The sequence below is a fragment of the Paenalicyclobacillus ferrooxydans genome, from assembly GCF_001399675.1.
GTDB classification, from domain to species: Bacteria; Bacillota; Bacilli; order Alicyclobacillales; family Alicyclobacillaceae; genus Alicyclobacillus_B; species Alicyclobacillus_B ferrooxydans.
Genome location: NZ_LJCO01000079.1, coordinates 115,343 through 172,794, shown reverse-complemented (window position 1 = coordinate 172,794; position 57,452 = coordinate 115,343). Strand labels below are relative to the sequence as shown.

The 57,452-nt window shown below is 48.2% G+C and carries 64 protein-coding genes, 1 tRNA gene and 1 pseudogene (2 of these 66 running past the window's edge); 18 read left to right on the top strand and 48 right to left on the bottom strand.

The window, feature by feature from the left end:
* Positions 1-471, top strand: the final stretch of a protein-coding gene (locus AN477_RS18775; protein ID WP_157062064.1) for a S9 family peptidase. 1,524 nt of this gene lie to the left of the window's left edge; the window shows 471 of its 1,995 coding nt (coding positions 1,525-1,995); the start codon falls outside the window, past its left edge; its stop codon occupies positions 469-471.
* A gap of 154 nt (positions 472-625) precedes the next feature.
* Here the strand turns inward: AN477_RS18775 and AN477_RS18770 are convergent, their stop codons facing one another.
* Positions 626-1,243: a GNAT family N-acetyltransferase gene (locus tag AN477_RS18770; RefSeq protein ID WP_054970703.1), complete on the bottom strand. Its 618-nt coding sequence runs from the start codon at positions 1,241-1,243 to the stop codon at positions 626-628.
* Positions 1,244-1,470: 227 nt separating this feature from the next.
* On the opposite strand from AN477_RS18770, the gene AN477_RS24735 reads away from it, so the two are divergent.
* Positions 1,471-1,567, top strand: a tRNA-Sec gene (locus AN477_RS24735).
* Positions 1,568-1,635: 68 nt separating this feature from the next.
* Here the strand turns inward: AN477_RS24735 and AN477_RS18765 are convergent.
* Positions 1,636-2,274, bottom strand: a complete 639-nt coding sequence (locus tag AN477_RS18765; RefSeq protein WP_054970702.1) for a histidine phosphatase family protein — start codon at positions 2,272-2,274, stop codon at positions 1,636-1,638.
* A 50-nt stretch (positions 2,275-2,324) separates the two neighbouring features.
* Entirely contained in the window at positions 2,325-2,873 is a 549-nt protein-coding gene (locus tag AN477_RS18760; protein ID WP_054970701.1) for a GNAT family N-acetyltransferase, read from the bottom strand.
* Positions 2,874-3,904: 1,031 nt separating this feature from the next.
* Between AN477_RS18760 and AN477_RS18755 the strand changes: the two genes are divergently transcribed.
* On the top strand, positions 3,905-4,165 hold the full coding sequence (locus AN477_RS18755) for a hypothetical protein (protein ID WP_054970700.1): 261 nt from the start codon (positions 3,905-3,907) through the stop codon (positions 4,163-4,165).
* A 479-nt stretch (positions 4,166-4,644) separates the two neighbouring features.
* Here the strand turns inward: AN477_RS18755 and AN477_RS18745 are convergent, their stop codons facing one another.
* Positions 4,645-5,478: a class I SAM-dependent methyltransferase gene (locus AN477_RS18745; RefSeq protein ID WP_054970698.1), complete on the bottom strand. Its 834-nt coding sequence runs from the start codon at positions 5,476-5,478 to the stop codon at positions 4,645-4,647.
* Positions 5,479-5,788: 310 nt separating this feature from the next.
* On the opposite strand from AN477_RS18745, the gene AN477_RS18740 reads away from it, so the two are divergent.
* Together AN477_RS18740 and AN477_RS18735 are read left to right on the top strand one after the other, a co-directional pair.
* A complete protein-coding gene (locus AN477_RS18740) occupies positions 5,789-8,044 on the top strand; it encodes a heavy metal translocating P-type ATPase (protein WP_083486461.1) in 2,256 nt (751 codons plus the stop codon).
* Positions 8,045-8,156: 112 nt separating this feature from the next.
* Positions 8,157-8,456: a hypothetical protein gene (locus AN477_RS18735; protein WP_054970697.1), complete on the top strand. Its 300-nt coding sequence runs from the start codon at positions 8,157-8,159 to the stop codon at positions 8,454-8,456.
* A gap of 151 nt (positions 8,457-8,607) precedes the next feature.
* Here the strand turns inward: AN477_RS18735 and AN477_RS24730 are convergent, their stop codons facing one another.
* The 3 genes from AN477_RS24730 to AN477_RS24725 form a co-directional block, all read right to left on the bottom strand.
* On the bottom strand, positions 8,608-8,769 hold the full coding sequence (locus AN477_RS24730; RefSeq protein ID WP_157062062.1) for a hypothetical protein: 162 nt from the start codon (positions 8,767-8,769) through the stop codon (positions 8,608-8,610).
* A 63-nt stretch (positions 8,770-8,832) separates the two neighbouring features.
* Complete coding sequence (locus tag AN477_RS18730) at positions 8,833-9,294, bottom strand: phosphotransferase family protein (protein WP_054970696.1); 462 nt, start codon at positions 9,292-9,294, stop codon at positions 8,833-8,835.
* On the bottom strand, positions 9,273-9,800 hold the full coding sequence (locus tag AN477_RS24725) for a phosphotransferase family protein (RefSeq protein WP_054970695.1): 528 nt from the start codon (positions 9,798-9,800) through the stop codon (positions 9,273-9,275). The genes AN477_RS18730 and AN477_RS24725 overlap by 22 nt, the downstream gene beginning before the upstream one ends.
* Before the next feature lie 621 nt (positions 9,801-10,421).
* Between AN477_RS24725 and AN477_RS18715 the strand changes: the two genes are divergently transcribed.
* Entirely contained in the window at positions 10,422-10,961 is a 540-nt protein-coding gene (locus AN477_RS18715; RefSeq protein WP_054970693.1) for a GNAT family N-acetyltransferase, read from the top strand.
* Between the two features lie 70 nt (positions 10,962-11,031).
* Here the strand turns inward: AN477_RS18715 and AN477_RS25950 are convergent.
* From AN477_RS25950 to AN477_RS18705, 3 genes and pseudogenes are all read right to left on the bottom strand, one after another.
* Positions 11,032-11,136: pseudogene (locus AN477_RS25950) on the bottom strand (DUF2441 domain-containing protein); the annotation flags it as partial.
* A gap of 38 nt (positions 11,137-11,174) precedes the next feature.
* On the bottom strand, positions 11,175-11,825 hold the full coding sequence (locus AN477_RS18710; protein WP_054970692.1) for an MBL fold metallo-hydrolase: 651 nt from the start codon (positions 11,823-11,825) through the stop codon (positions 11,175-11,177).
* 58 nt (positions 11,826-11,883) lie between these two features.
* Positions 11,884-13,275 carry an MFS transporter gene (locus tag AN477_RS18705; protein WP_054970691.1) on the bottom strand — a complete coding sequence of 464 codons (1,392 nt, stop codon included), beginning with the start codon at positions 13,273-13,275 and terminating at the stop codon, positions 11,884-11,886.
* Positions 13,276-13,542: 267 nt separating this feature from the next.
* Here AN477_RS18705 and AN477_RS18700 point away from each other — a divergent pair, with 267 nt between their 5' ends.
* On the top strand, positions 13,543-14,151 hold the full coding sequence (locus tag AN477_RS18700; protein ID WP_054970690.1) for a TetR/AcrR family transcriptional regulator: 609 nt from the start codon (positions 13,543-13,545) through the stop codon (positions 14,149-14,151).
* Between the two features lie 250 nt (positions 14,152-14,401).
* Here the strand turns inward: AN477_RS18700 and AN477_RS18695 are convergent, their stop codons facing one another.
* The 5 genes from AN477_RS18695 to AN477_RS18675 form a co-directional block, all read right to left on the bottom strand.
* The gene (locus tag AN477_RS18695) at positions 14,402-15,544 is read right to left on the bottom strand and encodes an AMP-binding protein (protein ID WP_281176387.1); all 1,143 of its coding nucleotides are present in this window, start codon (positions 15,542-15,544) and stop codon (positions 14,402-14,404) included.
* 343 nt (positions 15,545-15,887) lie between these two features.
* Entirely contained in the window at positions 15,888-16,235 is a 348-nt protein-coding gene (locus tag AN477_RS18690; RefSeq protein ID WP_054970688.1) for a DUF1048 domain-containing protein, read from the bottom strand.
* An 11-nt stretch (positions 16,236-16,246) separates the two neighbouring features.
* Positions 16,247-16,594, bottom strand: coding sequence for a DUF1048 domain-containing protein (locus AN477_RS18685; protein WP_054970687.1), 348 nt, complete (start codon positions 16,592-16,594; stop codon positions 16,247-16,249).
* Complete coding sequence (locus tag AN477_RS18680; protein ID WP_054970729.1) at positions 16,594-16,899, bottom strand: PadR family transcriptional regulator; 306 nt, start codon at positions 16,897-16,899, stop codon at positions 16,594-16,596. Before AN477_RS18680 ends, AN477_RS18685 begins: the two co-directional genes overlap by 1 nt.
* 214 nt (positions 16,900-17,113) lie before the next feature.
* Positions 17,114-17,416: a hypothetical protein gene (locus AN477_RS18675; RefSeq protein WP_157062059.1), complete on the bottom strand. Its 303-nt coding sequence runs from the start codon at positions 17,414-17,416 to the stop codon at positions 17,114-17,116.
* Positions 17,417-17,918: 502 nt separating this feature from the next.
* On the opposite strand from AN477_RS18675, the gene AN477_RS18665 reads away from it, so the two are divergent.
* Positions 17,919-18,191 carry a DUF2619 domain-containing protein gene (locus AN477_RS18665; protein WP_054970684.1) on the top strand — a complete coding sequence of 91 codons (273 nt, stop codon included), beginning with the start codon at positions 17,919-17,921 and terminating at the stop codon, positions 18,189-18,191.
* A 373-nt stretch (positions 18,192-18,564) separates the two neighbouring features.
* Here AN477_RS18665 and AN477_RS18660 read toward each other — a convergent pair whose 3' ends face one another.
* Together AN477_RS18660 and AN477_RS25115 are read right to left on the bottom strand one after the other, a co-directional pair.
* Entirely contained in the window at positions 18,565-19,380 is an 816-nt protein-coding gene (locus tag AN477_RS18660; RefSeq protein WP_054970683.1) for a COG4705 family protein, read from the bottom strand.
* A gap of 268 nt (positions 19,381-19,648) precedes the next feature.
* A complete protein-coding gene (locus AN477_RS25115; RefSeq protein ID WP_054970682.1) occupies positions 19,649-19,843 on the bottom strand; it encodes a hypothetical protein in 195 nt (64 codons plus the stop codon).
* Here AN477_RS25115 and AN477_RS18650 point away from each other — a divergent pair.
* Positions 19,821-20,387, top strand: a complete 567-nt coding sequence (locus AN477_RS18650) for a YitT family protein (protein WP_054970681.1) — start codon at positions 19,821-19,823, stop codon at positions 20,385-20,387. The genes AN477_RS25115 and AN477_RS18650 overlap by 23 nt on opposite strands.
* A 55-nt stretch (positions 20,388-20,442) precedes the next feature.
* Here AN477_RS18650 and AN477_RS18645 read toward each other — a convergent pair whose 3' ends face one another.
* The 5 genes from AN477_RS18645 to AN477_RS18625 all read right to left on the bottom strand — a co-directional run bounded on the left by AN477_RS18645 (position 20,443) and on the right by AN477_RS18625 (position 24,670).
* Positions 20,443-21,624: an FtsW/RodA/SpoVE family cell cycle protein gene (locus tag AN477_RS18645; RefSeq protein WP_054970680.1), complete on the bottom strand. Its 1,182-nt coding sequence runs from the start codon at positions 21,622-21,624 to the stop codon at positions 20,443-20,445.
* A 423-nt stretch (positions 21,625-22,047) separates the two neighbouring features.
* On the bottom strand, positions 22,048-22,674 hold the full coding sequence (locus tag AN477_RS18640) for a DedA family protein (RefSeq protein ID WP_054970679.1): 627 nt from the start codon (positions 22,672-22,674) through the stop codon (positions 22,048-22,050).
* A 116-nt stretch (positions 22,675-22,790) separates the two neighbouring features.
* Positions 22,791-23,381 (bottom strand): lysophospholipid acyltransferase family protein, encoded by a 591-nt coding sequence (locus AN477_RS18635; protein WP_054970678.1) that lies wholly within the window; start codon positions 23,379-23,381, stop codon positions 22,791-22,793.
* 312 nt (positions 23,382-23,693) lie between these two features.
* Positions 23,694-23,900, bottom strand: a complete 207-nt coding sequence (locus AN477_RS18630; RefSeq protein ID WP_054970677.1) for a hypothetical protein — start codon at positions 23,898-23,900, stop codon at positions 23,694-23,696.
* A gap of 5 nt (positions 23,901-23,905) precedes the next feature.
* Complete coding sequence (locus tag AN477_RS18625; protein WP_054970676.1) at positions 23,906-24,670, bottom strand: COG4280 domain-containing protein; 765 nt, start codon at positions 24,668-24,670, stop codon at positions 23,906-23,908.
* Positions 24,671-25,273: 603 nt separating this feature from the next.
* Here AN477_RS18625 and asnS point away from each other — a divergent pair.
* The gene (gene asnS, locus AN477_RS18620) at positions 25,274-26,623 is read left to right on the top strand and encodes an asparagine--tRNA ligase (RefSeq protein ID WP_054970675.1); all 1,350 of its coding nucleotides are present in this window, start codon (positions 25,274-25,276) and stop codon (positions 26,621-26,623) included.
* Between the two features lie 136 nt (positions 26,624-26,759).
* Here the strand turns inward: asnS and AN477_RS24715 are convergent, their stop codons facing one another.
* From AN477_RS24715 to AN477_RS18600, 5 genes are all read right to left on the bottom strand, one after another.
* A complete protein-coding gene (locus tag AN477_RS24715; RefSeq protein WP_157062056.1) occupies positions 26,760-26,909 on the bottom strand; it encodes a hypothetical protein in 150 nt (49 codons plus the stop codon).
* A gap of 97 nt (positions 26,910-27,006) precedes the next feature.
* Complete coding sequence (locus tag AN477_RS26030; protein WP_483823601.1) at positions 27,007-27,309, bottom strand: alpha/beta hydrolase family protein; 303 nt, start codon at positions 27,307-27,309, stop codon at positions 27,007-27,009.
* Between the two features lie 28 nt (positions 27,310-27,337).
* Positions 27,338-27,661, bottom strand: a complete 324-nt coding sequence (locus AN477_RS25550; RefSeq protein WP_054970673.1) for an alpha/beta hydrolase family protein — start codon at positions 27,659-27,661, stop codon at positions 27,338-27,340.
* 44 nt (positions 27,662-27,705) lie between these two features.
* Entirely contained in the window at positions 27,706-28,359 is a 654-nt protein-coding gene (locus AN477_RS18605; protein WP_245631890.1) for an SdpI family protein, read from the bottom strand.
* A complete protein-coding gene (locus AN477_RS18600; protein ID WP_054970672.1) occupies positions 28,352-28,627 on the bottom strand; it encodes an autorepressor SdpR family transcription factor in 276 nt (91 codons plus the stop codon). The genes AN477_RS18605 and AN477_RS18600 overlap by 8 nt, the downstream gene beginning before the upstream one ends.
* A 150-nt stretch (positions 28,628-28,777) precedes the next feature.
* Between AN477_RS18600 and AN477_RS18595 the strand changes: the two genes are divergently transcribed.
* Entirely contained in the window at positions 28,778-29,821 is a 1,044-nt protein-coding gene (locus tag AN477_RS18595; protein WP_054970671.1) for a glycosyltransferase family 2 protein, read from the top strand.
* Here AN477_RS18595 and AN477_RS18590 read toward each other — a convergent pair whose 3' ends face one another.
* The 5 genes from AN477_RS18590 to kdpF all read right to left on the bottom strand — a co-directional run bounded on the left by AN477_RS18590 (position 29,822) and on the right by kdpF (position 35,110).
* Positions 29,822-30,469, bottom strand: coding sequence for a pentapeptide repeat-containing protein (locus tag AN477_RS18590; protein ID WP_054970670.1), 648 nt, complete (start codon positions 30,467-30,469; stop codon positions 29,822-29,824).
* A gap of 152 nt (positions 30,470-30,621) precedes the next feature.
* Positions 30,622-31,191: a potassium-transporting ATPase subunit KdpC gene (gene kdpC, locus AN477_RS18585; RefSeq protein WP_054970669.1), complete on the bottom strand. Its 570-nt coding sequence runs from the start codon at positions 31,189-31,191 to the stop codon at positions 30,622-30,624.
* 13 nt (positions 31,192-31,204) lie between these two features.
* Positions 31,205-33,265, bottom strand: coding sequence for a potassium-transporting ATPase subunit KdpB (gene kdpB, locus AN477_RS18580; protein ID WP_054970668.1), 2,061 nt, complete (start codon positions 33,263-33,265; stop codon positions 31,205-31,207).
* 38 nt (positions 33,266-33,303) lie between these two features.
* Positions 33,304-35,010, bottom strand: coding sequence for a potassium-transporting ATPase subunit KdpA (gene kdpA, locus AN477_RS18575; protein WP_083486446.1), 1,707 nt, complete (start codon positions 35,008-35,010; stop codon positions 33,304-33,306).
* 22 nt (positions 35,011-35,032) lie between these two features.
* Positions 35,033-35,110: a K(+)-transporting ATPase subunit F gene (kdpF, locus tag AN477_RS25945; RefSeq protein WP_425388199.1), complete on the bottom strand. Its 78-nt coding sequence runs from the start codon at positions 35,108-35,110 to the stop codon at positions 35,033-35,035.
* A gap of 481 nt (positions 35,111-35,591) precedes the next feature.
* Here kdpF and AN477_RS18570 point away from each other — a divergent pair, with 481 nt between their 5' ends.
* Positions 35,592-36,284 (top strand): response regulator, encoded by a 693-nt coding sequence (locus AN477_RS18570; protein ID WP_054970667.1) that lies wholly within the window; start codon positions 35,592-35,594, stop codon positions 36,282-36,284.
* Position 36,285: 1 nt separating this feature from the next.
* Here AN477_RS18570 and AN477_RS18565 read toward each other — a convergent pair whose 3' ends face one another.
* The 3 genes from AN477_RS18565 to AN477_RS18555 form a co-directional block, all read right to left on the bottom strand.
* Complete coding sequence (locus AN477_RS18565) at positions 36,286-38,115, bottom strand: prenyltransferase/squalene oxidase repeat-containing protein (protein WP_083486444.1); 1,830 nt, start codon at positions 38,113-38,115, stop codon at positions 36,286-36,288.
* Positions 38,116-38,687: 572 nt separating this feature from the next.
* A complete protein-coding gene (locus AN477_RS18560; RefSeq protein ID WP_054970665.1) occupies positions 38,688-39,029 on the bottom strand; it encodes a hypothetical protein in 342 nt (113 codons plus the stop codon).
* Positions 39,030-39,114: 85 nt separating this feature from the next.
* Positions 39,115-39,996, bottom strand: coding sequence for an MYG1 family protein (locus tag AN477_RS18555; RefSeq protein WP_054970664.1), 882 nt, complete (start codon positions 39,994-39,996; stop codon positions 39,115-39,117).
* A 129-nt stretch (positions 39,997-40,125) separates the two neighbouring features.
* Here AN477_RS18555 and AN477_RS18550 point away from each other — a divergent pair, with 129 nt between their 5' ends.
* Positions 40,126-40,689 carry a hydrolase gene (locus AN477_RS18550; protein ID WP_054970726.1) on the top strand — a complete coding sequence of 188 codons (564 nt, stop codon included), beginning with the start codon at positions 40,126-40,128 and terminating at the stop codon, positions 40,687-40,689.
* A gap of 14 nt (positions 40,690-40,703) precedes the next feature.
* Here the strand turns inward: AN477_RS18550 and AN477_RS24710 are convergent, their stop codons facing one another.
* From AN477_RS24710 to AN477_RS18540, 3 genes are all read right to left on the bottom strand, one after another.
* Positions 40,704-40,877, bottom strand: coding sequence for a hypothetical protein (locus AN477_RS24710; protein WP_157062055.1), 174 nt, complete (start codon positions 40,875-40,877; stop codon positions 40,704-40,706).
* 104 nt (positions 40,878-40,981) lie between these two features.
* Positions 40,982-41,308 carry a hypothetical protein gene (locus AN477_RS18545; RefSeq protein WP_054970663.1) on the bottom strand — a complete coding sequence of 109 codons (327 nt, stop codon included), beginning with the start codon at positions 41,306-41,308 and terminating at the stop codon, positions 40,982-40,984.
* A 190-nt stretch (positions 41,309-41,498) separates the two neighbouring features.
* On the bottom strand, positions 41,499-42,908 hold the full coding sequence (locus AN477_RS18540; protein ID WP_054970662.1) for a polysaccharide deacetylase family protein: 1,410 nt from the start codon (positions 42,906-42,908) through the stop codon (positions 41,499-41,501).
* 992 nt (positions 42,909-43,900) lie between these two features.
* Between AN477_RS18540 and AN477_RS18535 the strand changes: the two genes are divergently transcribed.
* Entirely contained in the window at positions 43,901-44,344 is a 444-nt protein-coding gene (locus AN477_RS18535; RefSeq protein ID WP_054970661.1) for an NUDIX domain-containing protein, read from the top strand.
* A gap of 240 nt (positions 44,345-44,584) precedes the next feature.
* Positions 44,585-45,265: a hypothetical protein gene (locus AN477_RS18530; RefSeq protein WP_157062053.1), complete on the top strand. Its 681-nt coding sequence runs from the start codon at positions 44,585-44,587 to the stop codon at positions 45,263-45,265.
* 126 nt (positions 45,266-45,391) lie between these two features.
* On the opposite strand, the gene AN477_RS18525 is transcribed toward AN477_RS18530, so the two are convergent.
* The 8 genes from AN477_RS18525 to AN477_RS18490 all read right to left on the bottom strand — a co-directional run bounded on the left by AN477_RS18525 (position 45,392) and on the right by AN477_RS18490 (position 51,038).
* Positions 45,392-46,264: a DMT family transporter gene (locus tag AN477_RS18525; RefSeq protein ID WP_054970659.1), complete on the bottom strand. Its 873-nt coding sequence runs from the start codon at positions 46,262-46,264 to the stop codon at positions 45,392-45,394.
* Positions 46,265-46,299: 35 nt separating this feature from the next.
* The gene (locus AN477_RS18520; RefSeq protein WP_054970658.1) at positions 46,300-47,508 is read right to left on the bottom strand and encodes an MFS transporter; all 1,209 of its coding nucleotides are present in this window, start codon (positions 47,506-47,508) and stop codon (positions 46,300-46,302) included.
* Between the two features lie 77 nt (positions 47,509-47,585).
* A complete protein-coding gene (locus AN477_RS18515) occupies positions 47,586-48,326 on the bottom strand; it encodes an alpha/beta hydrolase family protein (RefSeq protein ID WP_157062052.1) in 741 nt (246 codons plus the stop codon).
* A 225-nt stretch (positions 48,327-48,551) separates the two neighbouring features.
* Entirely contained in the window at positions 48,552-48,800 is a 249-nt protein-coding gene (locus AN477_RS18510; protein WP_054970656.1) for a hypothetical protein, read from the bottom strand.
* Positions 48,801-48,837: 37 nt separating this feature from the next.
* Positions 48,838-49,269 (bottom strand): spore coat protein, encoded by a 432-nt coding sequence (locus AN477_RS18505; RefSeq protein WP_054970655.1) that lies wholly within the window; start codon positions 49,267-49,269, stop codon positions 48,838-48,840.
* Between the two features lie 115 nt (positions 49,270-49,384).
* Positions 49,385-49,600 carry a hypothetical protein gene (locus AN477_RS18500; RefSeq protein ID WP_054970654.1) on the bottom strand — a complete coding sequence of 72 codons (216 nt, stop codon included), beginning with the start codon at positions 49,598-49,600 and terminating at the stop codon, positions 49,385-49,387.
* A 24-nt stretch (positions 49,601-49,624) separates the two neighbouring features.
* Positions 49,625-50,128 (bottom strand): hypothetical protein, encoded by a 504-nt coding sequence (locus tag AN477_RS18495; protein WP_054970653.1) that lies wholly within the window; start codon positions 50,126-50,128, stop codon positions 49,625-49,627.
* 316 nt (positions 50,129-50,444) lie between these two features.
* Positions 50,445-51,038 carry a YdeI/OmpD-associated family protein gene (locus AN477_RS18490; RefSeq protein WP_054970725.1) on the bottom strand — a complete coding sequence of 198 codons (594 nt, stop codon included), beginning with the start codon at positions 51,036-51,038 and terminating at the stop codon, positions 50,445-50,447.
* Between the two features lie 342 nt (positions 51,039-51,380).
* On the opposite strand from AN477_RS18490, the gene katG reads away from it, so the two are divergent.
* The gene (katG, locus tag AN477_RS18485; RefSeq protein WP_054970652.1) at positions 51,381-53,600 is read left to right on the top strand and encodes a catalase/peroxidase HPI; all 2,220 of its coding nucleotides are present in this window, start codon (positions 51,381-51,383) and stop codon (positions 53,598-53,600) included.
* Between the two features lie 109 nt (positions 53,601-53,709).
* Here the strand turns inward: katG and AN477_RS18480 are convergent, their stop codons facing one another.
* Entirely contained in the window at positions 53,710-55,089 is a 1,380-nt protein-coding gene (locus tag AN477_RS18480; protein WP_157062051.1) for a WD40/YVTN/BNR-like repeat-containing protein, read from the bottom strand.
* Complete coding sequence (locus AN477_RS18475; RefSeq protein WP_054970650.1) at positions 55,013-55,603, bottom strand: RNA polymerase sigma factor; 591 nt, start codon at positions 55,601-55,603, stop codon at positions 55,013-55,015. Before AN477_RS18475 ends, AN477_RS18480 begins: the two co-directional genes overlap by 77 nt.
* 267 nt (positions 55,604-55,870) lie before the next feature.
* Here AN477_RS18475 and AN477_RS18470 point away from each other — a divergent pair, with 267 nt between their 5' ends.
* Together AN477_RS18470 and AN477_RS18465 are read left to right on the top strand one after the other, a co-directional pair.
* Entirely contained in the window at positions 55,871-56,356 is a 486-nt protein-coding gene (locus AN477_RS18470; protein WP_054970649.1) for a MarR family winged helix-turn-helix transcriptional regulator, read from the top strand.
* 124 nt (positions 56,357-56,480) lie between these two features.
* Positions 56,481-57,452, top strand: the beginning of a protein-coding gene (locus tag AN477_RS18465) for an MMPL family transporter (protein ID WP_054970648.1). The gene runs 2,106 nt beyond the window's last position; 972 of the gene's 3,078 nt are visible here — the first part of the coding sequence; its start codon is at positions 56,481-56,483; its stop codon lies off the right edge, out of view.

Here is a 57,452-nt window from a genome sequence, read left to right as displayed (position 1 = left end):
AATCTGGATGCCACGCGACTAGGCACAGCCGGCGGAAGTTATGGTGGATTCATGGTCAACTGGATTGTGTCGCACAATGACCGGTTCAAGGCTGCTGTTACGATGCGATCCGTCGTCAATCGCTTCAGCGCGATGGGTTCAAGTGACATGGGCTGGTTACGGATTCCACAGTATGGAAGCAAGCCGTGGTGGGAAGAACCCGAACCATATTGGCAGCAATCTCCGTTGAAATACGCTTCCAACATTCATACGCCACTCCTCATCGAACACCAAGAGCAAGACTTTAGGTTGCCAATTGAGCAAGGCGAGCAGTTGTACAGCGCACTCAAATACTTGGGGCGTGAGGTCGAAATGGTACTCTACCCAGGAGAATCCCACGGCATGAGCCGCGCTGGCCGACCTTGGCATCGGATCCACCGGTTACACATGATTGTCGACTGGTTTAACAGATACCTTGAGCCCACAGAGTAGAGGAACGACCAAACCGCACCAAGCGGTGCACGGAAAGTCCTCTCATCGTCTCCGGTAGGACGCTGTGATCGCAAATGACCCTCCCTTACGGGGTGGGTCATTTTGCCGTCCGTTTGTGGGGGTGGACGGCCATTCTTTCAATTCCTTTGCAAGCTTACCTTTGCAGCATAAGCTCCAAACGTTCTTTCACTGTAGGCCATTCGGAATCCACAATGCTGTAATAGACGGAGTCTCGAATGTACCCGTCCGCCAGGATCCGGTGCTTGCGCAAAACCCCTTCTTTTACGCCGCCGATGCGCTCAATGGCGGTTTGCGATCGTACATTCCGCAAGTCGGTTTTCAACTGCACCCGAATAGTATTCAGAGTCTCAAAACAGTATTTGAGGAGCAAGTATTTACACTCCGTATTAATGCTCGTTCGCCACACGTCAGGTGAGAGCCATGTCCATCCGATTTCAAGGCTCTTGTTCACACGCGAAATATCCAGAAAACGTGTACTGCCGACCACTCGATTGGTGGCCTGATCGATAATCACAAACGGAAACTCTGTACCAGCCGCCTTAGCTGCCAATGCATCCCGGACGAGTGCCTCCAATGCCCCCCGTGAAGCAACCTTTGTTGGCATGTATGTCCAAATTTGTTGGTGCGTCGCTACCGCCATCAAGCCTTCGACATGCGACTCACACAAGCCCACAAGTTTTGCCCTCTTACCGATAAATTCTATCGATTCTAGATGAGATTCTACATATATATCCGGACTTGTATCTGCCATGTTTTCCTCTCCCCGATTCACAACTTTATTACGTGCCGCCATCATAACATCTGCTGAAGTCGAATGGACCGTTCGGCGATGTGAAACATACGGAGTTTTTGTCCATTGCTTGCCCCTTGCGTCGAAGGCAGGTATTGCACGTCGATGTCGAAAGCACTATACTCCCTAAGTGGGCCTTGGCGATAATGAGATCTTGTTCCACAACAGAGATACTGTGCTGTCGATGTGGGAGCGGATGGGGTACTGGTGTCCTCCCCGGTCTTCAAAACCGAGTGCGTCCGGTGGTGCCGGATGGGTGAGTTCGATTCTCACACGCTCCCGCCAGAAATGCTTGTGGGACAAGGGTTTTCGCTGGTTTTGGCGAAAGCCCTTTTTCGATTTTGTTGAACTCCTCACCTGCCGCCGATGTAGCTCCCGCCGTGCTCAACATGCGACATATCACCATACCGTTCGATACGATATATGTCATCCTTCATAACGACATGGCACAGGCTCGTCGGATGGATAAATGGCGGATCCCACAATCTTTCAATCGAACGCTCCTCAAACCGGCTCATGATAAGCTTCAACGTGACCGTGTGAGTCACGACTAGAACACGACGCTCTTCATCTGCAGACAACAGTTCGTTCAGAAACGATCCAACCCTCTCTGCTACATGGAAAAATGTCTCTCCACCGTTGACCGCTTTGTAAAGATGTGGGGCCTGCCGATAGGTCTGGTACGCCTCGGGGAAGGTCTCCTCGATCTCGCTCTTCAGCTTCCCCTCCCATGAACCCACACGTATTTCACGCAACCGTTCATCCAGCTTGATTGCAACTTCTTTGTTGCCACGGATAAGTTCAGCCGTATTAACGGCGCGGGCGCTAGGACTCGCGTAAATCACGTCAAAGTTGATATGCGACAGTGCTTCTCCAAGCCTTGTCGCTTGCCGGACACCAAGTTGTGTGAGCGGCGAATCCAAATGACCTTGCATCCGCCCCTCAATGTTCCATTCCGTCTGACCATGACGAGTCGCGTATAGTTCGAACACGTTCCAGTCCTCCTCTACAACATCAGTCTGGGATGCGCTTCCCCTTACAGTTAGGAGTCAATGGACCCGTCCGCGGCCAACATTCCGTATATGACGTGATCAACATAATGGTCGTATAACCACTCTGCCTGGCGACATATGCCCTCCTGCTGAAACCCGAGGCGTTCGGGAATCGCACGACTCTTGTGGTTTTCAACCGCAGCTCTTATCTCAACCCGATTTAAGCCATATTCCCCAAATGCAATGTTGACAGCAGCTTTGCATGCCTCTGTCATGATTCCGTTGCCCTGAAAGTTCTCACCAAGCCAGTACCCGATTGAGCTGGACCGATTGCCCCAATGGATGCCGTGCAACCCAATGACGCCAACAAGTTGGTGCTTATACAAAATTCCCGCTTGAAATCCATGATTTGCTGCAAATTGTTTTAATGTCGATTGAATAAATGCCGTCGTGTCATCCACCGTTACAGTCGAATCCACCCAGGGCAACCACTCTCGAAGGTAAGTCCGGTTCCCATCAGTCAACGTAAATACATCTTTGGCGTCTTGTAACTCGAGCAGTTTCAGATGAATATCGTCCCGTACCCTGTAATAAAACATATCCCACTCACCCTCCCGACATGGCTTGTCACATGGAACAACACCATTTTACTTCCAGATTCATTCCATACGTCTCCATACGTCTCCTGCAAAGGACAACCCCTGGTATGTTCAACAACTCAAGGAGACATAAGAATCAACCCATATTCCAGAAACCACCGTTTGAATGGATGATTTGACCTGTTATCCATTCCGCCTCATCGCTTGCTGAAAAGTCCCAGGGTAACCACCCAGCCGATGGGAGAGTTTTAGATTCCCGCGATAAGTCGGAATATCTGAAACAGGATGCAGGTAGTAATTCCCCATCCCAGAACACCATAACGAAATATAAACATCCACTTCTGACCGGCTGTGTACTCAACATTGTCTAGTGACGCAACTAGCCGTCTCAACCGTGACTACAGATTCCCTCAATCACGCAATAAACTATTGCTACATAGCTAGAAGTAGAACATACTGTAAACCTGTGTTGTTATCCTCATCACCTCAGAAACACTTCACACAAAAATCTTTCCAACATCGAATCAGAATCCACGAACATTTGATTTTAACTGTCCGCAGAAGTGATTGCGGCAGGTGAAAGGGATTTCTTATGGATTCTGAAGAATCAACACACAATCAATTGTTTTACTGCATCTGCTGCACAGAAGTCTATCCACATGAATTAGCTATGGACATATTCACCACGGGGTTCCGCAGGAATGGTCATCAAGATATTCCGCTGGGAATTTGTAAGAAACATCTCGATGAATATGCGTTACGAGACGAAAGCACCCAATAGGGTGTTTTCTTTCTATTTTGCCAAAATGACGCTACCTGAGGATGACTGCCCGATCGCAATAACTGAGCCAAGCGATCTATTTAGCAGAACAAGGATTAGTCAGTCAACGCCTTTAGAAACTTTTGTTTGGTGTTTGGTGTCTGGCAATCTGTGTTCTGCTCCATATGGTACTTAATTCCGCTAACGTGCCCTTAGTGAACAGGCCGACTCCGATACAAAAGATACCGTCGTTTCCTCGGTGGTGCAGTGGGTGATGGAATCCGTACCGGACTTCTTTGTCATTGTGACTCTCGAGACGATCGTATTTGAGATAATGATTCAAACGAGACAACAGATTTCACTGATCGGAAGCGGACAGTTTATCTCCGGCACTTTGATTCCAGCGTTGACACTGGCAATGCTCCCAACTATGTACATGTCGCGGGCTGTGCGGGTAACGGTCGAGGAGCAGTTTGGACAACTGTACCTCGTGACTGCAAGAGCCAAAGGATTAACGCACAGGCAGGTGTAGTGACGGAACAACTGTTTGTGGAATTCCAACCGGATCGTTATCCTTGTTGCAATGGTAGGGTACTTTCAAATTACCCTTGGCCAGGCTTGGCATTCGACGCCAGACGGATGGCATCTTGTCAATACGTCTGATGATTGGGGTGGGTTATTCGCAGAGAAGGCAACACAATACTTCGCGGCTCCTTGGGTTCTCATGGCCCCAGCGTTGTTCGTCGCATGGACGGTGTTCGCGATGAACCTGGTACTTGAATCAATCCGTAGAACACTAAGGTCTGTGCCGCGCCGCCCGAAAGGTTTGTCTCGAGGACTCATGTACCGCTGCCTAATGCTGAGTGAGGAGCACCATATGCAGAAATTTTTTCAGGATCAAGTCAGTGGGTAGATCAGGAGTGCACATCAAAAGTTCTTTAGTGGAACATTTCTGGTCGCCAAGGACTTGCTTTTCAAAGGGGCATCCAGCCAGGCGATGCCTCTTTGTCGTTATTGTGCCACTAATGCAAATGAGGAGAGTGGCGTTACACCGTTACTTCTCACCAAGTCATCTAATAAATCCACTTGGGACGCAATCAAAGATTTTAACTTCGGTGGCATGTGGCTTGTTCCATCAAGTTCAAGTTGCCAATTGGTTAATGTTTGGCAGACTTCCCATGAACCATCTTGTATCTCAGGAGCCAAAATTGTTGTTTCTTTCGTTACATCCCACCCAGCAGCCGCGACTATACGCTTAACATCGTAGGGTGTAAGAAGTGTACGAACATTGGCGCTACTCTCATCCTTAAAGCACTCATACTGAGCTTGTATCAATACTGACAGCAGATGAGGCAATTGCTTTATAGTGCTAATCCTTGAATCCCATTCAGCAAAAAGCAATTGCTTTCCCCACTTTCGACTTTTCTTTAATAGTTCATTGAACTGCTCGAAGGATTGGAAGTACCAGGAACAGTGTGATAAAACAATCGTGTCAAAAGAATGGATTGGGAACTCTACTTGAGGCTCCAATACATCGATTTCATACTCCATTTTGATACGTTTTCCCAATTTAGAATTCATCAGATACTTGGCGGAATCTCCAACAGAGATTGGAGCACCATAATTCGGAGACGCAATATCGACTCCGTGCACAAATCCACTTTCTCCAACAAAGTGTGCTAAAACAGCTGTTGTATCGCCCTGTCCACATCCGATTTCTAGAATTCGACTCCCATTTCTTATATCCCAGAACTGAGCCAATTTTACACGGTGCTCCGTTTGCACTCTCTGTATGTCGTTCCCAACTGCCATACATTGAACGATTTCATCTATGAAATTACTCATATACCTACTCCAGTCGTGCAAATAATTGCATCGCTTACTCCCAAAACCGGCGATGCTTTGCTTGATGTGAATGTGCTCCCTTCAACTACTCTTTCGCTCGATTCTAAACAAGGACATGTTTGAAAACAAGCAAGTAGAGTGTAAGGCTGGTGTGACCCACCCCCTATGAATTGGGACACAGAATTATTGAAAAATAACATTCTCGAAACTTTGTTATTTACATAACGGAATAAATAGGAGATGAAGCAAAATAAACTAGATGACGGGTGGATGGACAACTGGTACGAGAGACCGAGCGGGGGTATTGGATTTGAAACAACGGTTAACAACCCTTCAGGTTGGAGGCATGTACTGTGCGGCGTGCGCTACCCGAATCGAAAAGGTGATGAAAAGACAAGAGGGCGTTATCGAGGTCAACGTGAATCTCGCCTTAGAGCGAGCCACCATATTACATGACAGCAGTTCAATCGATCAGAACGCACTCATTGGACGTATTGAAAAGATGGGATACTCTGCGTGGAATCTCGAAGAAAAAACACAAGAAATCCACAAGGAAAGCGTTCGTGCTCAAATCGAGTTATTTTTATTTTGCGCGATTCTCAGTCTCCCATTTATGTTGGTCATGCTACAAATGGCTGGTCTACCTGTGGTATTCGATGGATTAAATAACCCCTGGCTTCAACTGGTATTGGCAACACAAATTCAATGGATCGGCGGTTGGAGCTTTTATGTCGGAGCGTTTCAAGCGTTCAGAGATAGAACAGCCAACATGGATGCATTAGTGGTACTCGGAACTTCGGCAGCTTACGTATATAGCGTTTACATGTTATTGACCGGAGACCATACGCACCTATATTTTGAAACGGACGCAATGATCATCACAATGGTCCGATTAGGTAAGCTATTGGAGCTACGAGCAAAATCACGAACATCTGAAGCGCTTCAAAAGCTTGCATCCCTCGGTGTTAAATCGGCACATCGCTTGACAGACGGTGTCGTAGAAGACGTTCCTGTTGATTTCATTACAGTCGGAGACACCTTGATTGTGCGCCCGGGCGAAAAAATTCCGGTAGACGGTCGTGTTATCTCGGGTATGTCTAACGTTGACGAGTCCATGTTAACTGGTGAGATGTTTCCAGTCGTGAAGAAACCAAACGATCTCGTCTATGGTGCCACACTCAACCAGGCGGGCGTCTTACAAATACAGGCGGAACGATTAGGTACGGAGAGTGCTCTTGGGCAGATTATTCGATTGGTTGAGGAGGCACAGCAGTCAAAAGCACCAGTTCAGCGGTTCGCCGATACGATTTCTTCATACTTTGTACCAACGGTCATTGTACTGTCCCTGCTCACCTTCACGTTGTGGTACTTCCTTTTGTATCCTGGGTTTTCAAATTCCCTCCAGGCGGCATTGATTAAAGCAACCGCAGTACTGGTCACCGCGTGTCCCTGCCCCCTTGGACTTGCCACTCCCACGGCTATTTTGGTCGCGACAGGACGTGCTGCAGAACAGGGAATTTTATTTAAAGATGGAAAAACTCTAGAAATCCTACAACAAAGTCGTATCTGCCTGCTGGACAAAACCGGTACTATCACGGAAGGGCAACCCATGATCGATCATGTAGTGCTGTTGCCGAATACCTATGTCAAATCCACATCCGACCTAATATCGTTAGCCGCAAGTGCTGAGCTTCACTCCGAGCATCCACTGGCGCGTGTCTTCGTAGATAGTGCGCTGACCTGCGGACACCTGTCGGAACCCCAGCAGTTTCATTCTTTTCCGGGATACGGTGTTACCGCCATCATCGATTCAAAAATGGTAACCGTGGGGTCGATCAAATTCATTCGACAGCAGGGATTTTCATTGGACAATTTGTTGGCTGTAGAACAATGGGAAGACCGTGGCATGACTGCCATTGTTGTTGGCGTTGAAAAACAGGTCGCAGGCGTGCTCTTCGTGGCGGATCACATTAAATCTTCATCTATTCATGCCATCGAAGAACTACGACAAATGGGGCTACGGATTATCATGGTGACTGGGGACAGTCACAGGACAGCCAGGTTTATTGCGAATCAAGTCGGAGTTCGTGATGTACACGCCAATTTGTCGCCACAGGAAAAAGTAAACCTGATCCTTCAATTTCAAAGACGTGGTCACCATGTGATGATGGTTGGAGATGGCGTGAACGACGCTCCGGCACTTGCAACGGCAAACGTAGGAATTGCTTTAGGTACGGGGGCGGATGTGAGCTTAGAAGCTGCGGACATTGCGTTACTTCGTTCCGACCTCGAAGGTGTGGTACAGGCGATTGCATTGTCGCGCGCTACCCTTCACAATATCCGTCAAAATTTGTTTTGGGCACTCGCATATAACGTAGTTGCAATCCCTATCGCCGCATGCGGTATGCTGAACCCCATGCTCGCTGGGTCAGCAATGGCATTCAGCTCCGTCCTCGTAGTGACCAATGCACTCCGGTTAAAACAAAAAAAGCTCATCGTTGAAGGTACCTCTAGGACCTCCGAGACGCAAGAAGTCGCTGACGAACGAATAACGGAGGTGAAGTGACACGGAACTCCTCTTTACCAGTCTTATAGGATCTATTCTTGGGTTTCTCGTCTGCTACAAAGCAGTACAACACATAGGTACTGTTGCAAGTTCACCTGGCATGCGAATCTGTATGCTAAACAACATGTCACTCACGTTCATCTTCGCAATGCTTGTGGAACTAACGACCGATAGTAAGAGTGCATCCATTATTCTCCCCATGGTAACGGTTTGTTTGCCACTCTTGTGGACGGCAAGAACCTTTCAGTACATCGAGATTGTCGAGTTACTTATAACGTCTATCATGAGTGTATCGATGAGCGTCATGCTCATTGGGATGCTCACGAATCAGGTTGTATGGCTCATTCAAATCAGTCTTGTTTTTGTTGAAGTCTTGCTTTTTCTCTCCATTCGACAATTGTCCAGTACGTAGTTCATCCTGAACATTTTTACAATGTTTGTGGGCAAATGAAACAATCATCCAACTCTCACCGTCTGGACACCGAACCCAGTCTAAAATCCAGTTGTTCCAAATCCCTGCCTCCCATCATGATAGGCTCCAAGTGTTCCCACGCCGTGCGCACTCAGGCACCTGCAAGCTCACCAAGTTTCGAAAACAACAAGTCGTAGTAGGGGGTATTATACTCGACCAGTTCTCTCAAACTGATGGTCATTGTATTCTGATGACGCTCACCGTGATCGTCCACCTCGAACCCATGAATTCTGGCGAGCCTAATTTGAGCCAAAACCTGTCCAACTCGTCATATTGGTCTTGCGTAGTCACACCAGTCCGTAAGAGATCAGTCAAATCACTCCCCAAATTCCGCTACCACCTCTCGCAGGCCATCCGAAACCAGCGCCTCATCCCCCGTCGCCACGCCATGCAGCACGCTGTGGAACGGTGCCAACCGACGGTAGAATCGCTGCCTGGCCTGGAACGAGCCATCAATCTGGCCGCCATACGAGGGCATAAGCTCGTCCATCACGTCATAAGCGGGATCACCAATTCCGCTGTCCCCAAAGTCGATTACGCCGATTTCACCTGTTTCCTTGTTGACAAGGATGTGTTCTGGAGAAAGGTCTCCATGAATGAGGACAGGCTGAAAATCGAAATGTTGCTTCTCACCCAGGAAGGCCGTAATTTCCCGCGTCACGCTGTTACCAGTCGGAGCGTTCAGCAGCGGAACAACGTCTTCCATGATGTGATCCGTGAACGCTTGCAAGCCTGTCTCCCAACCGTCTGGTCCGTCTAGACGTTGTAGCCCGTCCATCGAAACCACTTCACATGTACCTTGTTCAGCCCACTTATCGGGATGGCATGGAGATCTCTGAGAAACTGACCAACCTGACGAAGTACACCGTCTCTCGTCGGTCCGGGTGGAATCGCCCAAAGTGGCGTACCCGACAGCTTCCGATATCCGATGGCCGAAACGGCGAAGTCCTCCTGAGACTGACCGAACCATTCAATAAGTGGGATTCGAGCGCTCACGTATGGTCGAATCGCTCCCAATATCCGGACCTCTCTTGCCATCTGTCGTCCCACTGCCGAGCGCTTGGGGACCCGGACGACAATGCTTTCGTTGACTAGATAGGCCACGCTGTCCCAGCCTTCGCCGAGTAATGAGATATAGGGCATCTCCAGATCAGAGAAGAGAGTGCGGAGAACCTTTGCCACTTTCGTAGGCTGCGTTGTCTCGTTCATTTCCAGACCTTCCATTCGCTCCACCTTCATGAATTTCATTGACACAGCGTCTGCTGTGCCTCGCCAATGATTCATGCTAGGCATCCTAATTTATCCAAATACCATGACCTAGAAACATTCATGTTACCGATCTCGATGCCTTCGCATCCACTCCTGCATGTTCCAAGCCCTTCCCGGTTCATCGTGACTGCGTATAAATGCCTCGGATACAGGGTCTTTGCCGTACGTTCCAACCACCGTGTGGTCGCCTTGTTTCGTCGTTGAAGGTGAAGTCAGCATGTTCCTACTATGGGTTGGAACGCCACCGAGCGTCACGAGTAAATCATGCATCTGACCCGTAGCCGCACCGAGGGAGTACATCTCCTCAACTGAACTCGGGGCATGTCCACAGACTCCTTCTATACATATCCATCCATTTCCTGCACATTTAGAATCTGTTCAGCCAAATCTCAGTTAGCGGGGCGTAGAGGAATCACGAACCCAGAGGCGAAATCAAACTCTGAGGAGTGGTTATATGCGGGTGCGCCAAATGGAATCAAAAGATGTTGAGCAGGTAACAGAACTATGTGGACAATTTGCTTATCCTGGCAGCAGAGAAGAAGTTGAGGAGCGGTTTCATCACTTAGAGCGTGCCCCTAGTACAAGATTTCTTATTGTGTTGTATTGTTATTCATCGTTCGGAGGGTGACATTTTTCATGGATTTGGTAACCAACCGTCTTATTCTGCGTGAATTCCAAGTGGAAGACATAGAGGCTGTTCATGCCTATGCCTCTGACCCGGAGGTGTGTCGATATTCCGACTGGGGACCAAATACCAACGAAGACACAAGAAAATTTATGGAAGATACACTCGTTGAAAGACTTAGACACCCAAGAAATCAGTTTGCGCTCGGGATTGTAATAAAAGATTCTAACGAGTTAATAGGTGCCTGCAGTTTAACAAGAACCGAGCCATTGCAAGGAGAAATTGGGTATAGCCTGAACCGTAACTATTGGGGCTATGGATTTGCAACTGAAGCTGCTCAGGCTATGCTAAGGTTCGCATTTAAAGAACTGAACTTACATCGTGTTTATGCAACTTGCAGACCAAGCAACATTGGCTCGTCGCGAGTTTTAGAGAAAGTCGGCATGACAAGAGAAGGTCATCTACGAGAACATCGGTTTTTCAAAGGACAATGGCATGATTCATTTTTATATGCCATTCTACATTCCGAACTCAAGACTGACGATAATTAATTCCTTGTATACGGTGCTCCAAGAAGTCGTGGACAATCTCCACCACTTCGATATTTCCATCTATCAAAAGCTCAGGATATTCCTCTAGGCGAACCATTTCTGTTATGACCTCTCTGATTGCTCGAACTGTTTGAATTGCATAATTGACAATCACAGCAGAATCCTCTTTGTCTAAAAATTCAACCCTTCGTCTGCCAAGGGGACAACGCAACCTTACTGGTACTGCATAGTGACTACACCGGAATAGTGCGACAAACTCACTGTGTTAATGTCCAATATTCTCACTTCGGTCGTCCGCTCACCCGTAGCTTCAATAAATTTATCGACTTTATCGAATAGTATCATCCCAAGAAGCGACAGCGCCTTCGTCCGATAATGCATAGGAATCGTGACAGTGGGCTTTAGTTGCTGCACCACCTTTGCACCGTCTTCTCCGTTTAATGTCATTCTGCCTCCGACGGGAATCATGAGAATGTCTACGTTACCAATGTCCTTCACCTGCTCTTTGGTCAATAAATGACCTAAATCTCCACAATGACATATTGTCAAACCATCGACGTTGAAACGGTATACAATGTTCCCGCCCCTCTTTTTTCCATTTACTTTGTCATGATAGGTCTTAAATCCCTTTATAGCTACACCATCCCGGTGATATTCCTTTGGCTCATTAACCAGTAGATAGTCGCCGGTAGCCACCTGAATTTTATTGTGATCCCCGTGATCATGCGTCACTGCCACAATCTCTGTTTCGATTGGCTTCGGCATCTTGTATCTGATCATTCGGTCAAATGGATCAATTAAAATGCGCACTCCTGCTTCTGAAGTCAGTAGGAATGAAGATTGACCAAACCATTTGATTTGCATAACAAAACCACCTTTTAGTTATCTTCATTTGCATTTGTTCCATGCTTTTTCCTGTCTGCTATGGCGCAACACCTGCTGGTTCTTTGTTAACCACCTTAAGTCCGCGGTCGGCAACAGTCATGATGAGTGCGATAACGCTGATTACGGTCATGATCACAGCAATGTGATGGAGACCGCTATCTGAAACTCTTGTGTGGAAAACAATGCCAATTAGTGCTGAGGAAGCAATCGACCCGACGTATCCGAAGGTACGGAGCAGCCCTGAAGCTGTCCCAATCTGGTCCGAAGTGACCTGCAGGTACAGCGCTGTCTGATTGGAACTCGCCATAGTCCCCATCGTGATACCGAAGACGACAGTAATGAGCAAAATCCAGACAATTGAGGTGTTTGCGGTGAGAAACATTACGCCAAGAGAAGCAACAATGGACGATCCAGCACAGACAATAAGTGGTCCGCGCACTAAGTTTCTTTTCGAAACGGGACCGACAACTACAGCCGAAATCACACTCATGGGTAATATGAGAAGACCGGCTTCAAGTGCTGAGGTTCCACGTGCTGCACTGATCCATTCAGTTACACCGTAGAGCACGGTATAGATGCACAGCGTGATCAAAGAAAAGCGAGCGTAGGTGCGAGTTAACGCTAAGTTGGAAGTGAGCATACGTACGTCGATGAAAGGATGGCTTGTTCGCAGCTCCCACCAAATGAGCCCCCCCCCCAACACGACGGCGAGAATTAAGGCAGTCCAGTGCGGACTAGGCAAGGAAAACAGAAATACCATCAGGGCGCTGACTGTTGCCGCGAAGCCTAGAATACCCATGATATCAATACGCAATGAAATTTCCCGAACTGTCGTAGCCCCTACGATAGCCTCATCCTTTGGAATCCAAAGCGCAGCCATGATAAATGCAACAAGTGCAAAGGGGATATTCACCAGAAATATTGTTCGCCATCCCCACGCATCCACGAGCAGTCCACCAATAGGGAGTCCCACTGCAGCTGTAATGACTCCCGCAATCTGAAGTGCACCTAGAACGTTCCCAGGCGGTTTCGACATCCCGACCGATGCTGCACGTCTGCGAATGAGGAGCATAGCAGATGGATAGGCGGTGGAAGTTCCAATGCCAATTAGAATTCGTGATACGATTAACATGATCAAGTTGCGTCCAAATCCGCCGAACAGCCCCCCCAAAAGGACCATGACAATACCGGTAAGAAATACCCTGCGGGGACCAAACTCGGCAGAGAGCTTCCCTGCCGTAGGTTGAGCAATGGAACTTGCCAGATAAAGAGCGGTAACCAGTATCGTGGTTTGAGCGACAGAGACATGCATAAATGAAGCGATCGGCACTAGTGCCGTTGCGAGCATTGAGCTATTGATTGGGTTCAACGTGGACCCCATATACATCGGTGCAACGAACCTCCACGAGAAGGGGTTCTCACTCGGCATTCTTCCTTCCACTCCTTAAACTGCTGCCTGTAGCCGATTTGACGACGACTCGTCAATCCAATCGCGACAGTCAACCAACATTGTTCTCAAGATGCGATACGAGATGGCTTTTGATATCACTTGCTAGCAATGTGGAATGACTCCGTTTGTTGTACCCTCCTCAATTCTCGGTTATATTAAACGGAGAACTCTCCCTTAATATAAGTGGAGATATCTCCGTTTGTCAAGAAACAGGACTCAAAGCAAGGTGCGGAAGGGGTCTTACGGATGAATGAAATGGAGAGAAACCACACCCGCGTAGAACGTCGTGATGCAGTCGAGAATCGTCAACGCATATTGAACGCGGCACTTCGATTATTCGAGCAACATGGTGTCGAAAAAGTAAGTATGAATCAAATCGCCATGGAAGCAGAGGTCGGTCCTGGAACTCTATATCGGCGATATAGCGATAAAAGTGAGTTATGTTTGGATTTGATCAAGGACAATGTTGACTTACTTTTTGAAGACATTGACTCTTTCCTGAACCAAAACAAAGATGAACCACCCAATCGACGATTAAAAGAGGTTATCCGCTTTTTTATTCGTTTCCGTGAGAATAAGGCACAATTGCTTGCAGGTGTCGAAGATTCCGCTCTGTCATTAACCAAACGGCATAGCTTACGAACGCAAAGTCCGATATATAACGAATTACATCAACTGTTTGTCCAATTGTTTAATGAAATGTCCGTCGCTGGCCAAAACCATCCGGACAGTGTCTTTAAAGCCGACATGTTGTTAACGACGTTAAGTAGAGACTCCTATACATTTTTACGAGAAGTGCGTGGTTTCACACCGGACACTGTACTAGAGCAAGTCTGTTTAACGTTTATTCGTTAAAACGCAACTTGATCACAAAAAAGGGGGGCCCTTGTGACCGACATCAAAACGTCAGTTTGGACACCTTTATGGTAAGGCGTTACAGTACAAAACTGCGGATAGCCACATAAGTCCTGCAGAGTTGCCCGTATTTTCACGCAGGTTCGCTCGGCTCTGCCTGATACTGCCATAGCACGTACTTGTAAACGTGAACAGACAAACCGGAAGCCAGCCCCAACAACAGAGTCTGGCTTCCGGTTTTCCTTGTCAGTTATAGCGGCACCGACTGATTTCCGAACTGATGTCTGAGTTCCACTTTGGCTACCTTCCCTACTCCATTACGAGGTAAGGCGTCAACGATATGTAACCGAGTTGGCATTTTGTATCTAGCGAGCGATGAGTCACAAAAAGACCGAACATCCTCCCACTGGATGTGTCGACCTGCTTTCGGAACAACAATGGCTGCAACTGTTTCCCCCCACAGATTCAGGAAGAATTCGATGACGGGTTGCGGACAAGGTGCTCCCCCACTTGGGCATAACCGTAGAGAACTCAAATCATATTCAGCCAGATTAGGGACTTGAGTGACTGCTTGCCACATGGCTGGCACCATGAACGCGAACGTGACCCGATGCTCTTGAATGGCTTCCAACGCATTCACTGGATGGAAGCTTTTCTGTAAGACAGATGATCCACCAAAATACAGACCAAACAGCAGAATGCTTAATGGCGTGATATGAAATAATGGAGCAGTGTGTAAAATCACGTCGTCCATACCCCCGCCGAAATCCACAGAGATATTCAACGCGTTCCACATCACATTAGAATGCGTAATCATTGCACCCTTTGGTCGACCAGTCGTTCCTGAGGTATACATCATTAAGGCTGCATCATGCTCCCATATATCACTGTGCCCGGAGTAGGCTTCATACGACTCCCGCCAATCTTCGTAGAGTTGTGTTCCATCACTGGAATCGCCACCAATTTGAATGGGAGTCATACTGCAGCGGTGATTCATGACACGACGATGTGCTTCTTTGGCTTTAGACTCCAACGAAGAATCCCAGATAAAAGCCTCGGGATTTGAGTCTTCCAAGATGTAAGCTATCTCATCCTCCGCCAGTCTAGTATTAATCGGAACAAATATCGCGCCAAGGACGCTGCAACCCACTAAAACCTCAACGAATTCAGGCTGATTGGGGATCAAAACCGCAACGCGATCACTTTTTCGAACCCCTAAATCTTCAAGTGCACTAGCGACTTTGCGAGGATGGTCATTCAATTGGACGTATGTAATTTCGGACTGTTGAAAGACTAGAGCAGCCTTTGTAGGACTTAATCTTGCGTAACGCCCTACCCATTCGAAAGCTGAAAAGTTAGAGAGATGTTGCCAATACCGGAAAACCCGAGCTATGACAGATGATAAATGTGCGGTATTCCTTGAACGAAGAGGATGGAGCCGACAAACAAAGTGATGAAGTAGAAGCAGCCCAATAAAGCGATTACAGAAAGAGTGATTCCCACCAATGCAAAACTGCGTTGTCTATTGCGAATTCTGTTTACTAAAGCGGCGTTTCACAAGATGAAACATGCTGATATGCCACTGAATCTAGGGAGTAACCTGAGCAGAATCAATCCACACAGCGCAATGATGAACGGCTGAATGTACCAGCGGCCAACTGCATTCATGAGATCATTCCCTTCCGATTCCGCCCGATTCAAACATACAAAATATTACATCCATTGTATCACGCCTTTCATTTTGTTCGATCCGTAACCTTTTTTATGGCCTTATTAACTTCTTGACCAACAGATTCTTTGTAGATGTCAGCGTAAGTTTTTGAATCTTTGACTAAAGCGTCGCAGAAAGCTGCTACGTCACTGCCCGTCACTTCGAGCACATCTTTCCCCAGGCCCACGCCCTCTTCAAAAAGATCGATAATCCCTGAAAGCAAACCCGTCTCGGGTAGTTCAACGGGTCCGACCTTAAAGAGATATTTTTGAATTTCTTTATAAACAATCTGATAGTCTTGAGGGAGCGCTTGGACACGCGCCGTGTGCGCTCGCCACTCCTTTTTGCCTTCGATAATGTCGTGTATTCTCACTTTTTATCCTCCTATCGACCTAACTTTTTGGCGATATTATTGTTGAGTTGCTCGCGCCACCTGTCTCGAAAGGACTTTGCCCCATCTTCGCCGACCAGCGCTGAACAAAAGCCTTTGATATCGTCACCCAAAACCTCTTGGACACTCTGACCTTCCGCCGACGTTTCTTCGAGCAGGCCAAGCACACCGTCAAGAATTGGCATAAGATTGCGACCACTAAAGTCTGAGTGCGGCCAAAGATTGGCTTTTATTTCTTCCCATGCAGTTTGATAATCAACCGGCAGCATTTTAGCTCGCGATTCAAAGGCCTTAACTTCTCTAGTCATGTCATTACCTGTGATTTTATCCCAAAAATTCATCACTTTATCTCCTTTAACTCTTCAATTTTCGATGATACGAACTCCCATCTCTCCCAGAACTTCCGCAATTCCTCGCGTCCTGCATCGTTGAGAACGAAAAACTTTCGCGGCGGTCCCATATCGGAAGGCCTTTTGGTGACCTCTACTAACTTGTTTCTTTCAAGCCTGACCAGAATGGTGTAAACCGTTCCGTCCACGACATCTGTGAGGCCAAGGGCATTCAGTCGCCGCGTGATTTCGTAGCCGTAGGTCTCTTTGCGGCCAATGATTTCAAGCACACAGCCCTCAAGCACGCCTTTGAGCATTTCTGTTATGTTTTCCAAATGTCTACTTCCTTCGTGATTAGTATTCTGTAACGCAGATATTTTGTGATACAGATAACAAGTATTACATAATACCTGTATATAGTAATACAAAATAGGGGCGTGTGTCAAGAATGGACTGACCTTGGACGTTCAGAGTCATGGGGAGTGAGTTCTGCTTCCGGCAAGTTTAGCTCCGGTGGGAAAAACTCTTCTTTTACTCGTTCGCGTATTTTTGGATTATGTATAAGAGTTGCTGGCGTTCGCTGGAAAGACCATCACCTAACCGTGCCACGGCTACAGGAAAGACCCATTGGTGTAGTGCTTCATTATCCACGTCACGGACTTCGCTATATCCGTTACGATACCCCTCGTAAAGCATTGGAAGAACCGCGTCGATGGCTTCCTTATTCGGAGCTCCCGCGGGTAAATTGTCAAGTTCCAGTAGAAGTCTCGTCCAAACAACGTCCCCAAGTGGATTCCCTTGTGTTGCCGTCACCCGATCGATTGATACGGACACTCTTATGAATGTCTGCTCGCGTAATTTTGTTGCTTAGATACTCTATTTGAAGCGGGAGTAATCTACATGAATGGCTGTGCATGTTAGCATGTAGCTGTCCGAGATAAAACGCCATCTCTGTAAGCACCGACGGATTAAGAACGATGTGTTCCAGCATGGACATACCTTGAACTCGTTCGAATACTATGGATGTACGCCCATCGACCGCTAGAATCGACTTTGCCGCTGGTGACGATCATGGATATTCTTCATAGCTTGACTGTTTTGGAATTCGAATACTGCATCAGCGGCGAATTCTTGATGAAATACTTTTAATACATGGTCTTCGCCCCATTCGTAAACCTCTGCACATCGTCCATTGTTCAAAAGCTGATTCGACAGAAGGAAGTCTCCCCCAATCTTTAACGGCCTCCATAGACTGGAATGACAAATCAGCCCTTCGTCGACCAAACATGGTCTTGCATGTCCCCTCGTTGCATACGAACTATGGGAGGGATGATCCATGTTTCACGGGATTGAAAGGGTTGTGTACGCCATGGCGTCACTTCGGTTTATCTCAGGTATCCTCGAGGTCCTTGGCGGACTTACTATGTTGTATTTCGGTACTGCATCCAAGGCTCTTCAGGTTAATGGCTTACTGGCGCTAGTCGGACCATTTGTTCTCATCGCGGTGACTGTGTTTGGCGTGGTTGGGATTGCGGACGGGGTGAGTGTCCGCCGGATTCTACTCTTGATTATCGGAGTCGCTTGTATTCTGTTTGCGACGCGCACTTGAGTCGTTTTGCACATTCAATTGGAATTAATTTACTCCCCCGTCCCCAAAACGACGCGACAGCTTCATTCGTAGCATTCCTCATTCATCCCCGATACGTCGCATGCTGCACATTCACGAACGCGTAGCATGACATCATACGACTTGTGAATTATCCCCTGCACCATCGGTTCTGGTCATCTATCCCTGTAAAAAATTCGACGTGCGTCCTCCCCATTTTTTGTACCCTCAAAAACTCTCATTGAGTGCCGCAACTGGATTGATTGGTACAGAACATTTCTCAGTTCCGCCCCGCAGCTATCCTATCTACTCTGAGCGGCAACCTGCGTCTCCATTCGTAGGACGGAGACTCATGATGTCAATCCACAAGCGTCATTCAATTGAACCCGTTAAACTGACCGCTGTAGCTCCGAGGCACCGACCTCTTCTGAACATCTCGGCGACTCACGCTCAGATACGCCACCAACACTACAATCAGCGTGGTCAACACAACGACCACAATCCCATCGCCATATCCAAGCCCTGTGATACTCTTCGGTTTCCCAAACCAATCCGCAAAGGACGCACCAAGTGGACGCGTCATGACGTATGCAAACCAGAAGGCAAAAATCTCGTTAATACCCAACAAGAAATACCCAACCGCCGGCAGTAAAAAAAGCACCGCAAAAAGGATTGCCGACGCCAGATATCCAAGGTGCAGTGTCGTCGCTGTCATATCACCCGTTGCGGTTCCCGTAGCAAAAGTGGCCAACACAGCAGCCCAATAAAACACCTCACGGCGAAAGGTATATACACTGTGAATGGAGAGCGTTTTCTCGACCTTGTACCACGTTGTGAAGACGACAGTCAGGATCACGGCAAATGCAATAGTTGACGCGTAATAAGGAACACCTAGTACGATATGGGTGACATCTGCAACCATGGTGCCAAAGATGGCCACCATGACAACAAGGAGCCAATAAACCCATGCAATATATTTTCTAACGGTAAACTGAAGAACGAGCGCAGCACCAAAGCCAAGGCCGCCGAGAATGACAGCCAGGTATGGATTGATGTGGGAGACAAGATAATCGGACGTCGATTCGCCCATGGCGGTCGTCAGCAGCTTCACAATCCAAAAGTAGAGCGTAACCTCCGGAACTTTAGCTAACAGCTGAGTTCTACGATCACGCCGTGAAATCGATTCATACATGGACTTATTCAACTCCTGAAGGCATAGTATGGCCTTTAAAAATCACGGCGGCAGTGAATCCGCCGATAACATCAGTCGGATAATGTACACCCAATGCGTACTCACACGGTCATGAAAATACTCTAACAAGGTACGTCTACGCTCAAGATCCTTCTGGGTAATATAAACCATGCTACCACAAACAACAGGACCGCAAATATAAAGACGGCATAGCCAAGACTTAAGTTCATGCCAAGGTGAACTTTATTTCCCATCCTCTGCTACTGTTTTAGAGTGCCTGCAACGCCTCAAAAACAACGAAATTTTCAGCCAAGTTTGAGCGCCAAAGCTCTGGTGCAAACTTGTGAAGAGAAGAATGACCTTGACCTTCATGAGAAAGAAGTGCATCAAAATTGAGCATGGGCAAACCCCCGATACGATACTTTATCGGTTGCGTTCTAATGGCGGCTGTTTCTGTACTCATCGAACGAGACTCCCATATTTCTTCTGGTGGTGTCAGCGGTTTAAGTATCGGCATCGCTGACTATCTTCACTTGAGTGCAGGAATTGTCAACCTGAGCGTAAAGTTAGGGATTTTTGGATTCATATTTATCCTCGGAGGGAAGTCAACAGGCTTTTGGACCGTCGTTGCGGCAGGCATCACGGGCATCGCCATGTGGGTATTTGAACAACTTCCGCTTGATCTGGATTTACCTAAGTGGATCGCATTTGTAACGATTTTGCTCTTCGCTAAACTTCCAATTGGCCTATTGGTGTCTAAAGGCTATTCTACCGGAGGATTTACAGCGATAGGACAGATTCTGCAAGCGCGAACCGGCATACCTTTGCGCATCAGCCTCCTCATCTTAAACCTCATGCCGGCTCTGGCGATGCTGACAGCCCACGGTCTACTGTCGGGTGCTTTAACAGCAACCATTGCTTTATCCTCTGGCGTGGCGACCGAAGCTTGGACTAACCTTACAAGACGCGTGCTCGATGGTCACACTATGCCCTGCAGGACCTCATAGCTCGCAACCGCTGCACAAACGGACCATCATTCAGACCCCGTGGGATATCCAAACATCAGGTGTATGTTTTCGAGAAATGGAAGGCTGGGCTCCGCTTGCGGATATTGATAGCCAGTCCAACGGCAATGTAGTTTGCCACCAGTGAGCTTCCCCCGTAGCTGATGAACGGTAACGTGATCCCAGTCGATGGACTGAGATACATATCCATTCCAATGTTTTCAAATACCTGGAAAGCAAACAGACCTACCACGCCCATGATGATGTACGTGCCAAATGTATCCTTTGATACGCTTGCGGCGCGAATAAGTCGGTAAACAAGAATTGTAAACAATAATACGACCACACTACTCCCCAAAAACCCGAACTCTTCTGCTATCGCTGTAAAGATGTAGTCAGTCCACTGATTCGGTACCCCCCCAGATGATGTCTCGATGCCACGAAGCCACCCTTCACCAAATACCTGTCCTGAGCCAATGGCCGTTTGAGCCTGATGAATTTCATATCCTGCACCAGAAGTCTGATACGACGGGTCCAACCATGTCAGAATGCGGTTAGCTTGATATCCGTGTAAGAGGTGGTGCTTGATGATGACATTTTGAACCACATTCATAGCAAGTCCCGGGAATTCGACTGGTAGGACAATGAATACGATTGAAAAGGCCACAAAAATAATGACACTCAGGACAAACCATGTTCGGCGCAAGAACATGATGTACATGGTGCAAAAAATAGCAAACATCACAATCGCTTGGCCAAGGGCCGGTTCCTTCAGTGTCAAGGCAAACGGAACGATCATCAGTCCCCACATAGGGAGTGTCTTTCGAATTCGATAGTCAGGATATTCCGCTTCGTCAGTGTTTGCCATCAAGGAGGCGAGAGTCACGATGAGAGTGAGCTTTGCAAACTCAGACGGCTGCAAGCTAAATCCGGGCAGGGGAATCCAACTGCGAGCACCGTTGACCGCGTGGAAACCAAAGACAGCTGTCAACAATAGAAGGGTGACTCCGTAAAGCCACCAATGCATCTTCCTCAAACTTCGGTAATCAATTGCTATCGCGAGCCACATCACTACAAAACCAACAGCGCTATAAACCATTTGCTTTGCCCAAGCATGGCTTGGGATCTGAGGGTTGGTCTTGCCGTGCGTCGCAGCGTATATTGCAACGCAACTGATTACGCTGAGCGCAACACAAGTTAAAATCAGGACAAGGTCAATTTTCTTCCAGAATTGAAGCATCACTGCCACCCATCACTTCCATGTCATTTTGGTCCTCAGTCATATCATTCATCGAGATCGATGCCCCTCAAAAGTTAGACACCTCAAAGTCGATTGCCGCTAGCCATATGCATTGTAGTTCCAGAGCTTTAAGTACATGTTGAGCGGATGTGGAGAGTTGATGAAGTACCGCCACTCTCGTATCTACACGGTATTGCCCCACTGACTTCGGGATATCTGGGAGAGGACGCATCTCCAAGGTGACGGTTCTCGAAGAGTGTAATGGTGACAATGGGTGGCAAAGGTTGAATGGAATTTGGGGTTTTAACCGTGGTCGTAGAGAGAACATCCACAGAGCCACCCAGGGGACGGACCTCCGGCCGACGCAAGAATCATTATTTCATTTATGGAAGTCCAGCCGAAACTGTATCACCTAACGTCAGATTAACCATCAATCCCACGTTCAGCTTTCACATTGACAAAGTGTCTTAACCGCCGATGAACGAAGCGATACCCCATCACGAGCACTATGAGTAACAATACACCAGGGACCAATTCAATCCGCCAGTGGTGATAAACGGACATTCCTAGCCGTTCTAACATGTTTCCGCCAATCAAGAATGTACTGGTCCATAAAAAGGAGGCCACAAGCTGACTCGGAATGTAGGTTCTTAAGTTTACCTTATTCAGGCCACTCACGTATGGAATGACATCACGGATTACGGCAATGTACTTCGTAATCAGCAGTGTCAATACAGCTTGCCGCTGAAACAGCCGCTCCGTTTGCTGCAAACGCTTATCGGTAATGAATATATATTTCCCATACCTCTGTACCACTGGTCTTCCAACTAAGCTCCCGATGAAGTATGTGAACATGGACCCGGTAAATGTACCCAAGCTGGCGGCCACAATGAGCAGTGGCAAATTAAAATGTACCTGATTGGTGTGAGACAAAATCCCGAGCGTGGTGAGCAAAGTCTCACCTGGCACCACAAGCACTAGATACTCAAGCATCAATAGAATAAAAACACCCACATATCCATATGTTGTTGCAAAATGCTCGAAGCCCAATGTACATCAACCTTTCCACTCATTAAAATTTGCAATCCATCTAGGACAAGGCTTATATCGACACTCGAATCAATTCTGAGTATGGCTGCCATTTAGAAGACTTGAGGACAAGAGCGTTAAGGGGATAATAGCATCGCTTCAATAGAATTCATGATGCGTCCAGTGGCTATATGAGACTCGTTGGTTGATAGATCGCTGACATTCACGGACTCCCCAAAAGCAATGGACATCCTAGAGAACAATCGATAGCTGCCTGAGATCGCGACTGGGACAACCCGGCAATTGGTTCTTAGGGCGAAATAGGCAACACCGCTGTGAGCCTTGCCCAATTTCCCGTTTCTGCTGCGCGTCCCTTCTGGGAACAATCCAAGTACGTTGCCTGCCTTCAGTACATCGATTCCCGTTCGTAGCGCTGTCCGGTCGGCTTTACCACGCCGTACTGGAAAAGCACCCAAAACACGTAAGAGAACCGCGAGAAAGGGAATACGGAATAATTCGTCTTTTGCCATGTAGTGAATTTTCCGAGGACTGGCAATCCCCATTAAAATGGGATCTAAATTTGATATGTGATTTGCACAGAACATCACTGCTCCGGAATCCGGGATATTGTAAGTACCACGTATATCTATACGATATAAGCTTCGCAGCAGTACGTTGCACAAATTCTTCCCAGTATTATACAAGACGCATCCCCCAATCAAATTCATGTATGGATTGATCGATCCTCATCTCAAGGGACGGTTACAGTGTCGAAAAAGTTCACTTAGAAACGGTGAAGTCATGTTTGGATTTCAACAGTCATAGAAATTTCGTCAGAGTAGTGTCTTGCTTGCTATATAAGCGTGCATGAAGCCTCCAGCTTAGCACTGGAGGCTTCGATAAAGGGAGTTTGTGTCACACAGGCTTATTGTTATCCAAAGTCGCCGCAGCGATTCAAAATATGCAGGACGTACGGAGACAGTTTTTTTTGCAAGATGGCTTAGCGTATCCCACTGGAGCAGATTACATATGCAGAGACGTTACTTGCGATCAACTTTAAGCTTCAGTTGGTGTTCCACAGAAATAATCAAGGCTGCGACGAGACTGATCCAAATGATGAGAGCCCCAATAAACTCTAGACGCAACACCATGGATACCACCGCACTGATCACCAGGCCAATCACTAATGTCCAGGCCAGCCGTCCATCGTCAACCAACAACCCCCAGAGTGTTTTCAATACCTTCATTGCGGCTATGCCCCCATCGATGTGGATTGATGCTGCCGTGTTGCTAGGCGTGCTTTAGAACGAGATACCAAAATCCAAGATAGAACTAGGAGAGACGCGGCAATATACAAAATCGACAGGTCTTTCTGTGGCCAGTTTACGTGCAAGCCCTCACCGACCCAGAAACCACCGAAGCTTGTTAACATCACGCCAACGATGAACTTCATCGTATTCTCAGGCACCTTTGTCAGTGGACTTCTGAGCAAAACGCCAACAATCAATAAAATGATTGTTGCGACAACAGCCCCCGCGATGGAAAAGGTCATGTTACTTGTACTGAGTCCAATTGTGATGACGATAAAGATGGCCTCGAGACCTTCAAGAAACGTGACACCAAGCGTGGTTGCAAAGCCGAACTTGTCAATTCCACTTGAGGTCCGGCCTGCCTGTTTCTGGCGCTCCAACTCTTCTTCATAGCTTTCTGATTCATCATGCAACGCCTTTAACCCGGAATATCGCAAAATTGCCTTGCGCAGCCAGCGAATACCGAACAGCAACATAAACAGTCCCACGATTAAAGCGACCCAGGGCGTCTTGATTACCTGAACCAGAGGGGCTCCAATTCCGGCAACAAGGACGGCCAGTATGACGATTGCAGTAAAGGCACCGGTCAGTGCAGTCTTCCATCCTCGTGTCACGCCTACTGCAAGAATAATCGTTAAAGCCTCTACAAATTCTACACTCGTTCCTAAAAAGCTTGCAAAAGCAGAGTACAAATCTAAAGCAAGCATTGCTTCACCTCATTTTACTGTTCAAATATTACGATCAGGATGTCCTATCCGCCTTTCAGTGCGAGAGTCGAGAAGGTCAACGCGAAAGACACCAAATGAAATGATAAGAAAAAACGATCCATAATGCAGCGTCACACCATGTCTTTTTATCACCCCCAAAGGGTCAAGAAAGTGGGTGTTCATTGCGGTGAATTTAACATAATCAAGCAAAAAATGCAACGATCGTTTCATTTCGACAGACGGATGTCAAATCACGGGAATCTACCCATGCAGATGGTCCATTATGCCCAAGGATTCATCTGCCTGAAAGTCCCATGATTGAGATGATAACCGCTGTCGAAACGTGTATAATGCAAAACAAATCCATGACGTGGACAAGTAACCTTGAACCAGATATGCAGAGGGCGGTTTCTTGGCTGGACGAACAGCTGTCTGGCGAAGCGAATAACACCACTGAGATACCATTCGAAACGACTTGTGTCCACAATAGATCATAGGTGGGATCTGTCGTGCACATCGACAGATAGTCCTGTTCTACTGCTCCGATCACTTTACTGTTTACATAGGCGAATGCCAGAAAATTCTTTGAAGGGATTAGTGAACATGAAGCGATTTACAGTGAAAGAGTTATTTGCGCACGCATCAGCCTTGGCGAATCAAAGCGTTTCAGTAACAGCATGGGTTCGAACTGTCCGTGACTCCAAGACCTTCGGTTTTCTAGAGTTGAACGACGGCAGCTTCTTTAAAAACGTCCAGGTCGTATTTGATAGTGATCTTGAAAATTTCAGTGATGTAGCAAAATTACCCATAAGCTCCACCGTCACTGTCGAAGGTACACTGATATACACGCCTGACGCAAAACAGGCGTTTGAAATCCGAGCAGCGCAGGTTCGCATTGACGGCTACTCCGTATCTGACTATCCGCTTCAGAAGAAACGCCATTCATTTGAGTACCTGCGAAGCATTGCGCATTTACGCCCACGTACCAACACCTTTTCTGCCGTCTTCCGGGTTCGCTCGCTTGCTGCGTTCGCCATCCATCAATTCTTCCAAGAACGGGGTTTTGTGTACGTCAACACACCAATCATCACCACAAGCGATGCTGAAGGTGCCGGAGAAATGTTTCGTTTAACGACGGGCACGAACGACGAGTTTTTTGGAAAGCCGGCATCGTTGACCGTAAGTGGTCAATTGAATGCGGAAGCCTATTCACTTGCTTTTGGAAATGTGTACACATTTGGACCGACGTTTCGTGCCGAAAACTCTAACACAGCAAGGCACGCTGCCGAGTTTTGGATGATTGAACCGGAAATGGCCTTTGCTGAATTAGCAGATCTCTTGATGGTTGCTGAAGATATGGTGAAGCACGTGATTCATTACGTGCTGGAGCACGCGCCAGAGGAAATGGCATTCTTCGATCAATTCGTTGAGAAAGGCCTGCTTGCGAGGTTACAGCACGTTGTAGAAAGCGACTTTGCTCGTGTGGGCTATTCGGAAGCGATAGAGCTGCTTAAGACCGCAAAGGTCGACTTCGAATATCCAGTTTCTTGGGGGCTAGACCTGCAAAGCGAACATGAAAGATACCTCTGTGAACAGGTTTTTAAACGTCCTGTCTTTGTTACAGATTATCCGAAGGACATCAAGGCGTTTTATATGCGTATGAACGATGACGGAAAAACCGTGGCGGCAAGCGACTTGCTGGTGCCAGGCATCGGTGAACTCATTGGCGGAAGTCAACGTGAGGAGCGTCTAGAGGCTCTTAAAAAACGCATGGTTGAGATGGGATTAAATCCTGAAGAATACGCATGGTACCTTGAATTGCGTGCCTATGGTGAAACGAAACATGCTGGTTTTGGTCTTGGATTTGAGAGACTCCTGATGTATTTAACAGGGATGTCAAATATTCGCGATGTGATTCCGTTTCCTCGCACTGTCGGTCACGCTGAGTTCTAGACTAAATTTTAGTAAAAAGGGGTGGCTGTCACTGCAAGCGCCCCTTTTTAGTTCCACGCTGCATAGGCAAGCCGTTAGTCAGATATGTTCCAGGCGCCGCGCCTCACGCCGTAGTCCGGAAAACAATCTTCATCAACTAGTCGCGCTTCTTTAGCGGCATTTTTACGGTTGATATAATGACGGGATGGCCCGTTTGGTTCACCACGTGCGGGCTCGATGTCACGACGCCGGTGCCATTTTGTTTGTCGAGAAGGTCTTCAATCATACTCGTCGAAATATTTCGCATACACGTTCTGCACACTCCCCTTATCTGCGGCACTTATCCGATTCTTACCCCGTTCGGCATTGCTTCCGTGCATCTCCCTTGAGAACGGAAGTGCGCATCAATCCCTCAGCGTATTGACACTGAAAATCCAGTCGGCAACATCATGTATCACTTGTTGATCAATCCGCTGGGCAACCTGGTACTCCTTTTTTGCCTTTAGTATTTTTCCATATACAGATGGCATAAACACATGATTTAGATTCGGGTATAGTTTAAATGTTACATTAGGTTTGTCACATAATAAAGCTCTATAGGCATTAAAATCCCTTTCAACAGATACCTGAAAATCCTTATCTCCTTGCAGAATGAGAACTGGTTTTTGTAATTTGCTCAGATAACTGACGGCTTGATGTTCACCCATCTCTTTGAAGTAATACGCTCGTGCATGTTTACCCAAGACCAGGGCGGACTTTGCTTCTTCGTCCGTCAGGTTGTAGATGGTATGAAATTTCGATGATAGCTTTGCAATCTGTTTCTTCGCGATGATTTGTACTCTTGTCATAACGCAACACTGCAATTCCTTTTTGCGACAATCCTTGAGCAAGGTCCTTAAACGGGGTGATATTCCCGACCTTTTCATCCATATTGCTCGGACCAGAGCCATGAACCAGGACCACTGCAGGGAGTAATTCCTTCGTTCCATCAGGAATGGCTAATCTGCCATTTAGCGGGTAATTCGTCTCAGCCCCCAAGACAATTTTTTCATCACTCACCGGGCTCACCTCCAACGTTTAGAACCACAATGCAACGCATGCCTTTATCCAAGGTTGCGACCGTCTTTCGCGTAAAAATACGACGCCACAATCGTAATGAGTGCCCACAAGAGAACGGGCACCAGAGCCGCCAATATCATCAGCTTGCTTATTGGCAAAACCCAAGCAAGAATGATAATCAAAATGCCCATTGGTATTCCCAACTGTCCGCCCAAGCGATGCGTTTTCTGCCAGCTCTCTTCGCTTGACAGTGTCCACGGTGTGCGAATGCCTACCCACCAATTCGACTGCAGACGCGGCAATACATTTGCAATCAGCATAAACATGATTCCGTATGCGGTCGGAGCGAAACGCATAGACCCAATGTGCAACAGGTGTCCTAATACGGTGACATAAATTAAGCCAATACACACAATAATGACCCCGCCGATATATCGATACGTTGACCAAAAAGACTCGTAGTTTCTTTTCTTAGGGTCAATCCTCCACAACACGTGCCAAAAGAGTATGATGACGAGCATGATTGCCGGTTCGTACACAACCGCCGCTAGACGCGAAATGAAGAGAGCAGGTTTTCCAGCCGAATTAACATGACTCGGAACTTGTGCAGGGAGATGAAAGTACGCAACACACCCCAGCGCAATCACTACAATCCACGCGAGCCAGCCCCACCAGGGCATTACCCTTTTCTCATTCATCACTATCACCACCTCCGAAGTGTTCGAGCAGCCATGCAAGCCATTCTTGTAAAATTGTTGTGTTGAGCCTATAAATAATAAAAGTTCCCTCTCGTTGGTCCACAACCAAATTGGCATGTTTAAGCACTGTTAAATGACGACTGATTGTCGGTTGCGCATGTGTAAAGTGATCCGCAATTTCACCTGCTGTTTTTGGCCCTTCCTTCAATAATTCGATGATCTTTCTCCGTGTTGCGTCAGACATTGCCTTGAAAACACTCTCATTCATCGTCCATCACAGACCTTCCTTGCCGTATCGTAATAACGATTTCCGAGCAAATTCATTATATAGCTAAATGGCTAATAAGTAAATAATCACTGCTAAAACAGGCCCAAGACGATCACCACTACCTTCGACAAGCCGTGCTACAATGGGTGCATGAAAACCGATGAGCAGATTACCAGATTAATACAACAACACAAGTTTGACAGTGCACGCTACGGTTGTATCGACCGCCTAAAACGTAGTCGCCTTGACGCCCAAGCCTGGGTCTTTCTCAGTCAAACGATGGTCGGTCTCAAGCGCGGCGATATGGCGAAACTGTGCTTACAGCGTGCCGCGTTGCTTGCTCCCTTCGCAGACTTTCGGCAAGCCTGGAACGATACTGAGCGCGTGGGACGTGGGTCCCCGGATAAACAGGTTCAGACGTTGCTCGACACCGAGCACGTGCCCGTTTCAGCCTGTGTCCTTACACTCGACAGTTCTCGCACGATCCGCCAGTGTATCGCGGCTCTCGTGCCGGCTGTAGACGAGATTGTTGTTGTCGACACCGGCTCGCAGGACGATACAGTACAAATCCTTGAATCGCTCGGTCTCGACGTGCATTATTTTGAGTGGATTGACGATTTCTCCGCTGCACGGACGTATGCAGAATCACTGGCCGCGCATGATTGGATCATCACCGTGGATTCCGATGAGATCCTGGTTCTGTTCGATGTCAACACTATAAGAGTGGCTGCGGCGTTGTTCAATGGGACCGGAATGGCGCTCAATGCCATTCAACTCAATCGGATCGGTGAGCGCGTTGTTAATGTCCACCCCACCGCAAGGATGTATCAAAAAAGCACCGGCATCCGCTGGCGCTACCCCATTCATGAACAGCTCGAAACCCGTCAAGGACATGAAGTGAGCCGCTTGCAAACGCAGGACGTCAACATTCAATTGCTGCACGATGGATACGACAACACTGCCACAAGTCAGATTGCAAAGGTCGAACGAAACATCCGCATCATCAGGTCAGTACTTGCCAGTGAACCAACGCACCCCGTCTTTCTGTTTTATCTGGCAAGAGAACTTCAAAAACTAGGTCATTCAGATGAGGCGCAGTCTTCCATCGAGTCAGCCATCAAGCACGAGGATGGGACGACAGGCATGCGCGGTGAAATGGAGAAATTACAAGCCTCCATCCGAGCTCATTCGTAGTTAGTCTTTTACTGTAAGTCCGAACAACTTTGCGAACGCAATGGCTTGGCGCGGAGAAACTTCGCATCCCGCCAAGTTATCGATTGATACCCGAATTTTCTCAAAAGAACAAGTGCTGATGTCGATCCCTTTGAGGGAAACCTGCGTGAAATCGGCATCATCGAGATCACATCGGTCGAGAATGATGTTTTGAAACATCGCGTTGAAGAAATGGGAGCCACGCAACAAGCACGCTTCAAAATGCACCTGTTTTAAGCGAGACTCCGCAAAATTACTCATGTTCAAGTGGCAATCCTCAAACAGTACGTTCCCCAGGGTCGAGTTGGACACATCGAGTCCCAGGAGTTTGCAGTGTCTAAACTCTGCTCGATGTATCGTCCCTCCACATAAACGTGCATTTGATAGATTACAGTTGTCGAAAATCACGTCGGTTGCATCAATGTTCATTAGGGTGCTGTCCACGAAAGAGACATTCTTAATTATGGCTCGGGAGATGATGAGCCGGTCGACTGACCGGTCGTCCATCTGAGAATTGGACACCGAACAGTTGACCAGTTCAAGCTCTTCCTCATCAAAAACATCTTCTAAGTTGACTGTTGCTAAGCCAGGTAAAAGCTTTGCGCGTTCAAGCTTTGTCGTTTTTGTCACTGTTACACCTCGAAACTACCTTGTGGATGCCGCTTTCTGTCTGCAATGTGGCAACGTTGACATATGCAGGACGGGGTCTGGTGAGACTCACATCCTGCATATGCCGCTTCGTTAACTAAGCACCGTGATCTTAAGGCACGCCAAGTAAAATTCTACTTTCCTCGTTGCTGCAGAAGGGCCAGGTTCAATTTCATGACATTTACCATCGGTTGCCCCCAAATGCCTAAAAATCGTCCCTGTTCGTTGCGGTTGATGAGTGCCATTAAAACCTGTTGACTCAGACCCGTCGCCTTTGAAATTCTCGGCACTTGGATTTTCGCGTCCTGAATTGAAATGTCAGGGTCTAACCCCGAGGCCGAAGACTCCACCATATCTGGTGGTATTTGCGAGACTGGTGTGCCAGGGTTTTGCTGTTCTACGGTTTGAATATTTCCCTTGATTTCTTTGATCAAAGCTGGGTTCGTCGGTCCTAAATTTGACCCTCCTGAACCGTTTCCCGCGTAGTTGACTGCGGACGGCCGGTAATGAAAGAGCCCAGGATTTGTCACGTTCTGTGCAATCAGCATCGATCCAACCACACGTCCATGAAGCTTAATCATACTGCCGTTTGCATGATACGGAAACAACAATTGACCAATTCCAGTGACTATCAAGGGGTAAATCAACCCCAGCAGGACAACAGACACCACCAAAAACCGAAGAGAGCGCCAAAGATTTACCATTTTTCATCGCTCCTTAAATATGTGCCAATCCGAGTGCCGTAATGATCAAATCAATGATTTTTATACCTACAAAGGGAGCAATCACGCCGCCGATTCCATAAATGAAAATGTTTCTCATCAGCATCGATGTCGCATTCATCGGACGGTATTTCACGCCTCTCATCGCGAGCGGTATCAACAGCGGGATAATAATCGCGTTAAAGATCAACGCGGATAAAATCGCGCTTCGAGGGCTCGTTAAATGCATGATGTTCAGAGCCTGTAATTGCGGAATCATCGCGATGAACATCGCCGGAATAATGGCGAAGTACTTCGCCACATCGTTTGCGATGGAAAATGTGGTGATCGCGCCGCGCGTAATGAGAAGCTGCTTGCCAATCGAAACAACTTCAATCAGTTTGGTCGGATCCGAATCGAGATCGACCATGTTTCCTGCTTCCTTGGCTGCAGGCGTACCTGTGTTCATAGCCAGTCCTACGTCGGCTTGCGCCAACGCCGGAGCATCGTTTGTGCCGTCACCAGACATGGCGACCAATTTGCCCTGTGCTTGCTCCTCTTTAATCAACCGCATCTTATCTTCCGGTTTAGCTTCCGCGATGAAATCATCGACGCCGGCTTCCTTCGCGATGGTCGCTGCTGTAAGCGGGTTGTCACCGGTGCACATCACCGTCTTAATCCCCATCTTGCGCAGTTCTTCAAATCGCTCTTTCATGCCAGGCTTGACGATATCCTTGAGGTAGATGAGACCGTACACCTCGTTGCCGCTGACGACAGCGAGTGGAGTACCACCTTCCATCGCAATTCGACTTGTTTTTGCCTCCAAGTCAGCAGGGACTTTTCCCCCGCGTTGTTGCACATATTGGCGGATGGCGTCTACGGCCCCTTTACGAGTCACCGTACCGTCAGGCAAATTGAGCCCACTCATTCGAGTATCTGCACTAAACTCGATGTTCTCTGCATCGTGGAATTCTTCGCGGACAAAAGACACACCGTTTTCCTTGCTAAGTTCGACCACCGAGCGTCCCTCTGGTGTTTCATCGAATAACGATGACAACACAGCGATCTCAATCAGCGACTTGTCCGTATGCTGTCCTACCGGTATGAACTCACTGGCTAAGCGGTTTCCAATCGTAATCGTACCCGTCTTATCGAGAATCAGCGTATTGACATCGCCTGCCGCTTCCACAGCTTTACCGGATTTTGCAATGACATTAAAGCGAATGACGCGGTCCATACCCGCAATTCCAATTGCAGACAAAAGCGCACCAATGGTTGTTGGAATGAGACAGACCAAAAGAGCAATCAGAGTTGCAATATCAATCGGCGCTCCAAGATAGGTCGCTATCGGTCGCAGCGTGTCGACAACAATCAGGAAAATGAGTGTCAGACCTGCCAGCAGAACGGATAATGCTAGTTCATTCGGCGTCTTTTGTCGGCTTGCCCCTTCGACCAAGCTAATCATCTTATCGAGAAACGACTCACCTGGGTCTGCTGTGATACGAATCACCAGTTCATCAGACAAAAGCTTTGTGCCACCGGTGACTGAGCTGAAGTCACCACCGGCTCCTCGAATCACAGGCGCTGATTCACCTGTAATTGCAGACTCATCAACGCTGCCGAGACCTTCAATGACCTCGCCATCCCCTGGGATTGCCTCACCCGCAAGGACTCGGACGATATCTCCGCGGCGCAGTGTAGTGGCCGGTATCCTCTCATACGTTCCGTCAGAACGTCGACGGTTCGCCGTGAGGTCCGTCTTCGATTTTCGAAGGGACTCTGCCTGAGCCTTTCCTCTGCCTTCCGCAATGGCTTCAGCAAAGTTTCCAAACAAAACGGTGATGAACAAAACCACAGTCACGAAAATATTAAACGCACGCTCTCCACTGCCAGGGCCGTAATGACCTCCAAACAGGTTTGGATCGAAACTGAGCAACAGCGTAATAACAAACCCGATTTCTACTACAAACATCACTGGACTCTTCACCATTGTTCGCGGGTCCAATTTTCGAAACGAGTCGACAATTGCATGGTTTACAATTGCGCCCGACAATCCTGCAGATTTACTGTTTGCCACTTCGAACCTTCCTTTCTACCGTTGGATCCACCGTCAAGCTATTTTGCGAGTTGACCAGCTATCATCTGCAGGTGTTCACCGATTGGACCAACTGCGACGGCTGGGAAGAACGTGAGTGCACCAACGATAATGATGACGGCAAGAAACACACCGCCAAACGAGAACGTGTTGGTTCTTAGCGTCCCTGCACTTTCAGGCACCACAGATTTTTTTACAAGCGAACCTGCCATGGCGAACATGGCTACCATGGAAACATAGCGTCCAAACAACATGACGAGCCCGATTGCAACATTGTAAAAGACTGTATTGCCATTCAATCCTGCAAAGGCTGAGCCGTTGTTTGCTGCACCAGATGTGAAGGCGTACAGAACCTCAGAAAAGCCATGCAATCCAGGGTTCGCCATCGACGATGTTCCAGCTTTTGTAACCAGTGCAATTGCAGTCGGAACTAAAATCACAAAGGGATGCACCAGCATCGCAGCAGTCGCCAGTTTAATCTCTCTCGCTTCAATCTTCTTGCCGAAAATTTCTGGCGTGCGTCCAACCATCAACCCTGACAAGAACACTGCAATGATGAGAAACATCAAAATGTTGAGCAAGCCTACACCGATGCCGCCGAAAACCGAGTTGAACATCATGAACACGATTGGCACCATACCGCCAAGCGGGGTTAAGCTGTCATGCATGGTATTGACTGCACCTGTTGTGAAAGCAGTGGTCGCCGCAACAAAAATACTGCTGAGGGATTGCCCGAAACGAACCTCTTTGCCTTCCATGTTTCCGCCACCGATGCCAAGCAGGTGGTGAACCAGCGGATCACCCGCCGATTCCGATGCGTAGACGGTAAACGCACCAGCAAGGAGTAAACCCGTCAGGAATACGTATAAAACAGCTGCCTGTTTCCGGTCCTTAATGAATTTCCCGAATGTGGTGACCAAGGCCGCCGGAATGAGCGCCATTGCCAATATCTCGAGAACCGTTGTAAGCGCGGTGGGGTCTTCAAATGGATGCGCCGAGTTGGCATTGAAGTAGCCGCCACCGTTTGTTCCGAGTTGCTTGATGGCCTCAAGTGATGCAACAGGACCCCGTGAAATGGTTTGAGTACCGCCTTGTAGAGTATGGGCGATTTGAGCACCGTGTAGTGTTTCTGGTAGTCCTAGTCCAACAAAGACGATGGCGAAGAGAAAAGCCAACGGAAGCAAAATACGGGTATGCACCTTCACGTAGTCAACCCAGAAGTTTCCTAGTGTTTTTCCTTTATTTGCAACCATCCCTCGCACAAAGGCGATGACTGCAACAACGCCAGCAGCGGCAGAGGTAAACTGCAAATAAGTGATGGCGGCCATCTGACCGAGATAGGACATCGACTGCTCACCAGCGTAATTCTGCCAGTTGGTATTTGTAATGAAGCTTGCTGCAGTGTTAAATGCCAAGTCCCAGCTCATTCCCTTAATGTGGTCCGGGTTGATGGGCAAGTGTCCTTGCAAAACAAAAATGATGTACACAAACAACGCCATCACAAACTGCACCAGCAGCCAAGACTTCGCATAACTCTTCCAATCCATTTCAGCATCCGGATTGATGCCCACAAACTTGTAAATAACCCGTTCAACAGGAGCGTAAACAGGCTCAAACCAATTTCTCTGCCCGGTAAACACCCGGTAAATGTATCCACCCATCGGAATGGCAAGCGCCAAAATCAACGCTACCACGGCGAGGATCCCTATCGTTCCTGCGAAAGTCACTTCATGTCACCTCCTCAAATCATTAAAATTTCTCGGGATTAAAAATTACGTACGTCAGATAGCACATTAGCAGTGCGGATACGATGAGAAGCACCCACATGGTGAACCCTCCAATCATGCTTTATCAAATAGATTTACTAACCAGGTGAAGATTCCATAGGAGATTGCGAATAACCCAATGCTCCATACGTAACCCATGAGTCCCCCTCCTCTGCTCCTCGGACGCTTGCAGAAAGTTAGGGGGTGACCCCTTTCGCCCAGAATTCTGAGGCCACCCCAAGTGGTACACGGACGATTGTAGGGCCACTCTGTGTCAAAATGGCGCAGAAGTTTGATGCTCTGACGTAAAAAAAACATAAGTACACACGTCTCGAGGCTTCACGATGTGCCGATTTGAATCATCGTGTGAATGTTGGGGCTTACCAGAGGAAAAGCGAGAAATGAGATTGCCTGAAAGGGTTTTATGGCAGGACATTTATGGATCTTTTACACGAACGTGTTCTTTTTCTACCCCATTTTTTACGTAGAGCTGTCCTAAAATGATGAGGTATCTGAGATAGCTGGGAAGGAGATGTGGGTTCGTGGGGGCGAAAATATTGATTATTGACGATGAGGAACAAATTTGCCGGCTGCTCCGTGTGACTTTACAGGTCCATGGATTCAGTACGATAGAATCTTTAACAGGTAAGGATGGTGTTCTTCAGGCCAGCATGACACGGCCGGACATCATCTTGTTGGACCTGACATTGCCTGACATGAATGGCATTGACGCATTATTGCAGATTCGAGAATGGTCGAATGTACCCATTATCGTCGTAACCGCACGAGATGACGAACAAGGAAAAGTCATAGCGCTGGATAACGGAGCAGACGATTACATCACAAAACCCTTTGGAACAGATGAATTAATGGCCCGTATTCGTGTCGCCCTTCGTCACAGTGTTCATCAACAGGATGAACCTGTTCTTAACTTGGGCCCAGTGACGATTGACCTGTCTCGTCGAACCGTTGAAAGGTATGGACAACCGGTCAAATTGAGTCCCATAGAGTACGACCTATTCAAAACTCTGGCTACGGAGGCGGGTCGAGTTATCACTCGTAACAAATTAGTGAGACTGGTCTGGAAAGAACAATCTTACGAAACAGCCAGTCATTATTTGCGCGTGTATATTGGCTATTTGAGAAAAAAGATAGAGGACGATCCAACCCATCCTACACTGATCGTAACCGAACCAGGTGTCGGTTACCGACTTGTTGTTGCCAAGCCGCACTAATTTACATCGGACCGAATTTTCGTCGCACCATGGAGAGTGCTATCAGCGGCCATACCTCAGGATAGCTATGGTAGCGAAGGTAGACTTGGCCAGTCACGCCCGACCCGGTAGGATACATCTCCCTCCATCCTCCCTCGTCATGCGCGGTGTCCAACAAGTAGTTGACGGCTTTGCGAATCTGAGAAGTGGGCTCTCGTACGGCAGAACACATTCCCATCAGAGCCCAGGCAGTTTGAGACGGTATGCTGGTTCCGAGCGGTACATAGGTTTTTTGTTCATCACTTCGACATGATTCGCCGAAGCCGCCGTCCTCGTTCTGGATCTGCGTGAGCCAGGCCAGTGCCCGCTGAACCGCAGGATGGCTGTGCCCTACCCCCACCCACCGCAATCCTTGTATTACGGCGGCTGTTCCATAGATATACGTAATACCCCAGCGGCCGTACCAACTCCCGTTTTCGTGTTGACGATTGAGCAGCCACACCTTGGCCCGTTCAGCAGCTTCGTGGATACGCGTAGCGTTTTTAATCGGAAAGGTTTTCGACCGGATCGACGTTAACATTCGGGTTGATCCCAACGTATGCAAAACGCGGGCAGTGATGTCTGGCGTGGACGGATCGAGAACGGTATCCTTCAAATCAGCCGGTGCGAACAGTTGGAGATAAGATTTGTTGCAGTTCCTGTCAAAGGGAGACCATCCACCATCATCATTCTGCATGGCTAGGAGCCATCTCGCACCTCTCTCCCATTCGCCCCGCCACCGACCCTGCCGTTTGTACGGGTACAGGGCTTTCAGTGCAGACAATGTATCATCGACGTCGGGATACCTGGTGTTGTCGCTGGAGAATCCCCATCCGCCCGGCACTGTAGCCGGAGTATGGTATTTCCAGTCTGACAACCGCGTCTGTTGCTGGGATATGAGGTAGGATGCAGCACCTTGCATGGCTGGATCATCAGGCGAGAAACCAGCAGCGGTGAGGGCTTGCATGGATAGCGACGTGTCCCACACGGTCGAGTTGAAGAATTGCTGATGAACCGTACGAGGTACTTTCATGTACGGCGATTTGAAGACCAAGAGACCCATCAGTCCCTGGATAGACCTGGTGAGAAGAGGATCCGTCTGCTGAAAACCGAGGGCTCGAAGGGCTAGGACGGCGAGGACAGTCGCAGACAAATACCCTGCTAAGGTTCCATCGGGCTCCATTCGTTCTAACAAAAATGATTTACAGTGTTCCATGACTGATGGGTTTGGATAGGAAATAGACAGATTGGGCGGCTGATGCTCTGGGTGAACCAAGTGACGCAGACTCATCTCAGACGGAAACGGAACAGTGTATTGTCGGTGTGACAAAATGAGGATGGACGGTAAATGAATCCTGGCTGGTGCGGTAACGTCGAACAAGCTGACAGGTTGCAACAGATCGAAGGAAATAAGGTTGAACGGAGGTACACGAATGGCGCTCCATGGGAGTTGACCAGCGGCAGCAAGAAGCACCTTCGTGAAGGTAGATGTTTCCGTGATACCGCCGTGATTTAAAATCATACACTCTGCATCTCTCATGTGCGGTGCCTGCTTCGGTTCTCCGGAAAGCAACAAAGCAAAGTAGGCTAAGGTGGTCAGGGAACTGTCCACCGTTTGATCAGGGTACAATGTCCAACTGCCACTCGACTGCTGGCGCTTTGAGATTGCCGCACAGAGCGGACGAATCAGCCGATGGTTCGATTGGCCGATGAGATGCAGAAAGATGACCATGACGGCCTCGGACATGGGAGTTACCTCACACCAATAACCGAAACTCCCGTTCGGTTGTTGATGCGACAAAATGCGTAGCACGTTTTTTCCAATGACAGCATCTATGCGGTGAGCCAGCAGAAAACACCCTCTCTGTGAGACGTGCCTACGGTGCGGATCTCGATATGTCGATGACTCAGCCTATGCTAAGATGACTGAAGTTGCGATGGCCCCTATGTTTTATGTACAAATCCAGAAAGTGTAAAACATACTGAATCCGAACAGATCAAGCCTTTGTAGACATTCTGTTTGCGGGATGGCTGTATGAGCGTGTCTTCCGTTGGGTTGAACAAGTGTTAAAGGGCATGACTACGGAAGGCTATGGTGTTGCAACGCATAAATGATCACCACAGCCGTCGTAATGTCAGCCATCGCAGCGAGAACCTGCATCCCAATCCAACAAAGTTTTTTCATTTCATTCGCACTCCCATTTGTTCCATATCATCAGGATATGCAATACAGAACCGGAGTGAGTTGGACAAACGTGGTTACCGACTTTCTCATTCAATCCTGGTATGGAATCTCGCCGATGGGCAAGTCTACGCGCTTGATAGGCAACAGGATATGAGTGACGTAACACTGCGTCGAGCTGCAGCAGCGAATCTAAAAAACCTTCAATAGTAATGATAGGTAACCGCTGCTATGATTGGGAGAATAAAGTTTGGCAGTCCAATGCATAAACAATAAATAGATGTCCTTATGGATTTCTGATTCAGCTTTTTAATTTTACCCGGTTGATTTTGGTACATTTCTTGGAAAGTACGTCTGATAAAGATGCTTCCTCCCCCGTCACCCGCATTCGGGCCGAGCCCTATCCCCGCTGCCAGAAGAAAAATGAAACCTACGATAATGTCTGCAAATATCCAACGACTATCATGGGTAAAAGCGTTGAGTAGAATCGTTGCCACGCTGACGACGGCGCTAATGGATACCGTAATTACCATCGACTTCTTCATCTTTTCAACCTCCGCGCCTGAAACGAAGTTCAGGATTCAGCATTTCGGTTGTTACGAAAAGAACATATTCATCATGACCTGATTTCTATTCTGCCAAGGCTAAATGAGCCATTTTCATAACACTTTCAAAACTCATTGCGCCGCCGATGAAACGTGCAGGGTGAACAAAAATGGCGTCGTCAATTCCAATGACCCTCCCTAGTTCGTCTTCCTGAAGTCCCGCCCAACTCTCGGGTAAGTTCTTCCTCGCATCAAAGTTGGCGGGGTCTTTTTGCACAGTTTGAATCCGATAGCCGCGATGTCTGTCCGGGAACACCACGAACAGCACCTCCTCATTCCTGTCTAGAGAAAGCAGCGTTTCAAGCCATGGGCAACCCTTATCAAGGACGAGAAGACGTGGATCTTCTCGATTTTTAAATGCCTCTTTGACAACATCTCGGGCGCGATATTGTGCAAGACGACTGTTCAAGTAATTGTGGAAAATAACTTTGACAAAGCCTGCTGCACGATAAAACGCAGTGTCTTCATCTTCATCACTATCAAAAGGTGGATTGAAGCCATTCACGATAAGGGGTAAAGAAATCAAAGGAATCGAGGTATCCACGTTAACACCATTGTCAACCGCATCAATCCCTTGAAAAAACCGTTCGTCCATCTCCTGATGAACGACTAAACGTTCATCGTCTGTAAGAAATGAAGCCAACTTCAGCAGCAGTTGCATTCCATAAGTGCGCCAAACCAAACCTGCAGCCGCGTACGGCACACCATTATCTCGGTAGGGCTTGCCGGTAAAATGATGATCGAGCGCTCCACCTCCAACATCAAATACGATATCTTGTTCGTCAAGAAGCTTATTATCCCGCGTCCTGGTGAGGGTGTGATTACCAAACAAGTCGGCCAAAATCACATACGCAACCACGTCATCGCAGTGAAAACTTCCATTATGCGTCCCAAGTTTTATCGTCACATTACATTTCTCCTTCTCGTACATTTGAGAATGGCTCATTCTTTATTCTTTATCAATTCACGGGTCAGTTCACCGGATCCGTTTTGAGGTGACCCTCGTATTTTGTATAATATTTTCCGAGGTGAAAATATGTTATACGAGCCATCAAAAACAGCCATTGTGGTGATTGACCTGCAAAAGGGAATTACAGCGTTCTCGACAACCCCTCTGTCTTCCAAAGAAGTGATTAACAATGCAGCAAAGTTGGTACAAAGATTTCGAGAGCAAAGTTCTCCGGTCTTCTTGGTACACGTTGGTCCACACGACGGAAAAGATGCGCTGCAACCAGTAACAGATCTTCCACCGCAGCAAGCACATGAACGTCCGAGAGATTGGGCGGAATTTGTAAGTGAGTTAAACGTGCAGCCCAGTGACCTCATTATTCGCAAACGCCAATGGGGCGCGTTCCACGGTACGGAACTTGATCTTCAACTTCGTCGCCGAGGAATCGATACCATTGTACTCTGTGGGATTGCCACGAGTATTGGTGTTGAGACAACTGCTAGAGAAGCCTACCAACATGGATACAATCAGATTTTTGTAAGTGATGCAACCACAGACTTGAACAACGAAACAAATCAAACTACATTTCAGTATGTCTTTCCGAAAATCGGTCGTATCCGCACAACACAAGAAGTACTTAACAACGAATGAATAAAGGCTGAAACTTAACACAAAGCCATCAGGCCAATCTCTTGTGAGTTGTGGAATGAGACCTTGAAATGAAGTGGGTAAGACAGCATGAATTGATGCTGCTGTTTTACCTGCTGTTTTACCTGATTTTTTGCGTCTGTGACCGCAGCCTCTTTCTCAGTATCCACCACCCTTGCGGTGATAAGCATACAAGGGAACATCCCATATCAGGAGCCAATGTACCGCGTTGGCACTCCCTTTGGGAATCAGGCCGGAATACTGTTCACCGCTCAGGACTGTTGCAAACCCTGCCTTATTGCGGATAGATAAAGTATATCGCGATGCTCGAAAGAAGCATCGGGACGCCGAGAAACAAAATAAACAAACCGAATCTTAAACCCTGCAGACGATTTTCGTTTCTCTCCTTCTGGTTGCGAAACCCATCACCAACGCGTCCCCTACCACTATTGTTTCCTGATCTTCCATACCCCCCGAACAAAGGACCAACCATACAGACCATCCCAATACCGCCTAAGACATTTGTGGTTTGTCCCCAGTTCCCAGTTACAACACTGTAGGCAATACCAACGCAACTGACGACAACACCGAGAGCAAACGAAACCCAATACATTCGTGACATTGTTCGTCTCCTTTCGAACTCGCAAGGAGTATTGTCCGACATACCTATCGTTATATTGTAATAGTACACTATGACAATAAAGGTGTAAAGATTTCCAAAAATAAAAACTACCCAGATATTGAGATTTTGAGAAAAGTATCGAGTTGCCCCGTCCTCCCAATGAATGTCTATGTACGCCATTCTTGCAATCCTATCTGAGCAGAGCCTGAAATACCGGACTCGAGCGCACCGGGTTGAAGTCCTTTTCCGTGCGTGCAGCAATCTTCGTAATCGTACTCAGTGCTTCGGCCTCCTTTAGGTATTCCACAACATGCTGTACGTCGCCGCGTCGGCCGTAAATACTTGCTATGCCATAGTAGGCCCAGGCTTTCCACCACTTTCCGCTCCCAAGGGGTATGGCGGTTTGATAAGTCGCAATCGCTTGATCGTAGTACCCGTAAAGCTCTAGTCCCAGCGCCTTATTGAACAGACCGTACCCATAGTTCGGCTGCATCTTCAGGGCTTCATCGATGAGGCTCATCCCTGAGTTGTAATGCCCAGCGTAACACAGTGCGATTCCCTTGATGGTGTAGGCTTTATAGTTTCCTGGATCCTCTACGATTGCCTTCGTCTCATCGTCGATGGCAATCTGATAATCGTGTTTTCCAAATGCTGCGGCCCCGGCCTGATAGAATCGCGCTCCTGCAATCGGGTCGGGAGTCGCAAGAGACGATGCGAGCAGTGAAGCAAACTGCTGTAAGGTTGTGGAATCGAGGACCGTCAATCTGTCGAGCGTAAGCGAACCTTGGGAGAGATTTGCGTATCCCTGATGTTGCGTAGTGGCCAACAGAAAACCGCGATGCTGAAGAATCTGCACGGTAGCAGATGTGTAACCACCATCCGGATAGCAAAAGTATTTGATTGAATGACCGGTTACTCCCTGAAGAAAAGTTACACCGTCATCAATCTCCTGCTGCTGGGCCGAGACGGAAAGCTTCGAAAGGTCATAATGATGCCCCGTGTGATCCTCGACGTCCACCAGACTAGACTTGGTGAACGCTTTGAGTTCGGACAGGGTCAGTGTCGGGAATGTCTTGTTGTTGTCAGCAGGATTGGTGTGAGTGAACCCACTGACAATGAAAAATGTTGCCTGGTAGTTGTATTTCTCCAACAAGGGCAGCACTTTTGTGTACATACTCTCGTACCCATCGTCAAATGTCAGTACGATAGGTCGGGACGGAAGTTTGTAGCCGTAATAAAACGCGGCATACAGTTGGCCTAAATTGATGGGATGGAATTGGTTGTACTTGAGCCAGGCAAACTCCTGTTCCAATTGTCCAGGCTTCAGGGTCGCAATATCGTCTGGTACGTAATCAGCATCATGGTACTCGAGAATCGGAACCGATATGGTGTAATTTGGGGCTTTGGTTTTTAAGACTTGATATGGCGTTGGGTCAGAAATCCACGTTGCATTCCCTCCAGTCCCCTTCGCCAGGCCAACGGACTGAACCGTTTTGGCTGGGACGGCGCTTTTTGACGTTCCAACTTGCGAAGACTGATTACATCCTGCCAGGATCAGCATGGTCGATGCCACAAGTATCATTTTGAGCCCTTGATTCATCGCCCACATCTCCTCTGAATGGAAGTGATGTATCTGGATATAATTGCATATCAGAATCTTATCGCGGATTGTGGGTCTCATCAACGGCACCGTAGCGGTATGCGGTCGACAAAGTGTCACAGAGTTGTTACAGAACCTCCACACTTACTCAATACGTTTTTCAGGAGCCCTTAATGTTTTTAGGCTAGGCTTGACAATAGGCGAACGGCGTGATGGCGTCGTTCAGAATCTGAATGGAGGGATACCAATGCTTTTGGTATACTTCGTCGTTGTCTCACTGCTCTTTATGGTGCTAAAGGCATTTTCACGATCCGTTCGTGACTCAGACTGACGCGGGAAACCAACATATGTAAGACGTACGAGTCTCCTCTGAGGAGGCTCGTATTTTTATACTTTAATCTAACCATTGCTTTAACAGGTCAGCCATTAACTGAAGCAGATAGTGAATCGATCGAAAGCACATCGGTCAATCGTTCCCCGGTTCAACGGGCTCATTTCTCCAAGTTCATTTTATAGGTATATTTATCCATATGATTGTTCTTTAATAAAGCTCTAACTTTTAACATGTAAAATACATGCATGCTAAACTATCGCCCGGTCTTCACCCCTCGCCGAAGACCATTGACATAGAACCGAGTGATTTTCACTCGGTTTTTTTATGTCCACAAAAAATCTCCAAATGCTAGATCCATTCTAAAAATTCAAGACGGTTCCCAAATGGGTCATGCAGATAAAAGCGTTTAACCCCTTCATCTGTCCGCGCGTCGTCTTCCATGACATTCACTCGCTGTTCAAGCACGTAGTCGCGCAAGGCATCGATGTTCTGTACATGAAATGCGGGATGACGGATTGCTCTATGCTCTGCACCTCCACAAAGTTGCAGAATCCATGAGGCAACAAAGTCGATTGGGAACTTGGTCCAATAGGGTCATTCTACAGTATGTCAATCGATGTACGATATCTACAGGCATAAATGTGGAGAGGTGTATGACTTGGAACAACGGATCTCATTTGGTAAGCAGCAACAAGGCCAAAGTTACATACAGCGAACGGGTGTCTACGCTGTCATTCTCAGGTTCCAAGGAGGCCAAGTGGCTGTGATAAAAAACGAGAGAGGACTTTACTTTTTACCGGGAGGGGGTCTTGAGCCCGGTGAGGACCATACGACCTGTCTCGAACGTGAGTTGAGGGAAGAAACTGGGTACCAGATTCATATCGGACGGTACATCGGTCAAGCAGAGCAGTACCACATGTCTCTCCTCTGCCAGCCAATCCTCGGCATTGGACACTTCTATTTTGCGAAGATGCAAGACAAACTCCACGATCCAAGTGAACCAGGTGAGTTGGTGTGGTTGGACACTCGTCAGGCCAGCCAATCCTTGTTCCTTGAAAGCCAAGCTTGGGCTGTCTGCACTGCACTCAGGATGTCGCATTGAGGATGCAATGAAAATGCCCATAAACCGCCTTCGCTTTGGTCTAAAGGCTGTCCACACAGCATAGGAGATAGGTAGACACTAGACTAAGCGAGGTGGTCTGCCATTACCATAAAGCTTTCTATGAAACAGTCGGCAATTGTGGAAAGTCAAGTGCGAGCCATTGCCCGTTATCACGCACACCGCATTCAACCTTGCCTGGATTTCTATGAATCCCATGGTGTAATTAGAGGTAGAGGGACATTGTTTCGGCAGGAGTTCGAGCACAACCTTCGGGTGAAGGAACAGCTGAGCGAGATCGTCCGCGACGTCATAGACCCCACAGACGACCACTTGCAAACTATCATCCTCGAGTCTAAGGATCTCCTTGACGAGTTCACGGTCCTGTGGCGTTCAGAAGTATCTCGCCAACTTCAGTTTACGTGGAGGTTCGATCTCAAATATGCCTATCGCATCTGGACAAATCTAGCCGAATTATTAGACTCAGATGAGGATGTTGTTACTCTCGTTGACAAAGCCGAGCTGCTCGCAGCCTTGCGACGGGCAAATGACCCAAAATTGTGGGCCCGTTGCAGTCACATAGAATTCCCAAACGTATTTGCAGATACATCGCTCGTAGAACGTTCCTTCATTGGTGCAGAGGGGTGCCTCATTCAGAATGTCAGTGTCGGTACGCATCACATTCCACGTATTCACAATGAAACGGTAGATTATCTTATCAAGCGGCTGGGGACAGTCATTGAGACCGAGATGGCAACCCTTCAGGGTGATCCGATTGACGTATACGAGATGGGATTCTTGGCGGGGATAGAACGGTCCAGGAATGAAGCACTTGCGTTGCTAGCACCCGTCAAGACCCTAAGGGATGTCGTGAAGGATCGAGCTCGTAGCCCGGTTTTAACACTTAATACGGAAGTTCCTTGAAACGAGTTATCAGGTCAGCTAGGCTAATAAGCATCTAAGTTGTCTAAGTATCTAAATGGTTCCGTGTAAAAGCGCGACAGTTCATTTCTCTGTTGCGCTTTATACGTCCTTTTTTGTCTAATCCCGCTACGAATCGATCAGCGCCATAGAAGCGCTAACGACAATCAATGCCGCTCCAAGCCAAAAGGATATCCCGACTACTTCTCCGAGAATTAGCCACCCTAGAAATGTCCCGATGAGCGGCTGAAAGAAAAAGAACAATCCTCCCGATGATGCATCAAGCATCTGCAATCCCTTATTCCACAGGAAAAACGCACCCGCTGTTGAAATAACCCCCAAATACAGAACCCCACCCCACATGCTCGGTTGAAGCCATATTGTTAGTGGCGTATGGATGAACTGCGGAACAGCAATTGGCGATATACATACGGTCGCAATTGCAATCGCGTACATTGTTACCGTCAACTGCGAATAGTTTTGCGGAATGCGTTTCACGAGCACAGACATGAATGCCCATGTCAATGCCGCAATGACCAAGATTATCCCGCCAAGCACGTATGAATGGCTAAACCCTCCAATTCCCACAATCATGAAAACGCCAATCGTGGCTAGCCCAACCGACAATGCTCTACGAACTGTTATCTTTTCACCTGCAAGCATCCAAGCGAACACTACCATAAAGGCAGGCGTTGCTGATGTGATCATTGCTCCCATTTGCGCTGTTGAAAGTTTCGTGCCTAGGAACTGCGTCCATATGGATATCGCATACCCAACCATTCCTACCGCAGCTACCCAGGGAACATGCCGCCAACTTATCTTCCAGGATTGTTTGGTAACAACCACGGAAACGGCAAGTGCTATGAGGCCAACGACATACCGGAGCCAGACAAGTTCCATGGGCTGAACCGTTGTCAGGATTATCTTGCTGACCACATACATGCCGCCCCAGATACCCGCGGCAATTGCCATGTACAGGCCACCTGCATAGCGTGGATTCATCTTATCCCTCCGTCACGGGACGTTGATCTGGCAATTCAGGCGAATTTATCCGTTGGCACATGGCGTTGTCTGATGATATACAAGCTCGTGTAGATGACTAAAAAAGAACACAACAAGACCAAAATAGAGCCCAGGATCATATACAAGACCTGCTTTGGCAGGAAGTGGTCCATCGCATATCCAATCGCGAAAGGAAATACCGCCCCTCCCACTCCAGCAAAAGCCGTCACGGAACTGGTGACCGTGCGTTCCATCCCAGGAAACGTGTGGTTTGCATAGACCATCGTTATGGAATACACCGCTGACAATGACAAGCCCAGTCCAAATATCGCCAGGTAAGACAGCCACGCTGTATTTGACAGGATAAGTCCTAGAAAAAAAACGCTTCCCAACACGATACTGCCAAGCAAATAGCGCTCGTAGCTGATGCGCCGGACAATCCACCCAATCGCAAGCCGACCTAAAACCATAGAGCCCCAAAAAACAGCTGAACTGAGGGACGCCAGGTATGGTTGGGTCTTTAGGTACACATTAAAAATGCTCGGAAGGAAACTGTTGAGGCTCCCCTCTACACCCACGTAGATTAAGATCATCAAAAGAAACAGCAAAAGTACACCGTACTTCAAAAGCATACTCTTAAAAATGGGAGGAGCAGCAGTCCGCGCATCCCTTGGTCCACCATCCGATGAAGTATGTTCTGGCTGCAAAGCATATGACACAGCTTGCCAAAATGCAGTCAGCACGAAAGCGATCATTGCGATCAACAAGGATGCCAACCGCCACACGTGGAGTGCGATGAAGAGACTCGCAAGAGTCGGAAGAGCCAGGGCCCCGACGCCGAAGGCCACTTCCAACCGACTCATGAATATTGCTCTTCTCCCTTCGAATTGTTCCATGATGTATGAAGCAACAGCCGTTTCCAACGAGGCAGCGCCCATGCCGTTTATAACGATGAGGACTCCGAGCAGCGGAAAGGAAGGTAAGCATAACAGTCCAATTTGTGCAATCGCAACCGCGAGTGCTGCCCCGGACAGGACAAATTGGTATCGAAACCGCCTCATACAGGATGCCGTAATTGGCACGCCTATGATAAATCCAACTGACCCAAGAAGAGCCAGAATGCCGCCCGATGTATAGTTAGTGTGATAATGTACCAACAATTCCGGCATAATTGCCCCTAACAGGACACTGCTCGTGCCACCTAGAAAGTACATGCCGTATGAAGCCCAAAGAAAACGACTCAAGTTGCAATTCCTCCATCTGGCCCATCCGCAAGAAATTCATTCTCGCCGCTCGGGTAAAAAGCCTGTACGCGTAACCATTAAACGCGCAGTTTCGCTAAAAACCACTCTGTTGCGCGTTGACGTAAGTCAACAAGCTCTGCAGCCTCTCGTTCGTTATCTCCAATCAGTCGATGGCGCACGTGCGGGTATGTAGTTTCAACGTGATCCACTGGAGACAACTGTGTAAGCGCCTGTGAAAACGGCCGCATCCAAGACCAGTCCGCCTGGTCGTCAACCAGCCCATGCATAATGTGAGTCGACGTTCCAGTGAATTTTTGTATATGGTTGTGCAGATTCACTGCGTTCCGCTTCTGTAGTACATCCTCCGATAACCAATCATAATCTGGATAAAAGTGTAGAAGGTAGTCCAAGTGTGGAACCCCACCCACGGAAACACAGGCTTTTACTTCTTGGTTATCTAGACCACCCCAGAGACTGATTAGTCCGCCAATTGAAAAACCAAATAACCCAACTGATGGATGACCCAACGTTTGAATTAGACGGGTCAGCTCTTGGCGTGATTCGTTGACCACAGGCCAAAATAGGTCATTAAAGATGTCCTTATTGCGTCTCTCTACAATCGACTCTCTTCCTTCACGCAGCACGGGAAGACGCCAGTAAATTCGGGACAGTCCATCGTTTGAATCATCCGGCCAGCCTGCGCGCAGCGTTTCAGCTGTGGTGCTCATGCCATGAATGACGATGATCAGAGGTGAGTTTCCTTTCAAAGCTTCCTCTGACGCTACGACTGGAATCCCGTTAATTTCATGAATGTCCATGGTATCCCCCATCTCCAAGTTGATTGACGGAAAGCTGCGTTCGTAAGCCTGATGTGACAAGCATGCCATTCTTCGTTGAAATGAATTGGTTTTTGCGGATCCTCCCGCAGTGTAACCGATAGGTCTCTGCTGTACAAGATAGAGTCCCATACTTCTCCCAACGTCGGTTTAACCCAAACGGGAGACCAGAATATCTGGTCTCCCACCTACAAGAACTAGGTTACCTTAACTCTTCTTTTGGGGCCAAACCAACCTTTTGCGCCGAGTTGCCGGTTGTGGCGGATTCTGCGCGGTGCCCTGTTGCTTTTGGAGTCGTTCACTTTTCAGTCTGTCAAACTCCGTTTGTACAAACTGCAGTACCTCTTTCAACCGGGTATAGTCCTTGGCAGGTCCCTTTGATAATGCATGCTTCTGAACCATATCGACAATTGGCTGGTTGACCAACTTCTCTATGTCATCAGGCAAGTTACTCAAGGGCCGTCACCTCCCATAGATAAAGACGCTTCAACGTTTATAGGACGTCGAGCTTTGCAACGAGGGCCAGCAGCACCTGAAGCAGAAGCTGGATACTCACCGATGCCTCGGCATCGGTCATTGTGACCTCAATTCCCCGAGAGTTTTCAATGTAGGTCTTCTGCCGAATGAGCTGCTTCGTACTAATTCGTTGCAATAGATCCTGTTGAATCTTCTGAGCCTGACTCCCATCTGCGATGGATACGCTCAGAACAAGCGCAATTGCCAACTGGATAGCCACTTGTAGGTTGACGGCAGCCTGGATATCCGTGGTGGTAACGGTCACATCGCAGGAATCTTTGATGATCACGTGATCGTCGGAAGCTTGCTCCGTGAAGATAGTCTCCTCGGCGCCTTGCTCGACACCAGAGCCCCGCCCGCAGCCTACATTAGAATTGGGATCCAAGGCATTAAAAGTAGTTCTCTCCAAGCTGATCACTCCCAAAATGGATGTTTTTGATTTGGAATTATCGTATTCTGTTGGTTGATTCATGAGTGTGGACAAACTATCTGTTCAAAAGCACAATTTACCTTCCGGTTGTTGCTCAATGATTGGGCTTGGACTCCCTGCGAATGGTCCTTTGGGAATGTTGCAAGAATCGTTCAGTTTCCACTTGCAGATTCTCAAGGACAGTACGGATTTGTTGCTTTTGCTCAGGTGTCAGCGGCCTCTTTGAACTTGGCGTGAATCCATTACGCTCGAGAACATCCCCTAGCAACAGTTCTCCCAACTTGTTTGCGAGTTGATCTGACTCGTTCACGGCAGTTTTCTCCTTTACGTGAGGTTAGGCCTGACGCACAAACGCAAGGTACGGTGCGTGACGACGTTTGTGAGAATCATGACTGTCGTGGCACGGCTCGTTATCAGACTCAACTACCAAAACAAGGGTGTAGCGGTTTCCATCGGTTCCAACTACGGTGAGACCAGGCTCGTATTGTTCAGCAGAGAATACGAATGCGCTGTGAATCATCTCTTTCTCCCCCTTCGGAACGGTAGGAGGAGTCAGTGGCTGCGCTTGACCAAAAAATTGAACATTTTTAAACGCGAAGAGGTCGTTGCCTGCCACGACATTGTGTTGAGCGACAATATCACGGCCAGCACCAACATCCAGGTTCGCAGAAACGATGTTTCCAGCCTCCATGTTGTTTCCAGCTGAGATATCATTTCCTGCAGTCACGTTATTGCCGGCCCCAATGTCCACTACAGCCGATACCTTGTTCCCAGCTACTTCATTCTCGCTGGCGATGACACTCCCAGTCACGACGAGATCTCCATTGATTGTTGGCATACTCATCTCTCCTCACCGAAAATATGGTTGCCATAAATCAAATGCCTCGTCCACCTCATCAGAACCGGACAAGCGTATATTTTTGAGAGGATAAGCAGCGGAAATGACGACCCTGATGAGACATGAAAAAGCGTCCACGAGAAGGACGCATCAAGAGGTTGTGTTGGTGTTGACATAGTCGTGGCTGACTCGCACAGGGCAGCGTTTTGGGTCTGCATGAAGTTGAGGAGGATGCTAAGCGGAGAGCAGTGTCATGAACTCGACACAGCCCGTTCTAGACAATCGACACGATATTCACGAAGAGGAAGTTTCTTACTTAGTCGTTTAACCCCTGTCCGTTGAGGATTTTTGTCGCGAATTTCTCAATCCTCGCTGTACGGGTTTTGGACTGCTTTGGTTGAGAGAAATGGAGGATGTATGCTCTTTGACGGCCTGGCGTCAATGCTTCAAAAGCAGTCCGCAAAGATGGCATCTCATCGAATTTGTTCTTCAGTTCTTCTGGCATCTCATATTCATCCGTCTTCTTCCGGCTCACTTCCAAACCTGCCTTTTCGACTTCAACGGCTTCAAAAATATAGTCCTTGAGAACTGTTTCCAATTCAACGATTTGCTGAAGATTGGTGAATCGAATCTGGCGGCCCGCCTGCACATTCTCCGTTTGGCGGATTAGAATTCCGTGAGCATCTTGTAACAAGGCCCCTTTATGAAACAGAAGTGCACAGTATTCTTTAAATCCATGAATTAAAACAATATTTTTGTTGTTGAACGTATAACAAGGGTGCATCCATTTGAACTCTTCGGTCAGATCACATTCAAGAACGACGTTTCTCAATTTCTCATATTCTTCTTTCCATTTGGTCGATTCACTGATGAATTCATCGACCTTGGGATTTAGTCTATGATTTGTCACCGGAAAACCCCTCAGTTCATAGTAACCACCGCGATGTGTATCGTACATGTGATATGGATTCGCTAAGCAACAATGTACCACATGTAACTTGCGATTTTAAACGAAGGAATCCGTGCAAGAGTCTCCCCCTTTCGTGTACACCAGCCCTCCCGGGACAGACGACTTTTGAGAAGGTTGAGAGTTGACACTTCTGAATTGTCACCTTATCATGAATCTATACTAAGTCTAATTCTATCATGAATAAAAACGAGGTGATTGTGGATAATTCGCATCTTCTGATTGACATCAAATACGTCAATCATTGCTACTATTTAAATAGGCAGACCTGAAAGGGGAAAACATATGGATACCAAAGACAATGCAAGTGCTGGAAAATGCCCAGTCATGCACGGAAGTGCTACGACCCATCAATCTCGTGGTCCTTCAAACAGAGAATGGTGGCCAAACCAACTGAATCTCAGTATTTTGCGCCAGCATGACAGAAAATCGAACCCACTGGGTGACGACTTCGATTATTCGGCGGAGTTTCAGAAACTGGATTACTCAGCCCTCAAACAAGACCTGCGCGACCTCCTGACGAACAGTCAGGACTGGTGGCCGGCTGACTATGGAAATTACGGCCCATTGTTTATTCGCATGGCTTGGCACTCCGCAGGAACCTATCGAATTGGAGACGGTCGCGGCGGTGCGGGAAATGGAACACAACGCTTTGCACCACTCAACAGTTGGCCTGACAACGTCAACCTCGATAAGGCTCGGCGACTTTTGTGGCCGGTTAAGAAAAAGTATGGCAATAAGATTTCCTGGGCCGACTTGATGATTCTCGCAGGAAACGTGGCGATTGAATCGATGGGCGGCAAGACGATTGGGTTTGCCGGGGGGCGGCAAGACGTATGGCACACGGAAGAAGACATTTACTGGGGAACCGAAACACAGTGGCTCGGTGATAAACGTTACAGCGGTGATCGCGATCTTGAGAATCCTCTCGCTGCCGTTCAGATGGGTCTCATCTATGTGAACCCCGAAGGACCGAATGGAAAGCCGGATCCGCTCGCAAGTGCTCGTGATATCCGCGAAACGTTTGCACGTATGGCCATGAACGATGAAGAAACCGTCGCCCTCATTGCCGGCGGCCACACCTTTGGTAAGGCACATGGTGCGGGAGACCCAACACTCGTAGGTCGAGAGCCGGAAGCTGCACCGGTGGAAGCAATGGGACTAGGTTGGCATAGTACGCACGGAAAGGGCAAAGGCCGCGACACGATTGGCGGTGGTCCGGAAGGTGCATGGACTGCCAACCCGACGAAGTGGGACAACGGTTATTTCCGTCTGCTGTTTAAATACAATTGGAAGCTGACCAAGAGCCCTGCAGGTGCCTATCAGTGGACTGCTGAGAACTTTGACGAAGAAGATCTAGCACCCGACGTGGAAGATGCATCCCTTCGTGTTCCACCCATGATGATGACTACTGACATTGCCCTCATCGAGGACCCAGAATACGCGGAAATTTCGCGACGTTTCTATGACCATCCAGATGAGTTTGCGGATGCATTCGCTCGTGCTTGGTTCAAACTTACACATCGTGACATGGGCCCTCGTGCTCGATATCTTGGCCCAGAGGTTCCCGAATCAGAATTTAACTGGCAAGATCCTGTTCCATCTGTCAACTATGATCTGAGAGATGCTGAAGTTGCTGCCCTCAAAGATAAGATCCTAAATTCAGGTCTTACGGTCAGCGAGCTTGTAACCACAGCCTGGGCATCTGCGAGTACCTTCCGTGGGTCGGATATGCGCGGTGGCGCGAATGGTGCCCGAATCCGACTTGCTCCGCAAAGGGATTGGGAAGTAAACCAACCGGAACAACTGGCAAAAGTACTTGCGGTACTCGAAGACATTCAAGCTGGCCTCGATAAAAAAGTGAGCATCGCTGATTTGATTGTCCTCGGTGGCAGTGCTGCCGTTGAAAGGGCTGCCCGAGATGCTGGCTTCGACGTAACCGTTCCGTTCGCTCCAGGCCGTGGTGATGCGACACAAGAACAGACGGACACAGTAAGTTTTGCAGTGTTAGAGCCGATGGCTGATGGTTTTCGCAACTATCAAAAGAAGCAATACAGCATCAGTGCAGCAGAGCTCTTGGTTGATAAAGCTCAACTGCTCAACCTGACTGCACCGGAAATGACAGTTCTTGTTGGTGGTATGCGTGTTCTAGGGACGAACTACGGAGGAACAAAACACGGTGTATTTACAGACCGGGTTGGCGTACTTACCAATGACTTTTTCGTAAACTTACTAGACATGGGTGTTCAGTGGAAACCCGCCGACGGCGGTGTATTCGAAGGGCGTGATCGTCAGACAGGCGAGCTGGTGCGGACTGCAACCATCGTTGACTTGGTCTTCGGGTCAAACGCCGAGCTCCGTGCCCTTGCGGAGGTGTATGCTCAAGACGACAATGCAGAGAGATTCGTCCATGACTTCATCGCTGCATGGGTGAAGGTCATGAACGCGGATCGTTTTGACCTGGGAACACGAGTCTCCGAGAACTCGGACTTGGTGCTGATCTAAAGCCCCTCAGTTCAGGGACGCTTTCGAGGATCTGTGATAGGTTAAAATTCACACGAAGGGGGCATCCAGAATGGATGCCCCCTTCGCCAATCCTCACCATGCGCTGACTCTAATGTCCACTCGATACCGTCCAATCGCCAGCAAACAATCCATTTACCGTAATCCCCTGCTTCCCGTGTGTGACCGTCAACGTCTGACCGCTGACAGTCCACGTGAGACCCCCTCCTTGACCGTTAGTGTAGGCAGTCCACGATGCCCCGCCGTCTAAGGTCACGAGCACGTATAGCAATTGCTGTGTAGGACTCGATTGGTTTATATTCTCACCATAAATAGGGATGAATCCCACCGTCGGTGAAAAGAAGATTGGGTAACTGCTTGCACGATAGAAATTTGCAAAGGGACTTGGAATAGGCAGTTTTTGTTCCTGCCAACTCACCCCGCCGTCATGCGTGACGAACAAATCCGGTGTAACTGCGTATGCAGGTGAGTTATTCAGCAGATATCCCGTTTTTGTATTCACAAACGATAGTCCTAGTACATCACTGTAATGACCCGTAGACGTTTTCGTCCATGTCTTACCACCATCGGTGGTTTTGGAAAACTGGTACACGAAGTTGTTTGCGCCGCCGCCTAGATTGGTGACTTGAAAACCAATCGTCGGCGTTAGATACATTTGATGTGAAGCGCCCGAGTTCTTGAATATTTGCTGAAACTGTGACTGCGGATTTACAGGGTTGCCCGAATTCACAGCCACAGTAAGAGCGCTCACGGGGTTCCCGCTTTGCTCAAGTTGATATACCTGATTTCCTTCCTGCCAAGCCATGGTGGTATTCCATACGGATGAATTCGACGTGCCGTTGATGATGATTGTTCCTTTGTTATTCGGCGCCGGCAACATATTTGTGTGCAAATATGACACTACATTCTTTGCCATTTTACCCCCGATGTTACTGTCACCAAAACCCAGCAGATTGATAGTCCAGTTTCCTTCGTGCCATTGATAACGATACTGTCCGGCCCCCCCACTGAAATTGGCTTGAATTCCTGTTCCTAGGTCAACCGGCGGACCAGACGGGTACACCTGACCAAAACTTCCTTGCAGCTTTGCAACCACAGCCCCTGCTGCTTGAACCGTTTGATAGGTCTCGACCTTGATCCCATTTGTGACGGTTGTTGCCGTTGGTTGCGTGTGGTCCTTTGGTTGAATGCTGTTTCCTTTGGCTTGGTTTGAAGCAGTTGTATCGCCCGAGGAGGGCGTCAACCCGGATTGCTGTCTGTGCATCTCAATGCTGATACCCGCGGCCACGACAGCAACTGCGGCAATTGCTGCTGCAGCGCCAGACAGCACACCCAGTCTGCGCTTTCTCTTTGGTTTAGATAACGCCATTTCCTTACGTAAATTTTGCAGGATGTCATTTTTGTCCTCGGCACTCAGTTTTACTTCGTTGAGCGCTGAGAATTGCTGACCTGTCTCCTTGTCGATATTCACCGTTCTCACCTTCTTTCCGACTTAATGATGCTGGTTTATCGCCGAGCGACTGGCGTAAATCTTGGATAGCCCGATGAAACGTTGTCTTTACCTTTGCTTGGGACCAGCCCAAGATCTCCGCTGTTTCCTGCACAGAAAAATCTTGAATACCGCGCAGTGTAAAGACCTGTCGTTTATCATTTGAGAGCTGTGAAACAACTTCCTCAAGCTCAAGCATTGTTTCAAGCCGCACGGAAACGTCGCTCATATCGGGCTTGTGTTGCTCCAAGAACGCATGCTCAATCCGTTTCTTTCTCAGCAAGTCGTAAATGTAGTTTCGAGCAATCTGGAATAGCCACGTTCTTGGGTTCGCATCTCTTCGGAATCCAGCCCACGAACGGATCGCACGAAGGAAAACCTCTTGCACGATATCTTTCGCGTCCGCCGACTTTGGTGCAGCGTATCGCGCGTATCGGTAGATTTCATCTGCATAAAGCTCGAACAGCTGCTCAATTGCTTCGTTTGTCGAAGCCATCTTTCAATGCTCACCTCACTTCATTGCCCGGGCATATCGCGGATACTTTATCGGGAAAGCACATGGGTAGACGAACGGTCTACGAAAAGGTTACAGGACAGAGCGCAAACCTTGTCTCATCATGCGGCCGCATCCAAGGAAAGCTGCCCCCCATATCTTACACATGGTATGTCCCATAGTTTCCCAGACAATTTTGCGGCTGGGTGGTACATAAAATGCCTTTACAATGAAGATATTCAGTGGTATATTCTGCCCGGGGTGAAGCAAATGGATAATCAAGAACTGTCAGCTGCCGAAAAGGTCATTGCAGCTTCACAGCCAACAACGGACGAACTTGCAGCCGAAGTGAACGACCTTCTCCCTACCATGGCCGCAAAGTTGCTCGACTTCATCAGGGAGGTGCCTGGCAGCGAGATTACGTTGGCGCAAGGCTTTTTACTGCGTCATCTCCAAGTCCATGGCCCCTGTACAGCATCGAACATCGGGTTAATGTTGGGGATCACGTCGGGATCCGTCACGAGCTTAACAAAGCGTCTCATGACAAAAGGCCTATTGCAGCGCACGAAGGACCCGGAGGACGGACGCGTTCATTGGTTTTCCTTGACGCGGGCCGGAGAAGCTGCAGCGCAGCAGGTTGCGTTGCACCGCCAAAAAGAATGGAAACGCCTCGTCGAAAAACTCGGGGTGTCTCGGACGCTTGAGGCGATGCAACTAATGAAAGACACCATTCAGATTTTGAATGACATGACGTAGAGAACCGCTCACCGTGCTTCAAAGACACACGGATCGAAGGTGGGCACGACAGTCTACGAATTCATCATTACGCGGTTTTATCTTCATAGTAAAGATAGCACCGTGACAAAAGGAGAGTCCGGCTTTGTTACGCAGGTATGCAGAGATCGTCAATAAGCTCAAGTGGCTGATCATCATTGTGTGGATTGTAGCAGTTGCCGCCGTCTTGCTGTTCCTGCCAAAGTTGCAGGATGTGGTCTCTCACCAAAGCCAGACTTATCTTCCAAACAACGCCGAGAGCGTGGTTGCTGGAAATCTGGCGAACGAGATCGACCCGAAACACCAAGCGCAAAGTACAGTTGTTGTGGCCATCAACAATGCAAGTGGATTGACCCAGGCAGACAAACAGTATTTAACAAATAAGATGAATGCACTAAACAACAACCGTTCGAACCATCACGTTACATATATCGAGGACGCAGCGAACTCATCGAAGAGTGTCAGCAGCAAGTTTATCAGTAAGGATAACACGACAGAAATAGCCATCGTCGGGCTGTCGCAGGGCGTTACAGATCCGAACATGAAGAACACGTTGCAGGCTTTGTACGGGTCGTTCAGTAACACCCCTACAGGCGCCAAAGTCTACTTCACGGGTGACGTACCGATTCAGGAGGACGAAATCCTCGTTAGCCAGCAAGCAACCCAAAAGACTGCAGTGGTGACGGTCGTTCTCGTACTCGCAATCCTGCTGGTTGTATTTCGGTCCATCCTGGCACCACTTTTAACTCTGATTGCCATTGGCCTCTCCTACCTCGTATCTTCAGGCGTCGTCGCATGGGCGGCAGAGCACGGTCTCCCTGTTTCCACATTCACGCAGACCTTTCTCATTGCCATTTTAATGGGTGCCGGCACCGACTACACGATGATTATGATGAACCGATTCCAAGAGGAGCTCACCCGCTCGCATGACCGGCAGGAGGCCCTGACGAAGGCACTCCAGGGTGTCTCAAAAACAGTGATGTTCAGTTCTCTGACTGTCCTTGTTTCCTTCGCAGTGCTCTACTTCGCCAAATTTGGATTGTATCGATCCGCGGTGGGTGTCTCCATTGGTATCTTG

Coding starts and splice junctions, on each gene's coding strand:
- AN477_RS18770 (WP_054970703.1), bottom strand. CDS start 1,243: ATGGCAGATACAAGTCCGGATATATATGTAGAATCTCATCTAGAATCG.
- AN477_RS18760 (WP_054970701.1), bottom strand. CDS start 2,873: ATGTTTTATTACAGGGTACGGGACGATATTCATCTGAAACTGCTCGAG.
- AN477_RS18745 (WP_054970698.1), bottom strand. CDS start 5,478: ATGAGTAATTTCATAGATGAAATCGTTCAATGTATGGCAGTTGGGAAC.
- AN477_RS18735 (WP_054970697.1), top strand. CDS start 8,157: ATGCTAAACAACATGTCACTCACGTTCATCTTCGCAATGCTTGTGGAA.
- AN477_RS18730 (WP_054970696.1), bottom strand. CDS start 9,294: ATGGACGGGCTACAACGTCTAGACGGACCAGACGGTTGGGAGACAGGC.
- AN477_RS24725 (WP_054970695.1), bottom strand. CDS start 9,800: ATGAATCATTGGCGAGGCACAGCAGACGCTGTGTCAATGAAATTCATG.
- AN477_RS18715 (WP_054970693.1), top strand. CDS start 10,422: ATGGATTTGGTAACCAACCGTCTTATTCTGCGTGAATTCCAAGTGGAA.
- AN477_RS18710 (WP_054970692.1), bottom strand. CDS start 11,825: ATGCAAATCAAATGGTTTGGTCAATCTTCATTCCTACTGACTTCAGAA.
- AN477_RS18705 (WP_054970691.1), bottom strand. CDS start 13,275: ATGCCGAGTGAGAACCCCTTCTCGTGGAGGTTCGTTGCACCGATGTAT.
- AN477_RS18700 (WP_054970690.1), top strand. CDS start 13,543: ATGAATGAAATGGAGAGAAACCACACCCGCGTAGAACGTCGTGATGCA.
- AN477_RS18685 (WP_054970687.1), bottom strand. CDS start 16,594: ATGAATTTTTGGGATAAAATCACAGGTAATGACATGACTAGAGAAGTT.
- AN477_RS18680 (WP_054970729.1), bottom strand. CDS start 16,899: ATGCTCAAAGGCGTGCTTGAGGGCTGTGTGCTTGAAATCATTGGCCGC.
- AN477_RS18665 (WP_054970684.1), top strand. CDS start 17,919: ATGTTTCACGGGATTGAAAGGGTTGTGTACGCCATGGCGTCACTTCGG.
- AN477_RS18660 (WP_054970683.1), bottom strand. CDS start 19,380: ATGTATGAATCGATTTCACGGCGTGATCGTAGAACTCAGCTGTTAGCT.
- AN477_RS18650 (WP_054970681.1), top strand. CDS start 19,821: ATGGCGGCTGTTTCTGTACTCATCGAACGAGACTCCCATATTTCTTCT.
- AN477_RS25115 (WP_054970682.1), bottom strand. CDS start 19,843: ATGAGTACAGAAACAGCCGCCATTAGAACGCAACCGATAAAGTATCGT.
- AN477_RS18645 (WP_054970680.1), bottom strand. CDS start 21,624: ATGCTTCAATTCTGGAAGAAAATTGACCTTGTCCTGATTTTAACTTGT.
- AN477_RS18635 (WP_054970678.1), bottom strand. CDS start 23,381: ATGAATTTGATTGGGGGATGCGTCTTGTATAATACTGGGAAGAATTTG.
- AN477_RS18630 (WP_054970677.1), bottom strand. CDS start 23,900: ATGAAGGTATTGAAAACACTCTGGGGGTTGTTGGTTGACGATGGACGG.
- AN477_RS18625 (WP_054970676.1), bottom strand. CDS start 24,670: ATGCTTGCTTTAGATTTGTACTCTGCTTTTGCAAGCTTTTTAGGAACG.
- asnS (WP_054970675.1), top strand. CDS start 25,274: ATGAAGCGATTTACAGTGAAAGAGTTATTTGCGCACGCATCAGCCTTG.
- AN477_RS24715 (WP_157062056.1), bottom strand. CDS start 26,909: ATGCGAAATATTTCGACGAGTATGATTGAAGACCTTCTCGACAAACAA.
- AN477_RS26030 (WP_483823601.1), bottom strand. CDS start 27,309: ATGGGTGAACATCAAGCCGTCAGTTATCTGAGCAAATTACAAAAACCA.
- AN477_RS18605 (WP_245631890.1), bottom strand. CDS start 28,359: ATGAATGAGAAAAGGGTAATGCCCTGGTGGGGCTGGCTCGCGTGGATT.
- AN477_RS18600 (WP_054970672.1), bottom strand. CDS start 28,627: ATGAATGAGAGTGTTTTCAAGGCAATGTCTGACGCAACACGGAGAAAG.
- AN477_RS18595 (WP_054970671.1), top strand. CDS start 28,778: ATGAAAACCGATGAGCAGATTACCAGATTAATACAACAACACAAGTTT.
- kdpC (WP_054970669.1), bottom strand. CDS start 31,191: ATGGTAAATCTTTGGCGCTCTCTTCGGTTTTTGGTGGTGTCTGTTGTC.
- kdpF (WP_425388199.1), bottom strand. CDS start 35,110: ATGTGGGTGCTTCTCATCGTATCCGCACTGCTAATGTGCTATCTGACG.
- AN477_RS18560 (WP_054970665.1), bottom strand. CDS start 39,029: ATGAAGAAGTCGATGGTAATTACGGTATCCATTAGCGCCGTCGTCAGC.
- AN477_RS18550 (WP_054970726.1), top strand. CDS start 40,126: ATGTTATACGAGCCATCAAAAACAGCCATTGTGGTGATTGACCTGCAA.
- AN477_RS24710 (WP_157062055.1), bottom strand. CDS start 40,877: ATGCTTATCACCGCAAGGGTGGTGGATACTGAGAAAGAGGCTGCGGTC.
- AN477_RS18545 (WP_054970663.1), bottom strand. CDS start 41,308: ATGTCACGAATGTATTGGGTTTCGTTTGCTCTCGGTGTTGTCGTCAGT.
- AN477_RS18540 (WP_054970662.1), bottom strand. CDS start 42,908: ATGAATCAAGGGCTCAAAATGATACTTGTGGCATCGACCATGCTGATC.
- AN477_RS18525 (WP_054970659.1), bottom strand. CDS start 46,264: ATGAATCCACGCTATGCAGGTGGCCTGTACATGGCAATTGCCGCGGGT.
- AN477_RS18515 (WP_157062052.1), bottom strand. CDS start 48,326: ATGGACATTCATGAAATTAACGGGATTCCAGTCGTAGCGTCAGAGGAA.
- AN477_RS18495 (WP_054970653.1), bottom strand. CDS start 50,128: ATGCCAACAATCAATGGAGATCTCGTCGTGACTGGGAGTGTCATCGCC.
- katG (WP_054970652.1), top strand. CDS start 51,381: ATGGATACCAAAGACAATGCAAGTGCTGGAAAATGCCCAGTCATGCAC.
- AN477_RS18475 (WP_054970650.1), bottom strand. CDS start 55,603: ATGGCTTCGACAAACGAAGCAATTGAGCAGCTGTTCGAGCTTTATGCA.
- AN477_RS18470 (WP_054970649.1), top strand. CDS start 55,871: ATGGATAATCAAGAACTGTCAGCTGCCGAAAAGGTCATTGCAGCTTCA.